Origin of the sequence: Leifsonia sp. NPDC058248, from assembly GCF_042881905.1 — a bacterium.
Classification (GTDB): domain Bacteria; phylum Actinomycetota; class Actinomycetes; order Actinomycetales; family Microbacteriaceae; genus Leifsonia.
The window spans coordinates 1-56,271 of record NZ_JBHVXB010000007.1; the positions used below are offsets into that span (position 1 = coordinate 1).

Genomic DNA, 56,271 nt, shown 5'->3' on the forward strand with positions numbered 1-56,271 from the left:
TCGCCCGCACCCTTTTATCTGCGGGGGGGGGGGGGGGGGGCGCCCCCCCCCCCCCCGCCGGGTACTGCGGAGCTACTTGCCGGAGTGGCCGGCCGAGCCGAGCTGCTGCGTGGCCTCGACGACGCGAGCCGCCATCCCGGTCTCGGCGACCTTGCCCCAGGCGCGCGGGTCGTAGAGCTTCTTGTTGCCCACTTCGCCGTCGACCTTGAGCACGCCGTCGTAGTTCTTGAACATGTAGTCGGCGATCGTGCGGGTGAACGCGTACTGGGTGTCGGTGTCGATGTTCATCTTCACGACGCCGTTCGCGACGGCCTCGGCGATCTCCTCGTCCGTCGAGCCGGATCCGCCGTGGAAGACGAGGTCGAGGGGCTTCGGGCCGGTTCCGTACTTGGCGGCGAGGCCGTCCTGGATGGTCTTGAGGAGCTCGGGGCGCAGCTTCACGTTGCCGGGCTTGTACACACCATGGACGTTGCCGAAGGTGAGCGCCGCCATGTAGCGGCCGTTCTCGCCGAGACCGAGGGCATCGACGGTTTGGATCGCGTCGTCGAGCGTGGTGTAGAGGTGCTCGTTGATGTCGTGGCTGACGCCGTCTTCTTCGCCGCCGACGACGCCGATCTCGACCTCGAGGATGGCGTTGATCGCCTTCGTGCGCTTGAGGATGTCTTCTGCAATGGCCAGGTTCTCGCCGAGCGGGATCGCCGAGCCGTCCCACATGTGCGACTGGAAAATGGGGTTGCGGCCGGCCTTGACCTCTTCTTCGCTCGCGGCGATGAGGGGGAGTACGAAGCCGTCGAGGGCGTCTTTGGGGCAGTGGTCGGTGTGGAGGGCGACCGTGATCGGGTAGTTCTTGGCGACCTCGGTGGCGAACTTCGCGAACGCGAGCGCCCCGGATGCACGGTTCTTCACGGTCTGGCCGGCGAAGTAGTCGGCCCCGCCCGTGGTGACCTGGATGATGCCGTCGCTGCCGGCCTCGGTCAGACCCTGGAGCACCGCGTTGATCGTCTGCGACGACGACACGTTGAATGCGGGGTAGGCGAACCCACCGGCCTTCGCCTTGTCGAGCATTTCTGCGTACTGATCCGGCGTGGCGATGGGCATTGCGGCTCCTTGAAGTCGGGGTGCTGAACTCGTCTCATCATACCGAGCCGGTACGGAGGGGGCTCCGCCGGAGCCGACCTCGACGACGGTCGCCTCATGCTCGGGAGGTGAACGTTCGTGCGCATCCGGTCGCGACGAGACCCGCGCGGATACACTGGCAGCGCCGCCGCAAGCAGCACAGACACTGTCGTCCGAATCCGTCCGGGAGGACCCATCATGACCAGCACAGACATCGCTTCCCTCTACCAGCACCCGGATCGCAACCTGGCCATGGAGCTGGTGCGGGCGACGGAGGCGGCGGCCATTCGCGCCACGCCCTTCATCGGCCGCGGCGACAAGAACGCCGCCGACGGTGCGGCGGTGGATGCCATGCGCAAGTTCTTGGGAACCGTCAACTTCGACGGTCTCGTCGTGATCGGCGAGGGGGAGAAGGACCGGGCGCCGATGCTGTTCAACGGCGAGCACGTGGGCAACGGGCGCGGACCGGCCTGCGACATCGCTGTCGACCCGATCGACGGGACGTCGCTGACGGCGGCCGGCCGGCAGAACGCGCTGTCGGTGATCGCGGTCTCGGATCGTGGAACGATGCTCGATGCGTCGAGCGTCTTCTACATGGACAAGATCGTGACCGGTCCGGAGGGCATCGGCGTGGTGGACCTGTCCCAGTCGGTGGGCGACAACATCCGTGAGCTCGCCAAGGCGAAGGGCAAGCCGGTCGGCGAGATGCGGGTGGCCGTGCTCGACCGGCCGCGCCACGAAGGGCTCATCGAGGAGATCCGCGCGGCAGGTGCCGGCACCCGCCTGCTGCTCGACGGCGATGTCGCGGGCGGGATCAATGCGGCGCGCTACGAGTCGCGGATCGATCTGTGCATCGGCATCGGCGGCAGCCCGGAGGGCATCACCACCGCCTGCGCGATCAAGGCGATCGGCGGCTTCATGCAGGGCAGGCTGGCGCCGAAGGATGACGCCGAGCGGGCCGGCGGAATCGCCGCCGGTCTCGACATGGACCGCATCTACGGCGCCGACGACCTCGTGAAGGGCGACAACACGTTCTTCGTCACGACCGGAGTCACCGACGGCGGACTGGTGGCGGGGGTGCGGCGCAAGGGACCGATCATCCGCACCGAGAGCATCGTGCTGCGCAGCAAGTCGGGCACCATCCGCCGCGTCGTGGCCGACCACCTGGCGGCCAAGTGGCTGGAGCCCGACCAGCTCTAGTCGGCTCAGGCGGACGCGCGCTCGTCGTCGCTCTCGTCGTGGGCGGTGGCGAGGTGCTGCTCTTCGACGGCGATCTTGTCGAGTCCGTGCATGTCGCGCGGCTCGAGTTCGATCTCGCTGGCGAGTTCGATCTCGCTCACGAGCTCGAACGCGGTGATCGCACGCGGCGACTCGTCGATCCCCTCGAGCACGCCGATCACCTTGGACTCGTCGAGGGCGTTGAGCTTGCGGGCCGCGGGGAAGACCTGTCGCTCGAACGACCCGATGAAGCCGTTGTAGTCCTTGACCGTGCGCTCCAGCGACCGGCCGAGCTTCTCGATGTGCGAGGCCGTGGTCGACAGGCGGGTGTAGAGCGTCCGGCTGAGGTCGAAGAGCTGCTTCGCCTCCTGCGTGAGCACATCCTGCTGCCAGCTGAACGCGACCGTCTTGAGAACGGACCACAGGGTGACCGGCGATGCGAGGGCGACGCGCTTGCTGAACGCGAACTCCATGATCGACGGGTCGGCCTCCATCGCCGACGACACGAGGGACTCGCTCGGGATGAACGCGATGACCAGCTCCGGTGACGCTTCGAGGCCCGTCCAGTAGGACTTGCTGCCGAGGGCGGTGATGTGGTCGCGAACCGCTTTGACGTGCTGCTTCAGCAGTGCCTGGCGTTGGGCGCCCTCGGCGCCTGTGGCGGTCGCCGGGATCTGGCTCGCCTCGAGGTACGCGTTGAACGGGACCTTGGCGTCGAGGGCGATGCTCTTGCCGCCGGGGAGGTGCACGATCATGTCGGGGCGGCCGGCTCCCGAGTCGGAGTGGATGCTCGACTGGACGTCGAAGTCGACTCGTTCGAGGAGGCCGGCAGCCTCGACGACGCTGCGCAGCTGGGTCTCTCCCCAGACGCCTCGTGTGCTGTTGGAGCGCAGGGCCGACGCCAGCGATTCGGCGGTGCTGCGCAGGCGCTCCTCGGACTCCGTGGCCGACTTGAGCTGCTGCGCGAGCTCGCCGTGCTGCCTGCTGCGCTGCGACTCGAGTTCGACGACCTTCTTCTGCATGTCGCTCAGACTCTCGCGAACGGGGGCGAGGGCCTGGAGCACCTTGCTCTCGACGCGCTCGCGCTCGGCCTGCGCCTGAGCCTCGGCCCGCTGGCGTTCGACGAGCTCGCGGTACTGCTCCTGGTGGGCTCGGACCTGCTCTCGGAGCGCGTCGACCGTGGCCTCCGTCGCAGCGAGGTCGGTGCGGATCTCGGCCTGCACGGCTGCCTCCGCAGCGCGCACGGTGGCGAGCTCTGCGGCGTGCTGAGCGGCGGCGACGGCCGGGTCCTCCGCGACGGCCGCGGCGTCGGAACGGCGACGCAGGAGCGTGGCGACGGCGAAGCCGCCGGCCGCCGCGCCGACGATGAGGCCGCCGAGGAGTCCGAGGAGAAGCGAGAGGATGGGATCCATGCACCGAGTGTGACAGCGGCCTCCGACACTGGGCGGTTGCGCGCCGGGCACGGCGAGAATAGGCTGGTCATGTCACTATGTCAGGACATTAAGACGCGGAAGGCGCACAGCGGGGTATGAGCGAGAACCGGGCATGAGCGAGAACACAGGCGGAGGCGCCTTCGAGGTGCTCGCCATCGGGCGGGTCGGGGTCGATCTCTATCCCCTCCAAGACGGCGTCGGGCTCGAAGAGGTCTCCACCTTCGGCAAATATCTGGGCGGCAGCGCCACCAACGTCACGATCGCGGCCGCACGCCACGGTCGCCGCGCCGCCATCGTCACCCGCACGGGCGACGATCCGCTGGGTCGCTACGTGCGCGCCGAGATCCAGCGGCTCGGCGTCGACAACCGCTACGTGTCGACGGTTCCCGGGCTCAACACCCCGATCACGCTCTGCGAGATCTTCCCGCCCGACGACTTCCCCCTCTACTTCTACCGCGAGCCCATCGCGCCCGACCTGGTCATCGAGCCCCGCGAGCTCGACCTCGCCGCCGTGCGCGACGCCGGCGTGTTCTGGGCGACGGTGACCGGGCTCTCGAAGGAGCCGAGCCGGGCATCCCACCATGTCGCGTGGGACGCCCGGGGCCGGGCGCCGCTCACGGTGCTCGACCTCGACTACCGGCCGATGTTCTGGGACTCGGCCGCCGCGGCGACCGAACAGGTCGCGCGCGCTCTCGCGAAGGTCACGGTGGCCGTGGGCAACCGCGAGGAGTGCGAGATCGCCGTGGGCGAGACCGACCCGCACCGCGCGGCGGATGCGCTGCTCGAGCGCGGCGTGCAACTCGCGGTCGTCAAGCAGGGGCCGCGCGGCGTGCTCGCCAAGACCAGCGAGGAGACGGTGGAGGTCCCGCCGTTCCCCGTCGAGGTCGTCAACGGTCTCGGTGCGGGCGACGGCTTCGGGGGCGCGCTGTGCCACGGGCTGCTGGCGGGCTGGCCGCTCGAGCGGGTGATCCGGTTCGCCAACGTGGCCGGCGCCATCGTCGCGACGCGCCGGGAATGCTCGACGGCGATGCCCACCACGGCCGAGGTCGAGGCCCTTCTGCGCGGAGCGGGCGATGTCGTCACCGGCTGAGGCGCCGATCAGCGCCGCCGACTTCGAGCGGCTGCGCCGCATCCGTGCCACCGATCCCGAGGCGATCGCCGAGGCGATGGCCTCGCGAGAGACCCGTGAGCTCCTCGCGGGCGACGGGCGGCTGTTCATCGTCGCCGCCGATCATCCCGCTCGTGGCGCCCTCGGTGTCGGGGGCGACGACATGGCCATGGCCGACCGTTACGGGCTCCTTCAGCGATTGGCGGTAGCGCTTGAGCGTCCCGGCGTCGACGGCGTGCTGGGCACGCCCGACATCATCGAAGACCTCGCCGTCCTCGGCCTCCTCGAGGGCAAGATCGCCGTCGGTTCGATGAACCGTGGCGGATTGCGCGGAGCGACGTTCGAGATGGACGATCGCTTCACCGCCTACGACGTCGATGCGATCGTCGCGGCCCGGCTCGACTTCGCCAAGCTGCTGGTGCGCATCAACCTCGCCGACGCGGGCACGGCCGCCACGCTCGAGGCCTCGGCCAACGCCGTCACGGCCGCAGCGGCCGCACGGCTGCCGATCATGCTCGAGCCCTTCATGAGCGAATGGGTCGACGGCCGCGTCGTCAACGACCTGAGCACTGCAGCGGTCATCGCCTCGGTCGCCATAGCATCCGGACTCGGCTCGAGCTCGGCCTACAGCTGGCTCAAACTGCCGGTCGTCCCCCACATGAGCGACGTGGTGGCCGCCTCCACGCTGCCGACGCTGCTGCTCGGCGGCGACCCGTCCGGAGACCCGGCGGCGGTGTACGACTCCTGGGGGAGCGCACTCGAGTTGCCCGGAGTCGCCGGTCTCGTCGTCGGGCGCACCCTCCTCTATCCGTCCGGCCGGGATGTCGCGAGCGCGGTCGACGCCGCGGCCGCGCTGGTCCACTGAAACCTCGCCCTCGCCCTTCGAAGGAGCATCGAACCATGTCCGACACCGACCTGCCCGTCATCCCGCATTACATCGGCGGCACGCGCACGCCCAGCACGTCCGGGCGGCTCTCCCCGGTCTACGACCCCGCCCTGGGCGTTGCTCAGGCCAGCGTCGGCCTCGCCGACGAGGCCGAGGTGCGGGCCGCCATCGACTCGGCGGCAGCCGCCTTCCCCGGCTGGCGCGACACGTCGATGGCCAAGCGCCAGCAGGTGATGTTCGCGTTCCGTGAGCTGCTCAACGCCCGCAAGGAGGAGCTGGCCGAGATCGTGACGAGCGAGCACGGCAAGGTCGTCTCCGACGCGCTGGGCGAGATCACCCGCGGCCTGGAGGTCGTCGAGCTCGCCACCGGGTTCCCGCACCTGGTCAAGGGCGAGCACTCCGAGAACGTCTCGACCGGGGTCGACGTCTACTCGCTCAAGCAGCCGCTCGGCGTCGTCGGCATCATCAGCCCGTTCAACTTTCCCGCGATGGTCCCGCTGTGGTTCCTGCCGATCGCGATCGCCGCCGGCAACGCCGTCGTATTGAAGCCGAGCGAGAAGGACCCCTCGGCGTCGGTCTGGCTCGCCGAGCTCTTCAGTGAGGCAGGGCTGCCCGACGGCGTGTTCACCGTGCTGCAGGGCGACAAAGTGGCCGTCGACGGTCTGCTCGAGCATCCGGAGGTGCAGGCGATCTCGTTCGTCGGCTCGACGCCCGTCGCGCGCTACATCTACGAGACGGCTGCACGCAACGGCAAACGTGTGCAGGCGCTGGGCGGCGCGAAGAACCACATGCTGGTGCTTCCCGACGCCGACCTCGACCTCGTCGCCGACGCCGCGGTCAACGCGGGCTTCGGATCGGCCGGCGAGCGCTGCATGGCGATCAGCGTCGTGGTCGCCGTGGAGCCGGTCGCCGACGACCTGATCGCGAAGGTCACCGAACGGATGTCCGGGCTGCGCGTCGGCGACGGGCGGCGCGGCTGCGACATGGGGCCGCTCATCACCCGGGAGCACCGGGACAAAGTGGCGTCGTACGTCGATGTGGCCGTGGCCGACGGCGCCGACGTCGTGGTCGACGGCCGCGGCGTCGAGGTCGACGGTGCAGCCGACGGCTTCTGGCTCGGTCCCACCCTCATCGATCGCGTCAGCACGACTTCCCGCGTGTACACCGAGGAGATCTTCGGTCCGGTGCTCTCCGTGGTCCGCGTCGCGAGCTTCGAAGAGGGTGTGGAGTTGATCAACTCGGGCGCGTTCGGCAACGGGACGGCCATCTTCACGAACGACGGAGGAGCGGCGCGGCGCTTCCAGAACGAGGTGCAGGTGGGCATGATCGGAATCAATGTCCCGATCCCCGTGCCGGTGGCGTACTACTCGTTCGGCGGTTGGAAGCAGTCCCTGTTCGGCGACGCGAAGGCGTACGGTGTGCACGGCTTCGACTTCTACACGCGCGAGAAGGCCGTCACCAGTCGCTGGCTCGACCCGAGCCACGGCGGGATCAACCTGGGCTTCCCGCAGACCAAGTAGCACCACGAGGAGCGCTGCATGATGCAACGAGACACCGGGAGGGACGCATGAGCGAGTGGGTCTATCGCCCGGGAGAGCTGGCGGAGAACGGCTGGGAGTCCGTGGTCGACGACCGCATCGACGGCTGGAAGCACACGGGTCTGCGGATCGCCGAACTCGACGGAACAGCGGTCGAGCTGTCCGCCGGTGACGTCGAGCGCATGCTCGTCCCGCTCGCGGGCACGTTCGCCGTCACCTATCGAGAGCCGGATGCCCCGGAGAGCGTTCAGCCTCTGCGGGGGCGCGACTCGGTGTTCGACGGACCGACGGATGTGCTCTACCTCGGAACGCAGACGGCGGCCACGATCAGCGGCCACGGCCGGATCGGTGTCGCAGAAGCGCCTGCAGGCGAGTATCGGCCTGCTGCCTATCTGGCCGCAGACGAGGTCCCGGTCGAGCTGCGCGGCGCTGGCCGATCGAGCCGTCAGGTGCACAACTTCGGGGTTCCGGGCGCGCTCGACGCCGTGAAGCTCATCGTCTGCGAGGTCATCACGCCCGCCGAGAACTGGTCGTCGTACCCGCCGCACAAGCACGACGAGAACCGGCCGGGCAGCGAGACCAGGCTCGAAGAGATCTACTACTTCGAGACCGCGGTGAGCCGGGGAGTCACGGCCGCGCCTCAGGCGGAGCCGTTCGCACTCTTCGCCACCTACGCCTCCGACGAGCGGCCGATCTCGATCGGCGAGCGGGTGGGCTCCGGAGACATCGCCCTCGTGCCGCACGGCTACCACGGTCCGGCCGTCGCAGCGCCCGGCTACGACCTCTACTACCTCAACGTCATGGCGGGGCCGGACGCCGATCGTTCGTGGCTGATCTCCGACGATCCGGCGCACGGCTGGGTCCGCCAGACCTGGGAGGGGCAGGAGTTCGACCCACGGCTTCCCTACCTCCGGACCCAGACCGCGACCGCGACCGCAGCCCCGACCGCGACCGCACCCTCGACCCCGACGACCCCGACGCCAGAAAGAGCATCCCAGTGAGCGGCACCAAGCGCATGACCGTGAGCCAGGCGCTCATGGAGTTCCTGGCCCATCAGTGGACCGTCGACGGGGAGCACCGCGAACGCACGATCGCGGGCACGTTCGGCATCTTCGGGCATGGAAACGTCGCGGGAGTCGGCCAGGCGCTCAAGCAGCTGGCGGTCGACGACCCCGCCCTGATGCCCTACTACCAGGCTCGAAACGAGCAGGCGATGGTGCACGAGTCCGTGGGCTACGCCCGGATGCACCGGCGCCGCGGCACCTTCGCCTGCGCGGCCTCGGTCGGGCCGGGAGCGACGAACATGCTCACGGGCGCAGCGCTCGCGACGACCAACCGGCTGCCGGTGCTGCTCCTGCCGTCCGACACCTTCGCCGGCCGGGTCGCCGATCCGGTTCTGCAGCAGCTCGAGCTCCCGCACGATGCGTCGATGAGCGTCAACGACGCGTTCAAGCCGCTCTCCCGCTTCTTCGACCGGGTGAACCGGCCCGAACAGCTCTTCTCCGCTGCGCTCGGTGCGATGCGCGTCCTCACCGACCCGGTGGAGACCGGCGCGGTCACGATCGCTCTGCCCGAAGACGTCCAGGCCGAAGCGCTCGACGTGCCGCTCGAGTTCCTCGCCGACCGCGAATGGCACCTCCGCCGGCCCGCGCCGGAACGCGGACCGCTCGCCCGTGCGGCGGAGGCGATCGCCGCAGCACAACGGCCGATCATCGTCGCCGGAGGCGGCGTCATCTACTCGGATGCGGCAGCCTCGCTGCGGGCGTTCGCCCACGCGACGGGCATCCCGGTCGCCACGACGCAGGCGGGTGGGGGAGCGATCCCGTGGGACGATGCGCTCTCGCTCGGCAGCATCGGCTCCACCGGAACGACAGCGGCCAACCGCATCGCCGCCCAGGCCGACCTGGTGATCGGGATCGGCACGCGCTACAGCGACTTCACCACGGCATCCCGAACCGCCTTCGCGCGCGACGGAGTGCGATTCGTCAACGTGAACGTGGCGTCGTTCGACGCGTACAAGCACGGCTCGACGCTTCCGGTCATCGCGGATGCCCGCGAGGCGCTCATCGCGCTGCGTGAGGCGCTCGCCGGCTTCGGCACGCCGGCGGCGTACCGCGACGAGTTCGCCCGCGAGAAACGTGCGTGGAACGCGACGGTCGACGAGAGCTTCACCGACCGCGGCCTCGCACGCCCGTCGCAGACGGAGATCATCGGCGCCGTCAATGCGGCGAGCGACCCGCGCGACGTGGTCGTGTGCGCGGCCGGCTCCCTGCCGGGCGATCTCCACAAGCTGTGGCGGGTGCGCGACGATCAGGGCTACCACGTGGAGTACGCGTTCTCGTGCATGGGTTACGAGATCGCGGGCGGTCTCGGCGCCAGACGCGGAGCCCCCGACCGCGACGTGATCGTGATGGTCGGTGACGGCTCGTACCTCATGATGCACACCGAGCTGGTGAGCGCCGTGGCCGAGCGGATCAAGCTGATCGTCGTGCTCATCCAGAACCACGGCTTCGCCTCGATCGGGCATCTGAGCGAAACCGTCGGCTCGCAGCGCTACGGAACGAAGTACCGGTTCCGCGACGATGCCGCCAACGCGTTCGACGAGGGGCCGGCCCTTCCCGTCGACCTCGCGGCCAACGCGGAGAGCCTCGGTGTCGACGTGATCCGCATCGAGCAGACACCGAGCGCCATCGCCGACCTCTCCGCAGCCGTGGCGAAGGCGAAGGCGGCGACCGGCCCGACGCTCATCCACATCGAGAGCGACCCGCTGCTGTTCTCGCCCGAGGGCGAAGGATGGTGGGATGTGCCCGTCGCCGACGTATCCGAGCTCGCCAGCACGCAGACCGCCAAGACCGAGTACGACGCGCAGAAGGCGCGGCAGCGTCCGTTCGTCGGCTGACGGCGGCGACCCAGAAGGAGAAAGATGACGGACCACCAGCAGGGCCTTCGGATCGGCACCGCCCCGGACTCGTGGGGAGTCTGGTTCGCCGACGACCCCGCGCAGATCCCCTGGCAGCGCTTCCTCGACGAGGTCGTGGCCGCCGGTTACACCTGGATCGAACTGGGACCGTACGGCTATCTGCCGACCGACCCGCACCAACTGCAGGACGAGCTCGGAACGCGCGGGCTCAAAGTCTCGGCGGGAACGGTCTTCACCGGCTTCCACAAAGGCGACGATCAGTGGCAGCGCGCCTGGGACCAGGCCCTCGCGGTGGCCGGGCTCGCCACGGCGCTCGGCGCCGAGCACCTGGTCGTGATCCCCGACCTGTGGCGCAGTGACGCCACCGGTGACGTGCTGGAATCACGCACGCTCGACGACGAGCAGTGGACGAAACTCGCGGCCGGGCACGACAAACTCGGCAAGGCGCTGCTGGAGGAGTTCGGCGTCCACCAGCAGTTCCACTCGCACGCCGACAGTCACGTCGGCACCTACGGCGAGGTCGAGCGGTTCCTGACCGAGACAGACCCGCAGTACACGAACCTGTGCCTCGACACCGGTCACTTCGCCTACTACCTCGGCGACAACCTCAAGCTCATCGCCGCCCATCCCGACCGCATCGGCTACCTGCACCTCAAGCAGGTCGACCGCGACATCCTGGCCGACACGCTCAAGAACGACCTGCCGTTCGCCACGGCCGTCGCCCGCGGGGTGATGACGGAGCCACCCGGAGGCACCCCCGAGTTCGCGCCGATCATCGAAGCGGTCAGCGCGATCGACTCCGACATCTTCGCCATCGTCGAGCAGGACATGTACGGCACAGACATCGACCGGCCGCTCCCGATCGCCACGCGCACGCGCGAGCACATCTTCGGCTGCACCCGGATGGCGCGCCAGGACTGACCTCGTTGCGCACGCGCCGATGTCGACAGCTTCACGACACCCGACCTCACCAAAGGATGACCCCATGACAACTGAGCCCCTCCGTATCGCCGTCGTCGGCGCCGGGATCATGGGCGCCGACCACATCGCGCGCCTCACCGACCGCACCATCGGCGCCGAGGTGGTTGCCGTCGTCGAACCGGATGCGGGGCGAGCGGCCGCGGCCGTCGCCCACCTCCCCGGGGTCAGCACCCGTACCCGCATCGAGGACGCCCTCGAACACGACGACCTCGACGCCGTGATCATCGCCACCCCCGGGCCGTTTCACGAGTCCGTCCTCCTGCCGGCGCTCGAAGCCGGTGTCGACATCCTGTGCGAGAAGCCGCTCACGCCCGACAGCGAGTCGGCACTGCGCGTGCTGCAGGCCGAGCAGAAGACGGATCGGCCGCGCATCCAGGTGGGGTTCATGCGCCGCTTCGACGAGGAGTACATGCAGCTGAAGGCGCTCGTCGACTCGGGCGATGCGGGACAGCTGCTCGCGCTGCACTGCGCCCACCGCAACCCGTCGACGCCGCCGGGGTACACCGAGTCGATGCTCATCACCGACTCGGTCGTCCACGAGATCGACGTCGTGCCGTGGCTCGTCGGCGAACCGATCGCGGCGGTGGAGGTCCGCAAGCCCCGCCGCAACTCCCTGGCGCCTGAAGGGCTCCGCGAACCACAGCTCGTCCTGCTGGAGACGGAGTCCGGGGTGCTTGCCGACGTGGAGATCAGCGTCAACATCCAGTTCGGCTACCAGGTGACCACCGACGCGGTGTTCGAGCGTGGTGTGGCCGAGATCGGCCGCACCGGAGGCCTCGCCCGCTACGTCGACGGCCGATTCACCCGGGCCGAGCACCTCACGTACACGACCCGCTTCGCCCGCGCCTACGACACCGAGGTGCAGCGGTGGGTCAACGCGATCCGACGCGGAACCATCGACGGTCCGAGCGCCTGGGACGGCTACCTCGCCGCCTGCGCGTCCGAGGCCGGCGTCGAAGCCCAGGCCAGCGGCCGCCGTGTCGAGGTGACCTACGCAGCCAAGCCGGCCTTCTACGACCGGGTCGGGTAGCCACTCAGCGAACGGCGCTGCTGCACGGCGGACCGTGCGGTGAGTAGCTCGGCGAAGCGCCTACTTGTCGACGAGCGTGATCTCGAACGAGTACAGGTCGGGCCGGTAGCAGTGGTGCCCGTACTCGACGGCGCTGCCGGAGTTGTCGTAGGCCGTGCGGTCCATGGTCAACACCGGTCCGCCGTCGTCGATCTCGAGCAGCGTGCTCTCCTCGGCCGTGGCCCGCCGTGCGCCGATCTTCTGGCGAGCGACCCGCATGGTCGTTCCGCGAGCGCGCATCAGCTGATAGAGCCCGTGCTCGGCGAGGTCGGCTTCGGTGATGTCGACGAACGCGACAGGCAGGAAGTTCTCCAGCACGCCGACGGGGACGCCGTCGGCGCTGCGCAGACGACGGAGGTGAAGCACCGGCGCCGACTCGGTCACGTTGAGAGTCTCTGCGAGGCGCGCCCCGGCGGGCACGATCTCGTGCAGCAGCAGAAGAGTCGACGGCTTCTGGCCGCTGCTCGCCAGGTCGTCGTAAAGGCTCGTCAGCTCCACTTTGCGCGTGACCGGCCCGTGGACGACCTGCGTTCCGATGCCGCGGCGGCGCACGAGTAGGCCCTTGTCGACCAGTTCCTGGATCGCCCGGCGCACCGTCGGCCGCGACAGTCCGAGCCTCTCCCCGAGGGCGATCTCGTTCTCGAGCCGGGACCCGGGCGGCAGCTCCCCGTCGACGATCGCGCTCTCGATGCGCGTCGCGACCTGGAAGTACAGCGGGACCGGACCGGAGTGGTCCAGATCCATGAACAGATTGCGCGGCAGTTCGCCGTCGGTCTGGGGCACGGGTTACCTCGTCTCGTGGCGGACGAGCGGACCCCGCCGCCATATGTCAAGACATTAGCATTCGGCCCGCACGCAGCGGCGAGGACGACCTGTCAGGCTCAAGCGGCCTGAGCCGCCCCGATCCGTCCGACGCGCGAACCGGTGATCGCCGCGAGCTCCGCGACCGACATCACGTCGTGCCGCTTGGCTGCGTGCACCATGATCGCGGCGCACGCCTCGGCGTCGGCGAGTGCGTCATGGTGATGGAAGTCCTCGAACCCGGCGGCCATCGCGGCGACGGGAAGACGGTACGAGTCGAGCGTGTAGGTCTTGCGGGCGACCTGCAGGCTGCACACGTAGCTGAAGTCGGGGCATTCGACGGCCGTTGCGGCACAGGCTGCACGGATGACGCCCATGTCGAAGCCGGCGTTGTGCGCCACGAGATGGTCGCCGTCGGCGAAGTCGATGAGGGCGGGCAGCTGCTCGACCCAGCCGGCGGCCCCGATCACGTCTTCGGCGTAGATGCCGTGGATGCGCGTGTTCCACTCCTGGAAGAAGTCGTGCCCGAGCGGCGGCTGGATCAGCCACCCCGCCCGATCGACCACGCGCCCGTCTCGGACCTTGATCAGCCCCACCGAGCAGGCCGACGCCGCACTCCCGTTCGCGGTCTCGAAGTCGATGGCGGTGAAATCCAATGGCACGTCTTCATGCTCGCACGGCCCACCGACGCGGGCCGTCACGACGCCCGCGCGCCGCGCATCCGGATGCCCGCCCAGCGCCCGGCGTACGATCGAGGCATGCGCGAACGGAACGCCAAGGAAGCCCACGCCCGCTCGTTCGACAAGGCCGCCGGAGTGTACGAGGCGGCGCGGCCCGGCTATCCCGCCGAGGCGGTCGCCTGGATGCTCGAAGGCGTCGACGGCTGCGTGCTCGACCTCGGCGCCGGCACCGGCAAGCTCACCCGTGCGCTCGTCGAGCGGGGGTACGAGGTGTCGGCGGTCGATCCCTCGCCGTCGATGCTCGGTGTGCTCCAGGACGCGCTCCCCGGGGTCGACGCCCGGCTCGGCTCGGCGGAGAGCATCCCGTTCGCCGACGGCAGCGTCGACGCCGTCGTGGCCGGGCAGGCGTGGCACTGGGTCGACCCGGCCGTGGCGGTGCCCGAGGTGGCGCGGGTGCTCCGGCCGGGCGGGACCCTCGGACTGGTCTGGAACTTCCGCGACGAGAGCGTCGACTGGGTGCGCGAGCTGGGGCAGCTGATGAAGACGGCCGAGGCGTACGCGAGCGACGACATCGCGCCGGTGGTCGGGTCGCCGTTCGGCGAGCTGGAACGGCACGACGTCCGCTGGGCGCAGCCGATGACGGTCGACGGGATGCTCGACCTGGCCCGCTCGCGCAGCTACTTCATCACGAAGGACGCGGAGACTCAGGCGGCGGTGATCGCGTCGCTGCGAAGACTCGCGGCCGAGCATCCGGATCTCGCGGGCAAGGACGTGTTCGAGCTGCCGTACGTGACCGAGTGCTATCGGGCGCGACGGGACGGTTGAGGCGCGGCGGCGGCAGGAGGTCCGTGCCCCGGATGCGCCGGGAGGGTTCGCGGCGCGCGGCCCGTAGAATGGTCGATCGTGGCTCTCACTATCGCAATCGTCGGACTCCCCAATGTGGGCAAGTCCACCCTGTTCAACGCGCTCACCAAGAACACCGTGCTCGCGGCGAACTATCCGTTCGCCACGATCGAGCCGAACGTCGGTGTGGTGAGCCTTCCGGATGCCCGGCTCGGCACGCTCGCCGAGATCTTCAGCAGCGAGCGCATCCTGCCGGCGCCCGTGTCGTTCGTCGACATCGCCGGCATCGTGAAAGGTGCGAGCGAGGGCGAAGGGCTCGGCAACAAGTTCCTCGCGAACATCCGTGAGGCCGACGCGATCGCCCAGGTGGTGCGCGGCTTCGACGACCCGGATGTGGTGCATGTCGACGGCAAGGTCGACGCGGCCGGCGACATGGAGACCATCAACACAGAGTTGATCCTCGCCGACCTGCAGACCCTCGAGAAGGCGGAAGCCCGCTACGAGAAAGAGGTCAAGGGCCGCAAGCTCGACCCGATCGTGCTCGAGACGGCCCGCGCCGCCCATGCGATCCTCGACGAGGGCAAGCCGCTGTCGAGTGCGACAATCGACCTCGAGCCGATCCGGGAGCTCGGGCTGTTCACGGCCAAGCCCTTCATCTACGTCTTCAACGTTGACGAGGCCGTGCTGACCGACGACGCGAAGCGCGGCGAGCTCGCCGCATTGGTCGCCCCGGCCCAGGCCGTGTTCCTGGACGCCAAGCTGGAATCCGAGCTGATCGATCTCGAACCGGAGGACGCAGCCGAGCTGCTCGCCTCCACCGGCCAGGACGAGAGCGGCCTCGACCAGCTGGCCCGCATCGGCTTCGACACGCTCGGTCTGCAGACCTATCTGACGGCGGGCCCGAAGGAATCGCGCGCCTGGACGATCCACAAGGGTTGGAAGGCTCCGCAGGCGGCCGGCGTGATCCACACGGACTTCGAGAAGGGCTTCATCAAGGCCGAGGTCATCTCGTTCGACGACCTGGTCGAGACCGGCTCGGTGCACGAGGCGCGCGCGAAGGGCAAAGCCCGCATGGAGGGCAAGGACTACGTGATGCAGGACGGCGACGTGGTCGAGTTCCGATTCAACGTCTAATCCGGCCGGGTGGTAGTCGCATAACTCCGGAGTTCTGACGCAAGGTCGGCCCGATGCTCCGGACTTACGGGAGTGTCGGCGGCGTGTCGCCTCAGACCTCCGGAATTGCGTGCGCAGGCGCGAGGTCATGCTCGCCGGAGCGCTAGTGGGGGTCGCGCTGGTCGTCTCTTCGTTACTGCTTGGGCAACAGGAGACGATTCGAGAATCATCCTCCCGGCAGTTCGAGGTGCTGATGCCCAATGGCTGGATGCTCCTCGCCTGTTAGTTGATCCTGTTATTCGCTTGCGCACATCTACTCTGGCCGCGTCGGTGGACCACATGGTTGAAGTCGAGGCGCGGCGAGGTCCACGTGAATGAGTAACGGTGAGTGACGACTGGTATACTTGAATCAATCGACCCCCTCCCAAGCCTCTCGACGATGCTCAAATGGGAGGGGCCTTTTTGTTTCTGGGGGACGCATGAAACCGAACCTGTCGTGGGACGAGCAGGTCGACCTTCTGGTGCTGCGTGGACTCGAGGTCAGTGACGAGTCCGCGTGCGCTGCGTTCCTCGCCTCGAATAGCTACTACCGGTTCTCAGGGTACGCACGGTATTTCCAACGGGCCCCACACATCGGGGACGACGCGTTCCGCTCCGGCACTGCCTTCGATGAGATTCGTGCGATCTACGAGGCTGACGAGACACTTCGTGCCATCCTCGGTCGCCCACTCGCACGCGTCGAGTTGGTGCTGCGTAGCCACACAGCAAGGGTCATCGCGGACGATCACGGACCGCGCGCGCGATTTCTCGAGGAAGACTTCTACACCGACGTCGGAAACGGTGAACCGACCGTCGAGTCGTGCCTGCGTGACATCGAGCGGAGCAAGGAACGTCACATTCTTCGGTACAGGACCGGCGCCGGCAGCCGCTCAGGTTTGAGCGCGCTGCCCATCTGGTCCGCGATCGAAGCCTGGTCGTTCGGGACCCTGTCCAAATGCATCGAGCGTGGCGCGCAAGGAGCGCTGGCTGACGCAGTCGCGACCAGCCTCGGGGTTGCCAAGGCAGGCTTCGCATACCGCGTGAGGTCGTTGGTCTACCTCCGCAATCGCTGCGCGCACCATAGCCGCTTGTGGCACCACTCGGTCATCGACTCCGGCCCAACCCCGAACAATGTGCGCGTCAAGGCGAAGCGACTGGCAGGCCAGTTCGAACCGCGCTCGGTGCTCGACGTGATCGCCTCGCTCGACGATCTGCTCGTCCGTAGCACGAGCGCTGGTCCGGTTCTTCCGGAACTCGTTCAGCAGTGTGCACGTCACGCCGTGATGTGGGATGGGCTTACGCACCCGCTGAACCCCACCGACCACCATGTGTGACGGACAAACCGACGTCGGAGTCGTTACGTGGTCGAGTTCCGCTTCAGCGTCTAGTCACTAGACGGTGTTCGAGCCGGGTCAGGGAAACCCGCCCGCCGATCGCTCAGCGGCTGCATCCAACGCCTGCGTCGCTACCCGGCGCCCCTCCGCGATGAGACGCGACAGATCCGACATCCTCCACTGCGCCATGCCTTCCATCTCGGGCTGGATGAGCACGATCGACGGGTCGCTCACGAGGTCGGCGGTGCGGGTGACGGTGCGCATCATCCGCACGTTCTCCCACCTCGCATGCAACCGCACCACGATCACGCGGGACGCGCCGAGGGTGCGAGCGGCTTCGACCGGGACGTTGTCGACGATGCCGCCGTCCGCGAGCAGCGTGGCCCCGCGGCGCACGGGCGGAAGCACTCCGGGGACAGCGATCGTCGACCTCAGCGCCACGCTCAACGGCCCTTCGCCGATGATCACGGCCCGTCGGGTTCGGAGGTCGGTGGCAACCGCGGCGAACCGTCGAGGAAGGTGCTCGATGAGCGGATCGGAGCCGAGCGCGAGGCGAACCGCGTCGGTCACGGCGTGGGTGTCGAGCAACCCCCAGCGGGGTGTGAGCGACCATCGGGCGATCGCGCGCCAGCGAAACCCGAGCGCGGCTCGCTCGATCGCCGGCGGCTCGAAACCTGCCGCGTACGCTGCGGCGACCAGCGCGCCCGAACTGGTGCCGGTGACGATCCCGGGGTGGATGCCGCGTTCCGCGAGCACCTGCAGAACGCCCACGTGCGCCGCGCCGAACGCGCCGCCACCGCCGAGCGCGAGCCCCAGAGTGGGATCATCGCTCACTTCGTCCTCCGTTCGTTGACGCCGGGACCCGGCGATCGCGCACCGGATGTCGCCATTCGTCACTCCTCCACCGGTTTCGTGCCAGGCTCACACGGCCTCTGGCCGCGTCGCATCACCCGGATGGAGTGACCGCGCAGCATCGCGCCGGGGCGTCCCAAGGATTCTCGGCGCACCTCATCCCGGGCTCGGCGTGCGGCAGAATCGGAGAATGCTCATGGAGTCCGCGCCGAGATGAGGACACGCAGCGTCCTCGCGACCGATCGACTGCTGCTGCGGCCGTGGCGTGTGTCTGACGCCGTCGTGCAGCACGAGCTGTGGACCGAGCGTGACCCTCGCGTGCCTCCGCATCGTCGGATCGGTCCCGACGGTCATCCCACGGTTCACGACATCGAGGAGTGGATCCGTCACGATGTCCGATCCGCGTCTGTCGGGCTGTTGGCGGCGGAGCGGAAGGCTTCCGGTGAGGTGATCGGCTACTGCGGGCTGATCCCCAACGGGCACGGACAGGACGGCGAGCCGGAACTTGCGTTCGAGTTTCTGCGTAAGGTCTGGCGTCAGGGGTACGCGACCGAGGCCTCGTGGGCCGTCCTGGGCTGGGCGGAGGCGTCGGGCCATCGTCGTCTCTGGGCCACCGTCCGTGACTGGAACGCCCATTCGCGCCGGGTGCTCGCCAAACTCGGGTTCATCGAAACCGATCGGGTGGAACGGGATGATGTCCACGGGGACTCGCTGTTCGTGACGAGAGCGCTCGGGCCACCGTCCGGTTCCACACCGATCGCCCCGACCACTAGCGCCGTCTAGAGCTCGCGCGCTACTCTTCGGGCATGGGGGTGGTGTCATGAGTGTTCACCTGGCGGAACTGGAACGGGTCTCGCGCGTCCGGAGGCGGGTCGGGCTGCTGGTGACGGTGGCGGTGCTCACCGGTCTGGGGGCGTGGCTGGCCGGTCCGTTCGGGATCGTGATGCTGGCCGACGGCGACCTCGCCGGATGGTTGTTGGCCGGTGCCGGGGTGGTACTCCTCGCGGGCTGTGTGACGGCGATCGTGTTCGCCGTGCGGGTGCGCCGGGGGATCGCGCCGGAAAGCTTCCAGGGCAAGGCGAATCCCGGGTTCGACGAGCCTTTCCCTTCGCAGGACCCGCGGCCCGGTATCGCGTGGGCCGGCTCCCAGCTCGGGTCGGGCTGACGACGCTGCCGCGGATCCACAGGTGGACAAAGTGTCGGCTGGTGCCGGCATCCTCACGCAGTGGCTCGCGAGCAGCGGGAGCTAGCCTGCCCGCTCTGCGCTAGTTGATGTCGGCCGGGTTGCCGCCGACTCGGCGATTCTCGTCGATGGCGTCGATGGCGCTCATCTCGTCAGCACTGAGCTCGAACCCGAACACGTCGAAGTTCTGTGCCATGCGCTCGCGGCGGTTGGACTTCGGGATGACGATGTTGCCGGTCTGCAGGTGCCAGCGCAGAACCACCTGGGCGGGCTGAACGCCGTGCGCCGCCGCGGCGCTCTGGATGGGCGCGAGGCCGAAGAGGTCGTACTTCCCCTGGCCGAGCGGCCCCCACGCCTCGGTGTGGATGCTGTGCTCCGCCTGGAACGCCCGCAGCTCGCGCTGCTGGAAGATCGGATGCAGTTCCACCTGGTTGACGGCGGGAACGATGTCGGTCTCGGCAAGCAGTCTCTCGAGGTGCGGGATGAGGAAGTTGCTGACTCCGATCGAGGCGGCCCGACCATCCGCCGCGAAGGTCTCGAACGTGCGCCACGTGTCGACGTAGAAGTCGTTGGCCGGCATCGGCCAGTGGATGAGGTAGAGGTCGATGTAGTCGAGTCCGAGCGCGTCGAGGCTGCGTGCGAACGCGCCTTCGACGTCACGCGCCTTCTGGTGATCGTTGCGCAGCTTGGTGGTGAGGAAGATCTCGTCGCGCGGGATTCCGGACGCTCGGAGCGCCGCCCCGACTTCCGCTTCATTGTTGTAGCCGGTGGCGGTGTCGATGTGGCGGTAGCCGACCTCGAGCGCGTCTTCGACCACGCGCTGCGTGTCGACCGGGTCGACGAGGAACACGCCGAACCCGAGCTGCGGAATGTTTTTGCCGGAGTTGAGCGCGATGGTGGGCACAGAGTCGGTCATGGTTGAAAGCGTACGAGGCGCGCGTCCAACGGTCCAACAGGTGATTTCGCACACATTCAGAAGGCGCGTCGATGCACCGGTCGCCGCTGGCGAGGCTATTCAGGATCGGGGGAGAAGCGGTACCCCATCCCGGGCTCGGTCAACAAGTACTGCGGGCGCGACGGAACGGGTTCGAGCTTCTTGCGCAGCTGCGCCAGGTAGAGCCGCAGGTATCCCGTGTCCTCCGTGTACTGCGGGCCCCACACCTCGGTGAGCAGTGACTGGCGCGGCACCAGGCGGCGTGGATTCCGCAGGAGCACCTTGAGGATCTGCCATTCGGTCGGAGTCAGCCGCACCGTCTCCGCCTCCGTCCTCTTCCGGATCCGCCGGGCAGCCAGATCGACCGTGACGCACCCGAAACGAATGAGCGCTTCGTCCGCGGCGGCGGGCGTCTGCCTGGTCAGGGCCCGGATGCGCGCCAGCAGGTCGTCCGCCGCGAACGGCTTGGCCACGTAGTCGTCCGCGCCGGCGTCGAGGGCGCCCGCCTTGTCCGACGACCCCACGGAGCTGGAGACGACGAGAATGGGCACCTGGGTCCACCCTCTGAGTCCTTCGATGACGCGGATGCCGTTCAGCCGGGGCATCCCGAGCTCGAGGATGACCAGTTCCGGCCGGTGCTCGACGGCCCGGTCGAGTGCTTCGCCGGTCGGCGCGACGTGCACCTCGTACCCCCGCGCAGCCAGCGTGATGCGGAGAGCGCGGAGCATCTGCGGGTCGTCGTCGGCGATCAGAACCCTCATCGGGTCCCCTCCTCGTTAGCTCCGCCGAACTCACTCACACACCGATCCTGACGCGACCCCGGACGCGGGGCAATGGAATCCGTCACACGATCGGGCGCCTGAATCTGTGCGCCCGAACAATCCGGGTTGTGGCGGTGGAACCGCCGCCGTGCGCGTCGGGTCTCACCAGCGCCGGCGCACCGCGGCTTTCGTGCCGGTGACCAGGCTGGCGGGCGGCACATCGTCGGCCACGACCGCACCGGCGGCGATCACGGCGTCGCGCCCGATGCTCACCCCGGGGAGGATCGTGGCGCCCGCCCCGATCCATACGTTCTCCGCCACGTCGATGGGTCCGCCGGTGAGCCACACCCGTCGCTCCTCTGTGTCGACCGGATGCCCGACCGTGATGAACGGCGCCTTCGGGCCGACCATCACGCGCTCGCCCAGCCGGATGCCGGCGTAGTCCAGGAAGGTGCAGTTCTGGTTGATGAAGACCCCCTCCGCGAGGTCGAGGTGGAGACCGTTGTCGGTGTAGAACGGCGGGTAGATCGTGACCCGTGCCGGCAGCGGGCGGCCCAGGAGCTGCTCGAACAGTTCGGCCTTGCGCTCCTCGTCGTCGAAGGGCAGCACGTTCAGGCGGGAGGTGAGCTCGGTGGCCCGGAGAACCCTCTCCGACATCGCCTGGAACTCGGGGCTGTGAATACGCATGAGGAGGTTGCTGGACACTCCACGATCCTGGCCCCGGCTCGGCGGGAGCACCGGTCGACACGCCTGGGGGATCGCGCGCTAGCGTAGGTGGCAACACGTCTGACCAGGGAGAATCCATGCCGTACATCGTCGACTTCGAGAACGTCTCCACCGTCGGCCTCGATTCGTCTCCGGTCGCTCCGGCGCTCGCCGGGTTGCGTGCCAACGAGGCACGTTACTTCCGGAACAAGTACGACCACGTCTTCACCGTCAGCCCGGCGGATGAGGCTCCGGATGCACTCGGCTGGGTCACCCGCATCCTGAAGGACGAGCGCGACATCGTTATCGGCTCCCGCCCGCTCGAAGTGACCGCGTTCGAGGTCGCCGGCATCCGGATGGCCTACGTGTTCTACGAGTCCGGGCTGTCGATCAACGTGATGTACACGGTCGACGACGGCGGGAAGCGAGCCGTCGGGTTCAAACTCTCCGAGGGCATGGACATCCCGGAGGAGCTGGCGTCCCGCTTCAGATTCGCGCGCCAGAATTCGAAGCTCGCCGGCGTCATCCGGGGCTCCTTCTTCGTGATCAAGGGCGAGTACTGAAGCGAGAACGCCGACCAGGCTGCCACGGACGAGAAGATCGGCCTGTACCGGAGCGCACACGCCCACATCATGGGCCGAGTGGGCCAACACCACCATCGCCGGCGATGTCACGCGACCTCACGCGACCTCACCCACGAAGTCCGCGACGGACGACGTCACCAGTTCGGCCACAGCGTGCGCGTTCAGGGGCGACGATGCCGCCACTCGCATGCTGTGGTCGGCCCCCGGCACCGCGACGATGTGGATGCCCGGCCGTCCGCCCACCTCGGCTTCGAGCGTCGCGGCACTACCGAAGGTGTCGCGTTCGCCCTGCACCACGAGAATCGGCACCTCCGGGGTCAGCAGTTCGCTCAGTCGCGACTTCTCGGGCCTGCCGGGCGGGTGCAACGGGAATGCCAGGCAGACCACGGCTGCCGCACCGACGGATGCCGCGGTCCTGCAGGCGACGCGAGCGCCCGCACTGCGCCCGCCCGCCACGATCGGCAGGCCGCCGGCGAGCTGCTCGACCAGCGGCGCGGCTTCGAGCCAGGCGACATCCAGCGTCGCCGGTCGCGGAGCCACTCGGCGTCCGGCCACCCGCCACGGCTGTTCATACCGCACCACGGTGATGCCCCGACCGGGGAGCGCCGCGGCCAGCGCGCTGAGGTCGAGGGCCCCGATCCCGCCGCCGGCACCGTGACCGAGCCACAGCACGGCGCTCGGGGTCTCGGCGGCGTCCACCACCAGCCGGCCGGGGCCGAGAGAGGCGGGAACGGCGACATCCATGCTGCTGACGCTACCCGCTCCGTGCCTCCGGTCGCAGCGCGTGCATCCGGTCGTGCAGCCGGTCGTGCCTCCAGGTGGGCATCCGGCCGTGCATCCGGTCGCCTCGTCGTCAGCCCCAATCGGCGACCTGGATCACCAGGGCGGACTCCGCGGTGAACACGGGGAGCGACCGAGGGACCTCTGGAAGCGGCACGGTGCCTTCGTAGACACCCGGTGCATCGGTGGGCACCAGCATCAACGGGTTCGGCATCTTGGTGACCGCGTCGTTGGCTCCGTTGACCGTGCTGTTCCAGCCGGTCCACGCCTTCAGGCCCTCACCGGACGGAGACGCCTCGACATCGACGATCAGCGAATCGACCCAGTCGGAGACCTGCTCCAGATGGTTGGTGAAATCGAACCCGCCCTGATCGGAGACGATCTTGTAGACGCGCAGGGTGAGCGCGTAGCGGGCCAGGTCGTCCGATTCGGCGGGAGGCCGGTCGGCATTCGGGGGCTCCTTCTTCAGCAGGAAGGTCCCGACGATCGGCACGGGGGAGTCGGGCGAGTCCTTCTCGTGCATGATCTCGTCGTTCAGCTGGATCGGACTCCAGTGGGCGGCCTGCTGTTCGCTCATCACGATCGGCAGACCCCGGATGGCGAGTCGCATGTCCGCCTGCCACGACACGTTCGCTCCCAGACCGCTCGTGTCGTGGGGAAGATGCGCGAACGACACCGTGACCGACCAGCGGCCGAACAGGAACCGGGCGAGGTTCTGGTATCCCTCCTCGGAGTTGACCTCGCCATATCGTCCGGAGTGCGACTTGTAGACGAAAGCCCGGTGCGCGCCACGCACGTACGCCTTGTCGATCAGCACGAGTCCGTCGCTCTTCGGTCCGACGGCCACGCGCGCCACCGAGTAGTCGCTGGGGTCGGTGCCGATCAGGCAGAAGACGTTGCCGGGGTCGAAGACGTCGCGCGGGATGACCTGCGGGTCCCAGTTGTCGGAGTCCTTCGGAGTATCGCCGAACGTCTTGCCGGGTGTCAGGTAGCCGAACATCTTCGGGGGCGAGAAGATGTCGGAGCCAGCCGGGCCGAAGTTCTCCATCGCCCAGTTCGCGGCCCCGACGGCCAGGACGATGCCGCCGTGCGGCGTTCCGAAGGTGAAGAGCTTCGCGACGATGTCCTTCGCCTTCTCGCGCGGTCCGTTCGCATCGGGGGTTTCGCAGATCTTCTGGATCATGCAGCGCGCGACGAGTCCGCCCATGGAGTGCGCGACCAGATTGACCTTGGGAGCGCCTGTCTTCTCCCGCACTTTCATGACGAGGTCGTAGAGCTCGCTCGCCGCCCGCTCGATGTCGAACCCGTTGTCGTCGAGGTGGTGCTCGGCCCAGTCCCCGATCTTCTGGAAGACGTTCCGCTTGGGCGGCGCTGAGAAGGTCGTGGCGACCTCGTCGTAGAACCGGTGCACCCAGATCGACGCGGGATCCAGCTTCTCCGTCGTGGTCTCGAGAAATCTCTTCTGGTCGCCGTGGACCAGGAACCGGTAGTCGTGCTCGGTCATCAGCCGGAGGAGCGGGCCCTCGAACTGATAGAACATCGGATCGCCGTCTCCATTGACTCTGACGTGGGTGGCGCCGTCGTTGAAGCCGTAGAAGGCATCGTCGACAGTCACATCGATCTGACTCGACGGTCCGGCGAAACCGCGGCAGTAGATGATCGGCAGCTTGTCCATCATGATTCCGTTTCTGCGAGAGAGTGCAGCCCCGTGCGAACGCGTCGAGGGCCGGTCCACATGGTGGCGGCCGAGTTCGGGTGACGGGTTGTTCGGTCGGCGCGGTCGCTCTGAAGTGAGGGTGCGCCTGCGCGTCCGGAACGCGGGCGGTGATGACGCACTCAATCTCCTCGTTATGTGAGGATTTGTCAAGACTTGTCGTTCTACGGGGTGACCCGACGACTCAGCTCTCGCTGAGACTCTGAGGTTCGATCTGACGTTGTCTACTGACCGACGGAGATTTCTGAGGCGGCCGTTTCGTCCGGGATTGTCCGATTGCTCATGTGGCGTCCGCGGCGATCGACGGGATAGATCCAAAGATCACGGATCGTGTCTAATCGCGCCGATCGGTACGCGTTCATGAGAACCCTTGGGTCTTTGAGCTCCTCGGCGCTGAGGCCCGATTCTCTGGGCCCGGCGTTCCGGGCTCGAACCTCCGCGGCCGATGCTTCGTTGTTTTCGAGGAGGAGGAAGTAGCGGGCTGAGAGCAGGCTCATCGCACGATGCCAGTTCTGGGACGGCGCACTGTCGCGGTAATAGATTCTGAGACGCTGCTCGAGCACGCGGCCTTTGACACGGTGGGTTGTGTAGAGCTCATCGAGCGCACTGCGTGCGTCCGCCAGCAACGGAGAATGCTTACGGTCAGGAAGCGCAACGGAATTGTGTTGGGCCTCTCGCCAGAATCGCTGAAGGGCGAAATAGAGAGTGTCGCCGACGTCGATGATCTCGGCGGCGAGAGCGTCCCGTGTCTCCCACGAGTCGCGGCGTCGCTGGGCCCGCGCCGTGACAGAGTTGATCACGAAGAGCGCGAGGATTGCTGTCACGAGTGGTCCGATTGCTGCGGAAGCGAGGGTGATCCACTGTGCCTCGCTCATGCGCACTCCATCTCGGGCTGCCGGAACCGCAGAGGCGTCGTCGCCTGTTCGCCTCGGACGAGTTGAGTGTAGTGAGCGCTGGTTGCGCGCCACAAGCCCGCGGTAAGGGCCGAACGTTGGACAGCATCCCGAGCCGCCGTTAGATTGCGACGGGTAAGCACGCGATAGGGAAACAGGCGCGGCAACGCAGCCACAGGTAGGCATACGCACGGCACGGCCACGGATGCGAGGGGACGACCATGACGATCGACGCAGACGACGTGAGGCGGCTCGCCCGGGCCGTGGAGCTGGCGCGGGAGGCACTGGAGGCCGGCGACGAGCCCTACGGCTCGGTGCTGATCGCCGCCGACGGCGTCACGCTTTTCGAGGACCGGAACCGTGCCGGCGACGGCGACGAGACCCGGCATCCGGAGTTCGAGATCGCCCGCTGGGCGGCGCGGAACATCTCGCCCGAGGCGCGGGCGGCTGCGACCGTCTACACGTCGGGGGAGCACTGCCCGATGTGTTCTGCAGCGCACGCCTGGGTGGGTCTCGGCCGCATCGTCTACGCGGTGTCGAGTGCTCAGATCAGCGGATGGCGGGCGTCGTGGGGTGTCCCTGCCAGTCCTGTCGCACCACTGCCGATTCAGGCCGTCGCGCCGTCGGTGCCGGTCGACGGTCCGGTCGAACAGTACGCCGACGAGTTGCGTGCGCTGCTCGAACGCTCCGCGCGTCGGCCGTGACCGCTAGCCTCGGATCAGGATCCACCGACGGAGGGAACGGCATGTCGTTTCAGGCATATCTCGACAACATCGAAGAGAAGACCGGCATGACGCCACGCGAATTCATCGCTCTCGCCGACGAGCGGGGGTACGACGCCGACACCAAGGCCGGCGTCATCCTCGACTGGCTCAAGACCGACTACGACCTCGGCCGAGGGCACGGGATGGCGCTCGTGCACGTGATCAAGAAAGGCCCGGAGATCGACGCGAAGTTCGTCGGCTCCGACAGCGTGCACCGCGACGAGTCCCGTACGCTCTGGCTCGACGGCAAGGCGAGCAACCCGAACTAGTGCCGACTCGGCCTCGGTGGTCTCTCTGTCGACACCGAGCCCGGGCCTGGAGCCCGAGCTATCCACACCCGAACGCTCTGCCCGGCAGGTGAGTTGTCGCAAATTGTCGTTATAGGGGCGAAATCGCGCCTCATAACGACACTTTGACACAACTCAGCGAAGGTCAGGGGTGGGAGCGGGGGAGCGGCGCGGGGGAGCGGGCGCGGGGAGCGGGCGCGGGCGAGCGGAGCGGGCGCGTGTGGGGGGGCGGCGCCCGTCAGTGCCGCGAGGACAGCAGGGCGAGCTTGCCGCCCGGGTGCCCTTCACTGAGGAAGTTCAGCGCCTCCAGCGCGTCGGCCAGCGGATAGGTGCGCGCCAGCGGCACGATCAGCTCGCCTGAGCCGGCTCGCTCCAGCAGCGCGGCGCGCACGCTGTCGCGGTAGGCGATGCTCTCCGGCTGCTGACCGTTGATGGCCCGGAAGCCGTCCTGCCCGGCACGGCCGGCCGCGGCGATCGTGACGATCCGCGAACGGTCGGCGACCAGTTCGAGCGATGCGTCAACCGCCTCGTCCGTTCCCACGGTGTCGAGCGCCGCGGCATACCCCTCCGGGGCGGCCTCGCGTGCACGCTCGACCAGGCCGGGTCCGTAGGCGATCGGCACCCCGCCGAAACGGCGGACCTCATCGGATCGTCCCTCGCTCGCCGTTCCGACGACTCGCGCGCCGAGAGCTCTCGCCTGCTGCAGCAGGCTGACGCCGACCGCTCCGGATGCGCCGTGCACGAGAATCGTGTCGCCCTCACCCACCCCGGCGACGTGCAGCAGCTGCGAGGCCGTCGACCCGGCGAGCAGCAGGTTGGCCGCCTCCGGGAATCCCAGCCCGTCCGGCTTGGCGAGCACGTCTTTTGCCAGAACAGTGAGCTCGGTCGCGTAGCCGCCGGCGATCCGGAACGCGACGACCGCATCCCCGACCCGCCCCCCGCCCGTGGCGATCTCGGTGTCGGGGCCGATCGCCGAGATCACGCCCGCGACCTCGTAGCCGATCGGTGCGGGAAGCTCGACGCCGGGTCGCGGAGTCCTCACGTGTTTGTAGTCCGCAGGGTTGACACCGGATGCCCGCACCCGGATGGTCACCTCGCCTTCACGCGGTTCCGGCACTTCGCGCTCGACGAAGCGCCATTCGTCGAGGCCGCCCCACTGGGTCGCGACCCACGCGCGGGCGCTCATGACGACGATGCGCGCCGCGGAGCCCTCTTGCGTGGCGGCGGCGGTGTGCGCGGCTTGGAGCGGAGCAGGAGGGCGGTGGTGCTGTCGTCGAGGTCGACGAGCTCGTCACGCGACTTGAGGAAGTCGCTGAAGGAGCGGAAGCCGAGCGACTTCTCGCTGAACGACGGGTCCATGCGCTTGATCTGGGCTTTCACCGACGAGCTGTGGAGCCACTCGGTGTCGTCCTTCTCGTGTCCGAGCTGCATGGCGCGTTCCAGCAGGCGCGTCGCCGTGGCCTGGGGGTCGGCGACGGCCTCGGGCTCGCTGGTGTCGGTCTCCGCCTCGGCCGTCTCCTCGACCGGAGCCGCCTTGGGCGCGCGGGTCGACCTCTTGCGCTGCTTGGCAGCGGGCTGCGCGTCGCCGTGCGATGCGCCGTCCGCGGCGGTCGCCGACTCGGCGGCCGCCAGCGCCGCCACCGTCGCCTCCTCGGCGATCTCGTCGGCGATCTCCTCGTCGGCGCCGTCGTCGTCCGGCTGCTCCACCGGGGCGACACCGGGCAGGTCGTCGTAGATCACGAACTCGTCGCAGGCGGCGGCCAGCGCCTTGCTGGTCGAGCCGGCCATCCCGATGCCCACCACGTAGCGTCCAAGGCGCTTGCAGCGCTGCGCCAGCGCGATGTAGTCGGAGTCTCCGGCGACGATCACGACGTGGGTGAGGTCGGGGAGCCGGAACAGGTCTTCGACCGCGTCGACGGCCAGGCGGATGTCCGCGCCGTTCTTGGCGTAGGCGGCGGCCGGGAAGAGCTGCACCAGGTCGACGGCACGCCCGACGAGCTGGCCCCGGTAGTCCGCGTTCACCGCTGCCGACCAGTCCGCGTAGGCGCGGTCGAGCACGAGGGTGCCGAACGAGGACGCGTAGTCGATCACGGCGCCGAGATCGACGGTGGCCTGCTTGAGCTTCTGGGCGACCTTCGGGTCGGACGGCATACCGCTCGCGCCGGCCTTGGCACGGTCGCGCATGAACGAACTGCGCCCGTGCACCTGGTCGTAGCGTGAGATGACGATGTTGTCGAAGTCGATGTAGACGGCTACGCGGCCGTCTCCCGGTTCGGTCATTGTGGGGGCCTCCTCGGCGGGGCGTCGACCGATGTGGTTCGACCCCCAAGCCAGCGTAGCCCCCGCGCCGCGTGACTCGGCGTCGGGGGCATCCGGAGTCAGCGCGCGTACCTGTCGGCCACGCTCAGAGCGCCGTCGATCGCAGCCAGTCCGCGGCGCAGCTCGGCCTCGTCGATGATCAGCGGGGGCGCGATGTGCACGCGGTTGAAGTGGGTGAAGGGCCAAACTCCTGCGGCTTTGCAGGCGGCGGCGACCGCGCCCATCGGCGCAGCATCCGGGCCCGCTGCGTTGAACGGGACGAGCGGCTCGCGGGTCTCGCGGTCGCGCACGAGCTCCAGAGCCCAGAACAGGCCGCGGCCGCGCACCTCGCCGAGCGACGGGTGGCGGTCGAGCCACGCGGTGATCTCCGGTTCGACGACGCGCGAGCCCAGATCGCGCACCCGCTCCAGGATGCCGTCGCGCTCGAACACCTCGAACGTCGCGACGCCGGCGGCGCACGCCAGCGGATGCCCGGAGTAGGTGAGCCCGCCCTGGAACGGCACCTCGTCGAAGAAGTCGGCGATCCGGTCGGAGATCACGACGCCGCCGAGCGGGACGTAGCCCGAGTTGACGCCCTTGGCGAAGGTGATCAGGTCGGGCACCACGTCGAAGGCGTCGACGGCGAACCATTCGCCGAACCGGCCGAAGCCGACCATCACCTCGTCGGCGATGTAGACGATGCCGTACCGGTCGCACAGCTCGCGCACTCCCGCGAGGTAGCCGGGCGGGGGAACGAGCACGCCGTTCGTCCCGACCACGGTCTCGATGATGATCGCGGCGACGGTGGCCGCGCCTTCGAGCACGATGACGTTCTCGAGGTGCTCCAGAGCGCGCTGCGTCTCCTCCTCCGGGGTGGTGGAGTGGAAGGCGGACCGGTAGAGGTACGGGCCGAAGAAGTGGGCGACCGAGGAGTCGCCCGGCTCGTTCGCCCAGCGACGCGGGTCGCCCGTGAGCGAAATCGCGGTGGCTGTGCCGCCGTGGTACGACCGGTACATCGAGAGCACTTTGCGCCGGCCGGTGACGCGGCGGGCCATGCGCACGGCGTACTCGTTCGCATCCGCCCCGCCGTTCGTGAAGAACACCCGGTCGAGCGTGCCGGGCGCGACTCGCGCGATCAGGCGGGCGAGCTCGCCGCGCACGTCGTTCGCCATCGAGGGCTGGATGGTCGCGAGCCGACCGGCCTGCTCCTGGATCCCGCGGACGAGATCGGGATGCTGGTGGCCGAGGTTGAGATTGACCAGCTGCGAGCTGAAGTCGAGGTAGGCGTTGCCCTGGTAGTCCCAGAACGTCGAGCCCTGGCCGGCGGCGATGGGCAGCGGGTCGATGTGGGCCTGCGCGCTCCAGGAATGGAACACGTGGCTGCGGTCGTCGCTGCGCACCTGGGTCTCGGCGTCGCTGTCACCGAACGGATGCTCGGCGCCGCGGCGATCGGTGAAGCCGGTTCGCGGGGCCGCGATCGGGGCGGCGGGGCGGGCGGCCGGGACGGTGCGGGTCGTGCCGGCGGGGCGGTCTATGGTGTCGGTCATGACTGTCTCTCAGGGTTGCCGGGGAGGATCAGGGGAGCGGGGGAGGGTCAGGAGTTGTCGGGGAACGCGAGCTCGATCTTCGAGTGCACCGGGTCGGGCCAGCGCGAGGTGACGACTTTGCTGCGCGTGTAGAAGTGGAACGACTCGGGCCCGTAGATGTGCGCGTCTCCGAACAGCGAGTTCTTCCAGCCGCCGAACGAGAACGCGCCGATCGGCACGGGGATGGGCACGTTGATGCCGACCATGCCGACCTCGATGTCGAACTCGAACTGGCGGGCGGCGCCGCCGTCGCGGGTGAAGAGCGCCACGCCGTTGCCGTAGGGGTTGGCGTTGACGAGGGCCACCGCATCCTCGAACGTGTCGACGCGCACGACGGAGAGCACCGGGCCGAAGATCTCGTCGGTGTACACCGCCATGTCGGTGCCGACCCGGTCGACGAGGCTCACCCCGATGAAGAAGCCGTCGGAGTCGAACGCCTTCTGCGTGCCGTCGACCACGACGGTCGCGCCCTCGGTCGCGGCACCCGCGACATAGGAGGCGACCTTGTCGCGGTGCTCGCGGGTGATCAGCGGCCCCATCTCGCTCGCGGGGTCGGTGCCGTCGCCGATCACCAGAGCGTCGAGGCGCCGCTCGATCGCGGGCACCAGTCTGTCGCCGACGTCGCCGACCGCCACGAGGACGCTCACCGCCATGCAGCGTTCGCCGGCCGAGCCGTACGCGGCCGAGACCGCGGCATCCGCCGCCGCCTCGATGTCGGCGTCCTCGAGCACGACCATGTGGTTCTTCGCGCCGCCGAGAGCCTGGACCCGCTTGCCGTTCGCACTCGCACGCTGGTAGATGGCACGGGCGATCGGGGTGGACCCGACGAAGCTGACGGCATCGACCCCAGGGCTGTCGAGGATCGCGTCGACGGCCACCTTGTCACCGTGCACGACGTTCAGCACGCCCGCGGGGAGTCCGGCCTCGAGGAACAGCTCCGCCAGGTACACCGACGCGCTCGGGTCCTTCTCGCTCGGCTTGAGCACCACCGTGTTGCCGCAGGCGATCGCGCTGGCGACCATCCACAGCGGCACCATCACCGGGAAGTTGAAGGGCGTGATGCAGCCGACCACGCCGACCGGCTGCTTGACGCTGTGCACGTCGACGCCGCTCGACACCTGCTGGCTGTACTCGCCTTTGAGCTGGTTGATGAGCCCGGATGCGAACTCGACGTTCTCGAGACCGCGCCCGATCTCGCCGGCCGCGTCGGACAGCACCTTCCCGTGCTCGCCGGTGACGATGGCGGCGAGTTCGCCGGACCGCTCGGTGAGCAGGTGACGCAGGCGGAAGAACACGTCGGCGCGTCTGGTGAGGCTGGTGGCACGCCAGCCGGGGAGTGCGGCCCGGGCGGCGGCGATGGCCTGCTCGACGTCGGCGACGCTGCCGAGCACGACCTGGTGGCGGCGCTCACCGGTGGCGGGGTTGAAGACGTCGCCGGTGCGGACGGGATCGCCGGCCGGCTGACCGTCGATGAGATGGCGGATGAGGGCCATGCGGCGTCCTCCTCGGGTCGAGCCGGACGAACTGCCCGGGCGGAACTGTAGGCTTGCATCCCAATGATCACAGAGAGCGAGGCGGGCAGTCGATGCCAGAACGTCGCGGGTTAGCTCCGCACAGAACAGATCGTCCGGAAGCGGTGGCGGCCGCGGTGCTGCCGACCATCCGGGAGGTCCTGCGCTTCGACGAGGTCGCACGGTCGCTGCCCGAGATCCTGGCGGGCGACGACGCCCTCGACCGCCCCGTGCGCTGGGTCCACGTGTTCGAGACGGCGCAGGCCGCCCGGCTGGTGAGCGGCGGCGAACTGCTGCTGTCGACCGGCGTCGGCTGGCCGACCGACGACGACGGGCTGCGAGCACTCGCCGGGCAACTGGTGCGCGACGACATCGCCGGCCTCATCCTGGAGCTGGGCGACCGGATGCCCGCAGCACCGCTCGCGCTGGTCGCCGAGTTCCGCGTCGCCGGCCTCCCCTTCGTGGTGCTCCACCGCGAGGTGCGGTTCATCGCCATCACGGAGGCGGTGCATGCGCGCATCATCGCCGACCAGATGGTCGCGTTGCGCGCACGAGATGAGATCCACGCGCTGTTCACGGAGCTCAGCCTGCGGGGGAGCCCCGCCGACTTCATCGTCGCGCAGGCCGGACGCGTGCTGGCCTCGCCAGTGGTGCTCGAGGACCTCAACCACAACGTGATCGCCGCCGAGACCCTGGGCGCCGCCGACGATGCGCTCGACGACTGGGAGCAGCGGTCCCGGGCGGCCCACCGCGAGGCCGGCGAGGGGGCCGGCGACGGCGGGAGCGGTGGCGCGAGTGGTGGCGGGAGCGTGGCCGGTGGCAGCGTCAGTGACGGCTGGCTGATCGTTCCGGTCGAGGCGCGCGGCATCCGCTGGGGTCACCTGATCGCTCTGCCGGGCGACGCGCATCCGGCCGGCCGCTCGAACGTCTTGGAGCAGGCGGCGGTGGCCCTCGCACTCAGCCGGCTGGCGGACCGCGACGACGACGAATGGACCAGGCAGAGCCACGACCGGTTGCTGGGCGCGCTGCTCGGCCGCCGGTTCGCGAGCGAGAGCGGCCTGGTCGCGCGGTTCGAGGCGGCCGGGTTTGCGGTGACCGGTCGGACGCTGACCGGGGTCGCAGTGGGCGTGCGCTCAGCGGGCAGCGCGTCGGGTCCGGGCCGCGAAGGGCCACGGGCGGCCGGCTCGCGTCCGAAGGGGACGCATCCGGGCGCCACCGCGGTCGTGTCCGCCGTGCTGACCGCCGCGCGTGACGCCGGGGTGGATGCGCTCGCAGCGGAGCATCCGGTGCTGCCTGATCGAGCCGCCGGACGGCCGGTGGTGCTCGCCCTGTCCGGTCGCCACGACCGCCCCCTCACCGATGCGTGGTTCGCCGCCCTCGGCCGGGCCATCGCCCTCGGGTTGAGCGTCGACGAGAACGCGGTGACGCTCGCCGTCGGGTCGGACGCTGGTGGCATCCCGGGCCTGCTCGCCTCGATCGAGGAGGCGCCGGAACTGCTCGACCGCGGCGACGTCACCCGCACGCGAACGACCGTCGTGCACCGTGTGGAGCGTCGCCCCCTGCTCCGTCTCGTCAACGCCCTGGCGAGTGACCCGCGGATGCAGGAGCACAGCGAGCACATGCTGCGCCCGCTCATCGAGTACGACCTCGCGAACGGCGGCGATCTGCTCGAGGTGCTGCGGGCGTATGCGACCCATCCGGGCAACCGGACCCGTGCGGCCGCGGCCAGCCACCTGTCGCGGTCGGTGTTCTACCAGCGCATCGCACTCATCGAGGAGCTGCTCGGCATGGATCTCGACGACGGCGAGACGCTCAGCGCGCTGCACGCGGCGCTCCTGGCGCGTCGCGTCGCGGGGTAGCCACGCGCGGTCGGGTCGGGTCGCTTCGCGCCGCTCGTCGTCGGCAACTCCGGAACTTCTGCGCAGGCGGCGGCCAGACCTCCGGAAAAACGCTCACCTGCTCGGCGTGGCGAACCTGATCTCCGGAATTGCTCCCCGCCCCACTCACGAGTCGAAGCCGAGGCCCACAGCGTCGAGCGACCGGAGGAACAGGTTGCGCCTGCCCTCCGTGTGATCGGCCTGATCGAGCGACCAGCGGGTGAGGTTGATGCCGATCGAGGTCGCCGGCTCCGGCGGGAACGGCAGCGGCCGGGTCCTCACCAGCTCCAGCTCGGTTCGCTCGGTGGTCCGCCCCGCGAGCAGATCGAGCATCACCTTCGCCCCGAAATGCGTCGCCGCCACCCCCAGCCCGGTGTAGCCGGTGGCGTAGGCGACGCGCCCGCCGCGTGCCGAGCCGAAGAACGCGCAGAACCGGCTGCAGGTGTCGATCGCGCCGGCCCAGCGGTGGGTGAACCGGATGCCCTCCAGCTGCGGAAACGTCGTGAAGAAGTGGCTGCCCAGCCGGTCGAACGTGGTCGGACGGTTCTCGTACTCCTCGCGGACGAGGCCACCGTAGTGGTAGATCGCGTCGTAGCCGCCGAACAGGATGCGGTTGTCGGCCGAGAGGCGGTAGTAGTGGAACTGGTTGGCGGAGTCGCCGAGCCCCTGCCGCCCCGACCAGCCGATCGACGCCAGCTGCGCATCCGTCAGCGGTTCGGTCATGAGCACGTAGTCGTACACGGGCACGGTGGAGAACCGGTTGCGCTTCAGCAGCGACGGGAACACGTTGGTGGCGAGCGCCGTGCGTTCTGCCCGCACGATGGCGCGGGGGGTGGCGAGGGTCGTGCCGTCCCCGATGGAGCTGACGGGCGAGTTCTCGAAGATCTCGACTCCGGCGTCGACGCAGGCGCGGGCGAGCGCGCGGGCGAGCTTGGCCGGATGCACGAGCGCCGAGTCCCGTGTGCGCCGGAGGCCGGCGAGGTAGCTCGGCGAGTGGACTTCCGCGCGCACAGCGTCGGTGTCGAGGAACACGGCGTCGCGACCGTCGGCGGCCTCGCGGAGCCATTCGACCTGGTGCGGTTCGGTCGCGATGTCGATGGCGCCGTTGCGTTCGAAGTCGGCGTCCAGTCCCAGGTCGGCGACCGTGCGCTCGATCTCGTCGAGGTTGGCCATGCCGAGCCGCTGCAGTTCGGCGAATTCGGCCGGGAATCGGCTGAGCCCGTTGTCGTCTCCGTGGGTGAGGCTGGCTTCGCAGAATCCGCCGTTGCGGCCGGACGCCGCCCAGCCGACGCGTTTGCCTTCGAGCAGCACGATGCGCGCGTGCGGGTTCTGCTGCTTGGCGAGCAGAGCGGTCCAGAGACCCGAGTAGCCCCCGCCGACGACGGCGAGGTCGCAGTGCAGGTCGCCGGTCAGTTCCGGGTACGGGTCGCCGGGAGCGTCCTCCAGCCAGAACGAGGCCTGCCGCGTGCCGCTCAGCGCATGGCGCACCACCGATGCGTCCGGGCGCATCCTCTCGAAAACGGTACTGCCCATTGGTCGGCTCCCGCTCTGCTCTGGTTCGTGACATTCTCGCAAGCACCGGATGCACGGCGCGACGCCCTCCGTTCCCGAATCCGACCTCTTTCCGGCCATTCCGTCCGGGGCCTCTCACGACCCGAAGACCGGCGCACCGCCCACGTCAGCCGCCGGTGCGCTCCAGGAACTCGGCCAGCACGACCCCGTGGTTGACCTTCGGATCACGCGCCCCGATGAGCAACGTGACCTCCGGATGCTCGCGCCCGATCGCCCGCAGCTGCTCGACGGCGGGATTCTGCTCGAGCTCGGCGTCGTAGCGCGCCGTGAACTCCTCGAACCGCGGCGCCTCGTGGTTGAACCACTGCCGCAGCTCGGTCGACGGCGCGACCTCTTTCAGCCATTCGTCGAGCGCCGCGCGCTCTTTGCTCACGCCGCGAGGCCACAGCCGGTCGACGAGCACCCGGTAGCCGTCGTCGGGTGACGGGTCGTCGTAGATGCGTTTGACGGTGAACATCTCAGCCCTCCTCGTTTGGGAACTCGATGGCCGCGTGCTGCCCGGACGCCAGCGGGAAGTGAGCCAGGAACGTCACGCCGTCGGATCCGCCGTCGAAGCGCGCGATCCGCGCTCCGGCCGGTTCGTAGAACACGTCACCCGGCGACAGTACGCGCTCGGCCTCGCCGTCGACCTGGTAGATCGCGGACCCCGACTCGATGCTGCCGACCACGGGGCCGTTGTGCACGTGCAGGCCGGCGGCGAATCCCGGCTGGATGGTGATGCGCCGCGTCTCGATGCGCGCCACGGGCACCGGATGCTCGAGCACGGCATCCTGGACCGTCACCCGGGACACGGGCTCGGCGTCGGAGCCTGGGTCGGGCGCCGGCGTGGCAGCGACCGGCAGCACCGGCTTCGCCCCGACGATCTCGCCGAAGAGCTCCTCGCCGGTCGGCTCGAATCCGATCCGCCGGTAGAAGCCGTCGGGGCCGCCTTCGCCCTTCTCCCACATCACCGTGATGCGGCGAACACCGCGCCGCCGGGCCTCGGCCTCGAGTGCTTCGATTGCGAACCGGCCGACTCCGCGGCGCTGCGCGGTCGCGGCGACGTTCAGCCGCCAGATGCCGGCCCGGAACGCTTCGACCTCGTTGCCCGGATCGAAGTTGCCCATGATGAACCCGACGACCTCGTCGCCGTCGAGCACGACGCGCGGCCACGCCGTGGGGGTGACGTATGCCTCGGCCAGCGACGCCGCGACCGGAGCGACGAATCGTTCCTGGCCGGGAGCGAGCTGCAGTTTGATGGCGTCTTCGATGTTCGCCGGGGAGACCTCGCTGATCCTGAGTGACGACATGCTGCGATCGTAGCCGCGACCACTGTCGCCGGGTCAGCCGCCCGGCACGTCGCCGGCTGACCCGCCCCGTCAGCCGGCCAGCAGCGCGTCGATCTCGGCGGCGGTCGGCGCGGTCGCCGGCCCGGAGCGCGTGACGGCGATGGCCGCTGCGGCGTTGGCGCGCCGCGCGGCATCCAGAATGTCCTCGCCGCGCGACAGGGCCGCCGCCAGCACTCCGGCGTGGGCGTCCCCGGCGCCGTTCGTGTCGACCGCCCGCACCGGGAACCCCGGGACGAGCACCGGCGAGTTCCGGATGCCCGAGCCGGCCACCCAGCATCCGGCACTGCCGTCGCGCACCACGGCCACGCCGTCCGGCCGGATGCGCCCGAGGAGGAGGGTCGCCGCCTCCGCGAGGTCGGTGCGGCTGGTCGCGATCGCCGCCTCGCGGGCGTTGGCGCTGAGGACGTCCGTGCGCCGGAGGACGCGGCCGAGCGCCTGCGGGTCCAGCGAGCCGATCAACGGGGACGGATCGGTGATCACCCGCACGGTCGCGGGGAGCGCCTCCAGCCAGCCCGGCAGCGATTCCGCGTTCACAGGATGGGCCAGGCTGTAGCCCGAGACGTACACCACATCACGGGCCGTCACCTCGACCCGGCCGAGATCGGAGAGGCTGAGGTGCCCTTCCGCTCCGGCGTGGGTGACGAAGGTGCGCTCGGTGGAGGCGTCGACCAGGGCGACGCAGTAGCCGCTGTCGAGCCCGGCGAGTCCCGGCTGCACGACGTCGAAGCCGCTCGCGCCGAGCGCCGAGCGCACGACGTCGCCGAACGGCCCGGCGCCGTACTGCCCTGCGAAGACGACCGGCAGGCCGTCCCGCTGGGCCGCGACCATCACGTTGTAGCCGCCACCGGCCGTGAGGGCGCTCGAGGAGGCGATCGTGTCGCCGCCCGGCTCCGGCACCGCATCGATCGTCATGACGATGTCGACGATCACGTTCCCGGTGAAGATCAGCCGCGGATGCTCAGCCACGCGACGGCTCGCTCTCGACGACGCCGGTGCCGGAGGTCTCGACGCCGGAGGTCTCGACGCCGGAGGTCTCGTCATCGGTCCAGCCCGCGGGGGCGGTCAGGCGCCCCTTGGCACCGCCCAGCAGTCCGTAGGCCGCGGCGGCGATCGCGAACGTCACCAGCCAGGCGATCCCGTTCTGCCCGGCCGCGAGCAGCGCGTAGCCCACGACGATCGCTGCCGCCCAGGCGCCGACGGCGCGCCATTCGACGCCGCCGCGATACCAATAGGCTCCGCTGCCGCCCATGTCGAGGAGCGCTTTCGGGTCGTACCAGCGGCGTTTGACCATATCGATCAGGAAGACGCCGAGCCACGCCGTGATCGGGATCGCGAGCAGCGAGATGAAGCTGATGAACGGACCGTAGAAGCTGCCGGCGATCAGCATGAAGTAGATCGATCCGGCGAAGGTCACGACCACGTCCACGCCCACAGCGTAGACGCGCTTGATCCGGATGCCCAGGGTCAGCGTGGTGAGGCCGGCCGAGTACACCGACAGGTGGTTGCAGAGAAGCAGACCGCCGAACGCGGCGATGAGGTAGGGGATCGCCATCCAGGCCGGGAGGAGTTCACGGATCGCCGCGACCGGGTCGCTCGCAGCGGCCAGCGAGTTGTCTCCCGCTGTCAGCAGGGCGCCCAGGCCGATCAGGACGACGAGCGGGATGCCCGCCCCGGCGGCGCTCGCCCCGATCAGCCGGGCGGCCTTGACGCTGGTCTTCTGGTAGCGCGCCATGTCGGCTCCGGCGTTCGCCCAGCCGATGCCGGTGCCGGCGGCGATGGTGCCGATGCCGACGAGCACCGCGCTGAACGGTCCGCCGGGCATCGCGCCGACCGCGGCCCAGTCGATGTTCGACACGAGCACGACCGCTACGAACACGTTGAGAGCCCCGAAGATCCACGTCGCCCATTTCTGGATGACGAGGATGGCCGCGTGGCCGAGCCCCGAGACGAGCAGGGTGCAGGCCTCGAAGATCGCGATGGCGACAATCGCGAGCACCGGGACGGCATGGGCGTCACTGGACGCGCCGAACAGCAGAGCGAACAGCGACAGCAGCACGAAGGCGCCGGTCGTGGTGTTCACCGTCTCCCAGCCGAGCCGCGACAGCAGCGAGACGAACGTCGGTCCCAGATTGCCGCGCGGTCCGAACACCGCGCGCGACAGCGTCATGCTGGGAGCGCCGCCGCGACGGCCGGCGATTGACACGACCCCGACCAGGGTGAACGAGCCGGCGGTGCCGATCGCGGCGACGATCAGCGCCTGCCAGATGTTCAGGCCTTGCATGGCCACGAGGGTGGCGCCGAGCGGCAGGCCGAGGATCGAGATGTTCGCGGCGAACCACACCCAGAAGAGCTGCAACGGGTTGCCGTTGCGCTCCCGGGCGGGCACGGGCTCGATGCCGCGCTGCTCGACGGCGGACAGGGACGTGGTGCTCATGGGGTCTCCAAACAACATTGTGTGAATCGAATTCGAGGGTCTGCTCTGCGCCGTCGGGCTCCGGATGCTCGGCTCAGCCGCGCAGTGCCAGCAGCCCGTCGACGAGGGGCGCGAGGGAAAGGCCGTTGACGCGCTCGAGCGTCTCGCGTTCGGCGGCCGGCCAGGGGTGCGCGCCGCGGGTGGCCCCGAGCACGGCCCCGGCCATCGCCGCGACCGTGTCGGTGTCGCCGCCGAGCGAGGCGGCCAGGCACAGCGTCTCCCACGGGTCGTCGGCGACGGCGACGAGGGCGAGCGCGGCGATCACCGACTCCTGCGATGCGACCGAGGTGCCGATCACCTCCGCGATCGCGTCGGGACGGGCATCCGGTGCCAGCGCGGTGACGTACGGGATGCCCCAGCGCAGCCGGGCCGCGATGTCGCCGCCGGCCGCCCAATGCCCTCGCACGCCTCCGAGTTCGGCGGCTGCGATGGCGAGCTCGAGCGCCTCGGACAGGCTCGCTCCGGCGATGCCCGCACTCACCGCCGCTCCGACGGCTGCCGCGCCCGCGATGCCGAGCGACGTGTTGTGCGTGACTTCGCTGGTGTGAGCGACGGCGTCGACGAAGTCCGGCAGCGACTCGATGCCGACGGCGATGCCGACGGGCGTGATGCGCATGGCGGCCCCGTTGGTGGTCCCGAATCGGCCGGCCTCTGCGGCGGGCACCCCGTCGCCGAGGCGCTGCAGCGCGGCCTTGGTCGAGGGCCCGAGCAGGTCGAGGGAGCCTTTGGCCTCCATCGCGCTCTCCCAGTCGAGCAGTCGCTCGGCGAAGAGCTCGACGTCGACCCGGCCGTCGCCGTCGATGAGCAGTCGGGCGAGCAGGACGGCCTGCTCGGTGTCGTCGGTGATCGAGCCGGCGGGCATCCCGGTGGCGATCCGCTGATGCGGTCCGGCGTCGGTGAAGCCGGTGATGCGGCCGTAGTCGGCGGCGATCTGCGAACGGGACATGGACTGGGTGGGCATCCCGAGCGCATCGCCCAGGGCGAGGCCCTCGAAGGCGGCGAGGGCGCGGTCCCGGTCCGCGGTCATCGGCCTGCTCCGGTTCCTGCTCCGGTGCCGGCTCCTGAGCCGGGGCCGAAGCTCATGTGCAGGCGGAACCGCTGGGGGTCCAGCCAGCTCACCACCTTCTCGACGAAGCGGCCGTCCGCGTCGCGGGCGACCCGAACGCTGTTGAGGAAGAGCTCTCCCGGCTCGCGGCCCAGGATGCGTGCGTCTTCTGCGCTGAGCGCGGCGACCGCGATCCACTGCTCGCCGCTCTCGGCGACCAGCCCGGCCTCGGCCAGCGTCTTGGAGAGCGAGTCGTCGACCAGTCCGTTCTCCGGGACGGTGGCGATGATGCCGGCGGCGGGGACCCGGCTGCGCTCCAGCGAGACGGCGGTCCCGTCGGCGAGCCGGCGCACCCGGTCGAGGGCGAGGAACTCCATCCCGGAGGAGGAGACCGCGGCCGCGAGGTCGGGGTCGATGACGTGCTCCATGCGCAGGATGTCGGGATGCTCGTCGACACCGCTCGTGGCGAGGGCGCGGCCCCAGCTGGGCGCCTGGCCGATCGCGCGTCCGTCGAAGGTGACGAACGAGCCGATGCCCGTGCGGGTGTCGATAAGGTTGTCGTCGGCGAGGGAGTCGAGCGCGCGCCGGATGGTGCCGCGGCTCACCGAGAAGCGCTGGGCGAGCTCGTTCTCGCCGGGCAGCAGTGAGCCGTTGCTGTAGGTGCCGCTGAGGATCGCGTCGCGGAGTTCGCCGGCGATCTCCTGCCGTTTCAATCCGGTGCGGCCGTGTGAGGGCCCCGCTGCCTGCCTGTTCATAGGCGTTACTGTACGTGTACAACACCTGTACTGCAACTCGCTCGGCGATTCTGCGGAACTCGCCCCGCAACCCCGCGGAACTCCGGCTGCTATGCCGCGGAACACCCGCCGCGACCCCGCGGCGTAAGGCGGACTCTGGCGGTGGGCGTGCAGCGGTGCGAGCATGGCGGTGCGAAGACAAACGCAGCGAACGCCAGGAGGCGCGCATGTCGATCATCGAGACGGTGGACGAAGACGAGGCGACCGGATTCGTCGCCGGCGTCTACGCCAATGAAGTGAAAGATCTGGGCTACGTCGCGAGCCACACGAAGGCCATGACCGTGAATCCGGAGGCCTACGCGGCCTGGGAGCAGCTCATCCGTGCGATCATCGCCCAGCTGGGCCGGCGACGATTCGAACTGGTGACGCTCGCCGCCGCCGAGGCGCTGCATTCGCAGGCGTGCCGGCTCGCGCACGGTCGCAAGACACTGAAGCTGATGGACGAGGACCAGCTCGAACGCGTCGCCCGCGACTACCACGACGCCGACCTCAGCGAGGCCGAGGTGGCGATGATGGAGTTCGCCGAACGCGTCGTCACCGACTCGGCGGACATGACGGATGCGGACAGCCTGCGCCTGCGCGAGCTCGGTTTCAGCGACCGCGAGATCGTCGACATCACGCTTGCGGCCTCAGCCCGCGGCTACTTCAGCCGCGCCCTCCAGGCGCTGGCCGTCGTGCCCGACTCGCCGCCCGACCTGTCGCCCCGTCTGCGCGGGGCGCTGCTCGCGCCGCTCTGACGCCGGCTCAGCCGAGCTCGGCGAGCCGCTGGTCGATGATCGTCCGCAGCGTCGCCGCGCTGAGGGGCGCATCCGGGGAGAAGTGCAGCGTGGCGCCCGAGAACGTCCCCTCCGTGAGTCGTCCCGCGAGCGCGGCCGCCGCAGGCGGGCTCATCAGCAGCAGGCTGCACTCCGTTGCCGTGGCCGAGAGACCGATCAGTCGGCGGCCGCCGACCGTGAAGATGGGCACGCGGTAGCCGATCACCTGCTGGGCCTCGGGCAGGATCTCGACGATCCGGTCGCGAACGGTTCGCAATGCGGTCGCGAACGGCTCCTCCATGCGGTCGAGGTACTCGTCGACCGTGTCTGCTTCGACTCCGCGGGCCATGGGGACTCCGATTCCGTGAATGCGCTGCGCCGCTCGGCGCCGCGGTCAGTGGGCGAAGGCGCCCTCGGGTGCGATGACGTCGGCGGGCTTGCGGATGAAGAACGAGCCGACCACGGCGAAGAGGGAGATGATCGCGGCGGCCAGGAACGCCATGCGGATGCCTCCCGCCGTCGCCTGATCGATCGACTCTCCGCCGGCGACGAGCGTGGCGGTGTGCACGGACAGGATGGCGACGAGCAGCGCGGTTCCCGCCGCTCCGGCCACCTGCTGGACCGTGCCGACGATGGCGCTCGCGTGCGAGTACAGGTGGGGGACCACCGCGCCGAGGCCGGCGGTGAACAGCGGAGTGAACATGAGCGCGAGGCCGACACTGAACCCGACGTGCGCGGCGAGGACCATGTAGGGCGATGTGTGCTCGGTCACCATCGTGAGCGACCACAGCGCGAGGCTGACCACGATCGACCCCGGCACCACGAGCACGCGCGGCCCGAACCGGTCGTAGAGGCGACCGACGAACGGCGCCAGCAGCCCCATCACCAGACCGCCCGGCAGGAGCAGGAGCCCGGTGGCGAGGGTGTCGAGGTGCAGCACGTGCTGAAGATAGAGCGGGAGCACGATGATGACCCCGAACATCGCGGCCGTGATGACGGCCATGAGCGAGATCGCCACCGTGAAGATCGGGGCTTTGAACGTGCGGAGGTCGAGCAGCGCGCGGTTCTGCCGCTGGAGAAGCAGCTGACGCAGGATGAACGCCGCCAGCGCGACGACCCCGATGCCGAGAGAGACCCACATCACGACCGAGGAGCTGCCCCCGCCGGTCGCGCCGGTCTGGCTGAGCCCGTAGATCAGACCACCGAAGCCGAAGGCCGACAGGATGACCGACAGCACGTCGATCTTGACCTTCTCGGGCTCGGTGACGTTCTCGACGAACTTCATGCCGATCAGCAGCATGACGAGCGCGATCGGCAGCACCAGCAGGAAGATCCAGCGCCAGTCGAGGTAGTTGAGGATGAAGCCCGAGATGGTCGGGCCGATAGCCGGGGCGACCGAGATCACGATGGAGACGTTGCCCATCGTGCGCCCGCGCTTGTGCGGCGGCACCAGCGTCATGAGCGTGGTCATCAGCAGCGGGATCATGATCGCCGTGCCCGAGGCCTGGACGACACGGGCGCCGACCAGCACCGGGAAGCCGGGGGCGAGGGCGGCGGCCAGCGTTCCGAGGGAGAACAGGCTCATCGCGGCGATGAAGATCGCGCGCGTGCTGTAGCGCTGCAGCAGGAATCCCGTGATCGGGATGACCACGGCCATCGTCAGCATGAACGCCGTCGAGAGCCATTGGGCGGCGAGAGCGTCGATGCGCAGGTCGTCCATCAGCTTCGGGATGGCGACCGACATGATCGTCTCGTTCAGGATGACGACGAACGTCGCCGAGAGCAGCAGCCAGATCACCCGGTTGTTGCGTTTCGTGTGGTCGGGCGCCGTCAGGTCGGGCACCACCGAGCCGGATGCCGGGCGGCTCGCCTCACGCGTGGCCTGCGTGGAGTCGGCGGCGGAACCGTCGACGGCAGAGTCGGCGGAGGCGGGGTCGGCGAGCGCTTCGGTCGCGGGTGAGGTGTTCTCAGTCACGCGTTCCACAGTATCGAGAGGGGCAGACATTCGGGGTTTCGTTTCGGTGAACGATCTGCGCGTTCACTCTCCGCGTAACCGATGCATTCGCATCTCCCGCCGCAGCGGGGGCGCTCAGCGCTCAGCGCTCAGCGCTCAGCGCCCGAGCGCGGCTACCGTGCGCACGGCCTCGCCGACCGCGGGCGCCACCGAGGCGAGCGCGTCGGCGTCGACCTCCGCACCCCACGAGAACCGCACGGCGGTGCGGGCGACGTCCTCGTCGAACCCGAGGGCGAGCAGCACATGGGACGCATCCTCGCTGCCGGCGGCGCAGGCGGATCCGCTCGACGAAACGATCCCGCGCCGCTCCAGTTCGAGCAGCACCGCCTCCCCGTTGGTCCCCGGGAACACGAAGGATGCCGTTCCGGGGAGGCGGGCCGACGGATGACCGGTGAGCCGTGCATCCGGGACCTCGCTCAACACCGCGGCGACGAAGCCGTCCCGTGCCGCCGAGGCCGCAGCGGCGTTGCGCTGCCGGGACTCGCCGGCGAGTCCCGCCGCCGTCGCCAGGGCGACCGCGCCGGCCACATTCTCCGTTCCCGATCGTCTCCCGCGCTCCTGGCCGCCCCCGTGCAGCACCGGCTCGATCGGGATGCGCCCGCGGACGTACAGCGCACCGATTCCTTTGGGCGCCCCGATCTTGTGCCCGGAGACGCTGAGCGCGTCGACACCGAGGGCGTGCACGTCGAGGTCGAGCCAGCCGGCGGCCTGCACCGCGTCCGTGTGGAACGGGATGCCGTGGGCGTGCGCGAGCGCCGCGAGCTCGGCGATCGGCTGAACGGTTCCGACCTCGTTGTTGGCCAGCATCACGCTGGCGAGAGTCGTGTCGGGCCGCAGGGCCGCCGCGAAGTCGCCGGGGGAGACCAGCCCGTCCGTCCCCACCGGGACGAAGGTCACCGTGAACCCGTGGTGCCGCACCAGGTAGTCGACCGATTCGAGCACCGCCTCGTGCTCGATCGGCGTCGTCACGATGTGCCGGCCCCGGGGGTTCGCCAGCGCGATGCCCTTGACGGCGAGGTTGTCCGCCTCGGTGCCTCCCGAGGTGAAGGTCACTTCGGACGCCCGGCAGCCGAGCCAGGCGGCGACGGATGCCCGCGCGGCCGCCAGCGCACGCGCGGCCGACTCTCCGACCGTGTGATGGCTGGAGGGGTTGCCGAAGTCGCCGGTCAGATACGGCCACATCGCTTCGAGCACCTCGCGACGCACCGCCGAGGTGGCCGCCGCGTCGAGGTAGATCACGGAGTCGCCGGCTCTGTGTCCGGCACGCCGCCCGGGATGCTGCCGGCCACCACCACGTCGAGCCCGAGGTCGAGCGACCGCACGCTGTGCGTGAGTGCCCCGACCGAGATCACGTCGACACCCGTCTCGGCGATCTCGCGCACCGTCGCGAGATTCACATTGCCGCTGGCCTCCACCAGAGCGCGGCCCCCGATGATCGCGACGCCTTCGCGCAGCTGATCCACGGTGAAGTTGTCGAGCATGATCGTGTCGACCCCGGCCGCGAGGACCGGACCGATCTGGTCGATGCGGTCCACCTCGACCTCCAGATGGGTCGTGTGCGAGAGCTGCGCGCGGACGGCGAGCAGGGCATCCGTCACCGACAGCCCCGACTGGGCCGTGAGCACCGCGAGGTGGTTGTCCTTCGCCATGACGGCGTCGGAGAGGGAGAAGCGGTGGTTGTGCCCGCCGCCCGAGCGGACCGCGTGACGTTCGAAGGCGCGGAGTCCCGGGGTGGTCTTGCGGGTGTCCACGATGCGCGCCGACGTGTGCGCCGCCTCGCGCACGTACAGGGCGGTGAGTGTGGCGATCCCGCTCATCCGCTGCACGAGGTTGAGGGCGACGCGCTCCGCCTGAAGCACCGACCGGGCGGGCCCGGAGACGACGGCGAGGGTGTCGCCGGCGTCGAACGCGTCCCCGTCGGCGACGGCCAGGTCGACGACGATGGACGGGTCGGTCAGGGTCATCGCCGCGGTGAAGACGGCACCGCCGGAGAAGGTTCCGGCCTCCCTCGCGGCCAGGCGGGCCGTGGCATATGCCGTCTCGGGTATGAGCAGCTGCGAGGTGATGTCGCCCCACGGCGCGTCCTCGATCAGTGCGGCCCGCACCACGGTCTCGATCGTCTGGGGGGTCAGCAGGCTGTTCAGCATGGAATGCTCACCTCGGTGTCGGCCGTCACCGGGTCGCACACCGAATGGTGCGCGTCGCCGGCAGCGGGGAAGGGGTAGTCGGAACGGAAGTGGGCGCCGCGCGACTCTTCGCGTGCGAGCGCCGAAGCGACGACGAGCCGCGCGAGTTCGAGCAGGTTGGCGTCTTCGCGCCGGGCACGGTCGAGGAGGCCGTCGGCGGCACGCCAGCCGGCGAGGGTCTCACTCGCGGCCTCGAGCGACTCGCGGCTGCGGTGCACGCCGGCGGCCTCCCACAGCAGGGAACGGAGGAGTTCTCTGTCGACGACCGAGGCATCCGGATGCTCGCGCACCGCACGCACACGCAGCCAGCGCTCCGCCGATCCCGCGACCGAGACGTCACCGACGTCGTGGCCGTACTCGTCGCCCGGCCACTCCGGCCCGGTCCACGCCGATTCGCCCGGGACGCCGTCGGCGAGGTCCTCCGCCGCGCGGTGGGCGAACACGATGCTCTCGAGCAATGAGTTCGAGGCCAGCCGGTTCGCGCCGTGCGCGCCCGTGCAGGCCACCTCTCCCACGGCGTAGAGCCCGGGCAGGGTCGTGCGCCCACGGGTGTCGGTCGCCACGCCGCCCATCCAGTAGTGCGCCGCCGGGGTCACGGGAACGGGCTCGCGTGCCCAGTCGAAGCCAGCCGCGCGGCAGGCCGCGTCGATCGTCGGGAAGCGCCGCGCCAGGAAGGCGCCGCCGAGGGCGGTGGCGTCGAGCAGCACGGGAGCGCCGCCCTGTGCCGCCATCTCCACCGCGATGCCGCGGGCGACGACGTCGCGTGGCGCGAGCTCGGCATCCGGATGCACGTCGAGCATGAACCGCTCGCCGGCAGCGTTGCGCAGAACCGCGCCCTCACCGCGCACCGCCTCGGAGACGAGGAACGAGCCGGGGATCGCGAGCGCGGTCGGGTGGAACTGGTAGAACTCCAGGTCGGCGAGGGCCGCCCCGGCGCGCCACGCGGCCGCGACGCCGTCGCCGGTGGTCACCTCAGGGTTGGTGGTGTGCGCGTAGAGCTGCCCGGCTCCGCCGCTGGCGAGCACGACCGCGTCGGCCTCCAGCACGTCGATCGTCCCGTCGGCTCCGAGCACCCGCACGCCGCGGACCGCGCCGTCCGTCACGACCAGGTCGGTGAGGAACGCATGCTCGACGACGCGCGCGGCCGAGGCCCGCACCGCGCGGACCAGAGCCCGTTCGATCTCCGCGCCGGTGGCGTCGCCGCCCGCGTGCAGCACACGAGCGCTCGAGTGGGCGGCCTCGAGGCCGCGGGCCAGGTCGCCGCCCGATCGATCGAAGGCGACACCGAACGCGATCAGGTCCCGGATGCGGTCCGGCCCCTCCGCGCACAGCACCTCGACGGCCTCCCGCACGTTCAGCCCGGCGCCCGCCCGCAGTGTGTCGGCGACGTGCGACGACACACTGTCGTCGGCGAACATGACCGCGGCGACGCCGCCCTGCGCGTAGGCCGTGTTGCTCTCGGCGAGCTCCGACTTGGTGACGACGGTCACGTCGTGGACGCGGCTCGCCTGCAATGCGGTCACCAGCCCGGCGACGCCGCTCCCGACCACCACGATGCGGGCCATGTCACGCCGCCATCGTGGTGTCCGGACGCGCCGCCAGCATCCGCTCGAGGGCGATGCGTGCGGGTTCCGCCACGTCGGCCGGAACGGTGATCCGGTTGAGCACCTCGCCGCGCACCAGGCCTTCGAGCACCCAGGCGAGGTAGCCGGGGTGGATGCGGTACATGGTCGAGCACGGGCACACCACGGAGTCGAGGCAGAAGATCGTGTGCTGGGGGTATTCGGCGGCGAGCCGCTGCACGAGGTTGATCTCGGTGCCGATCGCGAACGTCGAACCGGCGGGCGCCGCTTGGATCGCCTTGACGATGTAGTCGGTCGAGCCGTATTCGTCGGCCGCGTCGACCACCGGCATCGGGCACTCCGGATGCACGATCACGCGCACTCCCGGGTGGTCGATGCGGGCCTGTTCGATCTGGCCGACCGTGAACCGCTTGTGCACCGAGCAGAACCCGTGCCAGAGGATCACCCGCGCGTCGGACAACGTCTCTGCGTCGTTTCCGCCGAAGGCCTTGCGCGGGTTCCACAGGGGCATCCGCTCGACCGGCATCCCCATCGCCTTGGCGGTGTTGCGGCCGAGGTGCTGGTCGGGGAAGAACAGCACCCGCTGGCCGCGCTCGAAGGCCCAGGTGAGCACGGTCTCGGCGTTCGACGAGGTGCAGACGATGCCGCCGTGCTCGCCGCAGAACCCTTTGAGGGCGGCCGAGGAGTTCATGTACGTGACGGGGATCACGGGCACGCGGCCATCGGCGTCCGGCTCGGTGCCGTACAGCTCCTCCAGCTGCTCCCAGCACTCGGTCACCGAGTCGATGTCGGCCATGTCGGCCATCGAGCATCCGGCGGCCAGGTTGGGCAGGATGACCGCCTGCTCCGGTCGCGAGATGATGTCGGCGGTCTCGGCCATGAAGTGCACGCCGCAGAAGACGATCGCTTCGGCATCCGGTTTCGCCTTGGCCGCGTTCGCGAGCTGGAAGGAGTCGCCCACGAAGTCGGCGTACTGCACCACTTCGTCGCGCTGGTAGAAGTGGCCGAGGGTCACGACGCGGTCGCCGAGGGTCGCCTTGGCCGCGAGGATGCGTTCGCGCAGCTCGTCGGCGCTCGCCGTGCGGTACTCCTCGGGGAGCTCGCCCTGGATCGGGGCGATGGCCGGGATCGGGTCGGCCATCGAGGCGCCGGGACCGTACGACGGCGCCTGCCGGTCGAACTCCCACGGGGCCTCGACGAGGTCGGGGGTGCAGGTCTCGCCGTCGAGCTCACCGCGGGCGATGAGCTGGATGGTGGTGTCGACCGATGCGGTGATGCTCATGCGTTTCCTTCTTTATCGGGGTGTTCTTCTGCCGGGACGCCGAACGGGTGCTGCTGGCGGGGGAGTGGACCCTGGTCGGCGAGGTCGATGGAGTCGTTGTAGCGGTAGAGGCGCGGGGGGCGGTGGCGCGTGCCGGTGAGGTACTGGTCGGTGGCGACGACGGCGCCGGAGGCTTCGATGGTGCGCCGGAAGTTGGCGGGGTCGAGCGGCCGGCCGAGCACGGCCTCGTGCACTTCGCGCAGCTGGGCGAGGGTGAAGGTCTCGCCGAGGAAGGCGTGCGCGATGCTGCTGTACTCCATCTTGGTGCGGAGCCGCCAGAGGGCGTATTCGACGATGAGCTTGTGGTCGAAGGCCAGTTCGGGGAGGTCGTCGGCGGGGAACCACCGCACGTTCTCGCCGACGCTCGCCTGGGCGGCCTCGTCGCTGCGCGCGAGCGCCCAGTAGACGATGGACACGACGCGCTCCGCGGCCGTCGAACGCCGGACGTCGCCGAACGCGTAGAGCTGCTCGAGGTAGCGCGGGGTGAGAGCCGTCGTGTCGGCCAGGGTGCGCGCGGCCGCGAAGGCGAGGTCTTCGTCGAGGTGCAGCGGCCCGCCCGGCAGTGCCCAGCACCCTTCGAACGGGCTCCGGATGCGGCGCACCAGCGGCAGCCACACACTCGCGAGATCGCCGGTCTGCTCGTCTTTGCGCAGAGCGAAGATCACCGTGGACACGGCCAGGAGCGCGCTGACGGGCTCGTGGGTCCGTGCTTCGCGCTGCTCGGTCGACGACATCGCCAGCTCCATCCGGGTAAAGGTCAATGTGACCCTAACTATTCAGCCATCTTAGTGTCATCCTGACCCGAACTCCAAACCGGGCGTGGATCTCGGCCGCCCGCCGGATCGGACCGCCTCATTCCCTGAGCGGTCAGCCCGGGCATCCCGTGGTCGGATATGCTGAACACCGTTCGCGCCTGCGCGCGGACAGCGAGTGCAACTGAATACTGGGCCATCGAGGTCGATGCGGGAGAGCCGGAGCGCGCGAATGCGCACAGCCGGCACCGAAGGAGCAATCCTCCCCGACAATCTCTCAGGTACGCGTACCGCATCGAACTGGCCACTCTGAAAAGCAGAGCAGCGACACCATCGCCGCTCTCGCCCAAGGTGAAAGCCGCGCCTGTGCGCGGTGAAACTCTCAGGCCGGATGACAGAGGGGGAGTTCTCACGTTGCCGAAAGGCGCGCCCAACTCCCGGCGACGGCCGGCGAAACCGGAGAACTCATGACCTCGCACGACGAAGAACGCTTCTCACCGTTGCACGACGCCCACCAGGCGGCCGGCGCCTCGTTCACCGACTTCGCCGGCTGGCAGATGCCGGTGCGCTACTCGAGCGACCTCGCCGAGCACCACGCGGTGCGCACCGCCGCCGGGCTCTTCGACCTCTCGCACATGGCCGAGATCTTCGTGATGGGACCCGAGGCGGCCAAGGCCCTCGACTACGCGCTCGCCGGCAAGCTGTCGGCGGTGGCGACCGATCAGGCCAAATACAGCCTGTTGCTTTCGCGCACGGGCGGCATCATCGACGACCTCGTCGTCTACCGCACCGGCGACGACCGGTACATGGTGGTGGCCAACGCCGCCAACCGGCATCTGGTCGTCGAAGAGCTGCGCGACCGCACCGCTCCGTTCGAGGCCGACGTCTACGACGAGAGCGACGACATCGCGCTCATCGCCGTGCAGGGCCCCGCCAGCCTCTCGATCCTCGCCGCCACCGACGGCTTCGCGGTCGAGGGCGGCGCGAACGGCGGCGGCGACTTCGCCGAGCGCATCGACTCCCTCAAGTACTACTGGTCGCTCCCTGCCCTGTTCCAGGCGCACCCCGTCCTCGTCGCACGCACCGGCTACACCGGAGAGGACGGCTTCGAGCTCTACGTCGCCCCCGACAACGCGAACGAGCTATGGGATGCCCTGCTCGAGGCCGGCTCGGAGCAGGGCCTGGTCCCGGCGGGCCTCGCCAGCCGCGACACCCTGCGCCTCGAGGCCGGGATGCCGCTCTACGGCAACGAGCTCAGCGTCGACACCTATCCGGCGCAGGCCGGTCTCGGCCGGGTCGTGAACCTCGCCAAGGACACGGACTTCGTCGGCCGCGCGGCGAGCGAGGTGGGCCCGGATGCTCAAGCGCCGGTCCTCGTCGGCCTGATGGGCCACGGCAAGCGCGCCGCCCGCTCCGGCTACCCGGTCTACGCGACCGACACGGTCACCGACGCGGACGAGACCGTGGGAGTCGTCACCTCCGGTGCGCTCTCGCCGACCATCGGCGTCCCCGTGGCGATGGCCTACGTCTCTCCCCGGTTCGCGCGACCGGGCACCGAACTGCACGTCGACGTCCGCGGCACCCGTCTCGGCTTCACCGTCACAGCCCTTCCCTTCTACAGCAGAAAGAAGCACTAGCCATGGCCGCACCCCAGGATCTCCAGTACACCGCCGAGCACGAGTGGATCCTCGTCGAGGGCGACACGGCGACCGTCGGCATCACCGCCTATGCGGCCGAGAAGCTCGGCGATGTGGTGTTCGTCGAACTGCCCGAGGTGGGAAGCACCCTCGCCGAGGGCAAGGTCGTCGGCGAGATCGAGTCGACCAAGTCGGTCGGCGAGCTGTTCGCTCCGGTCGACGGAACGGTCACCGAGATCAACGACGCCGTGGTCGATTCCCCCGAGCTGGTCAACAGCGACCCGTTCGGCGACGGCTGGCTCGTGAAGGTCTCCTTCACAGCCCTTCCCACTCTGCTCAGCTACGACGAGTACGCCGCCCTGACCGGCGAGTAAGGCCGAACCTTCGATGACTGAACTGTTCCAGACGCGTCACATCGGCACCGATGGCGACGCGCAGCGCACCATGCTGTCCGCCCTCGGATACGAGAGCGTGACCGACCTCGTCACGGCCGCGGTCCCGGAGTCCATCCGGGTCTCCGACGACTACGCCTCCGTGCTGCCCGCGCCGGCCAGCGAGCGCTCGGCCCTGCAGGAGCTGCGGGCCATCGCCGCGCGTAACACCGTCAACCGCTCGATGATCGGCCTCGGCTACTACGGCACGATCACGCCGTCCGTGATCAAGCGCAACGTGCTCGAGAACCCGAGCTGGTACACGGCGTACACGCCGTACCAGCCGGAGATCTCCCAGGGGCGTCTTGAAGCCCTGATCAACTTCCAGACCATGGTGGCCGACCTCACCGGCCTCGACACGGCCAACGCCTCGATGCTCGACGAGGGCACGGCGGTGGTCGAGGGGATGCTGCTCGCGCGTCGCGCCTCCAAGGTCAAGAGCCCGCGGTTCGCCGTGGACGCCGACACCTTCCCGCAGACGCTCGCGCTGCTGCGCAACCGTGCGGACGCCGTCGGCATCGAGCTCGTCGTGCTCGACTTGGCGGACACGGCCCCGGATGCTCCCGAGCTCGCCGATGTCTTCGGCCTCTTCGTGCAGTACCCCGGGGCATCGGGGCGGGTCTGGAATCCGGCCGAGGTCATCGCCGCGGCGAAGGCCGGGGGAGCGGTCGTGGTGGCCGCCGCCGACCTCCTCGCGCTGACCCTCCTCACCTCGCCGGGCGAGCTCGGCGCCGACGTCGCGGTCGGCACCAGCCAGCGCTTCGGCGTCCCGATGGGCTTCGGCGGTCCGCACGCCGGCTACATGGCCGTGCGCAGCGGTCTGGAGCGCCAGCTCCCCGGCCGCCTGGTCGGCGTCTCGCAGGATGCGATCGGCAAGCCCGCCTACCGCCTCACGCTGCAGACGCGCGAGCAGCACATCCGGCGCGAGAAGGCCACCTCGAACATCTGCACCGCCCAGGTGCTGCTCGCCGTGATGGCCGGGATGTACGCCGTCTACCACGGACCGCGCGGCCTCAAGGCGATCGGTCAGACCGTTCACGCGTCCGCGGCGATCGCCGCCCGGGTGCTGCGCGAGCACGGCGTCGACGTGCTGTCGGAGTCGTTCTTCGACACCCTGCAGGTGCGCGTCGCCGACGCCGCGGCAACGGTCGCGGCGGCCCATGACCTCGGCATCCTGCTGCACGCGGCGGACGCGACCACCGTCGCGGTGAGCTTCGACGAGGAATCGGCAGCCGACCTCGGCGCGGGCTCCCCGCTGCTCGCCGACCTCCTCACAGTGTTCGGTGCGGGGGAGAGCACGGTCGACGTCGAGTACGCCGCGAGCCTGCGCTCGTTCGACGCCTCGCTGGCCCGCGAGAGCGCCTACCTCACGCATCCGGTCTTCAACACGCATCACTCCGAGACGGCCATGATGCGCTACCTCAAGTACCTCGCCGACAAGGACTACGCCCTCGACCGCGGCATGATCCCGCTCGGCTCGTGCACGATGAAGCTCAACGCCGCCACCGAGATGGAGGCCGTGACCTGGCCGGAGTTCGCGGCCCTGCACCCGTTCGCCCCGCTCGAGGACGTGCGCGGGTCCCTCCACCTCATCGACCAGCTGGAGACGTGGCTCGCCGACGTCACCGGCTATGACTCGGTCTCGCTGCAGCCCAACGCGGGCAGCCAGGGCGAGCTCGCCGGACTCCTCGCGATCCGCGGCTACCACCGCTCGCGCGGCGACGTGCAGCGCACGGTCTGCCTGATCCCGCAGAGCGCCCACGGCACCAACGCCGCCTCGGCGGTCCTCGCCGGGATGCGCGTCGTCGTCGTGGCCTGCGACGAGCTCGGCAACGTCGACCTCGACGACCTGCGCGCCAAGATCGCCGAGCACGCTGACACCCTCGCGGCTCTCATGATCACCTACCCGTCCACGCACGGCGTGTACGAGCACGAGGTGGTCGCGATCACCCAGGCCGTGCACGACGCCGGCGGCCAGGTCTACGTCGACGGAGCCAACCTCAACGCGCTGCTCGGCTACGCCCGGTTCGGCGACTTCGGCGGCGACGTCAGCCACCTCAACCTGCACAAGACGTTCTGCATCCCGCACGGCGGCGGCGGTCCCGGCGTCGGACCGGTGGCGGCCAAGGCACACCTCGCGCCGTTCCTGCCCGGTCACCCGCTCGGCCAGAACGCCGAGCACTACCTGGCCGGCGGCGAGTCGGTCGTACACGGGGGAGGGCCGGTCTCGGCCGCGCCGTACGGCAGCCCGAGCATCCTGCCGATCAGCTGGGCCTACGTGCGGATGATGGGCGAGGAGGGCCTGCGCGACGCCACCGGCGCCGCGGTGCTCGCCGCGAACTACGTCGCCGTGCGACTGCGCGACCACTTCCCGGTGCTGTACGCGGGCGACAACGGTCTCGTGGCGCACGAGTGCATCCTCGACGTGCGCCCGCTCACCGAGGCCACCGGCGTGACCGTCGACGACGTCGCCAAGCGCCTCATCGACTTCGGGTTCCACGCGCCGACGATGAGCTTCCCGGTGGCGGGCACGCTGATGGTGGAGCCGACCGAGAGCGAAGACCTCGGCGAGCTCGACCGCTTCGTCGCCGCCATGATCACGATCAAGGCGGAGGCCGACGCGGTCGGCGCCGGCGAGTGGACCGTCGACGACAACCCCCTGCGCAACGCTCCGCACACGGCCGAGTCGGTCATCGCGGGCGAATGGGCGCATCCGTACACCCGTGAGCAGGCCGTGTACCCGGTGCCGGGGCTGGTGCGCAACAAGTACTGGCCGCCGGTGCGCCGCATCGACCAGGCCTGGGGCGACCGCAACCTGTTCTGCGCCTGCCCGCCGCCCGAGGCCTTCGCCTGACACAGCCGGTGGCCGCGATCACGCGAAGATCTGCGGCCACCAGGCGACGGCGAGGGGATAGCCGACGAACGACACGATGTCGATGATCACGTGGGCGATCACCAGCGGCATCACCCGGCCCCAGCGGGTGTAGCACCAGCCGAAGACGACGCCCATGATCGCGTTGCCGATGAAGGGCCCGAAGCCCTGGTACAGGTGGTAGCTTCCCCGCAGCAGCGCGGCGGACAGGATGATCGTCCAGCGCCCCCAGCCCAGCTGACGCAGCCGGGTGAAGAGGTAGCCGACGATGATGACTTCCTCCTGGAGCCCGGCCCGGATCGCGGCGAAGATCAGGATCGGCACGGTCCACCAGTGCGTGTCGAGCGGTGAGGCCTGCACCTGCACGGTGATCCCCGCCACACGTCCGAGGGCGTACAACAGGATGCCCGGGATGCCGATGGTCAGGAACAGCAGCACTCCGCCGCCGAGATCGCGGCCGGGACGGGTGAGATCGAAGCCGATCCGGCGGAAGCCGCTGCCGCTGGTCCCGTCGCCCGGGCGCTGCCAGAGCAGGAAGATCACCAGGGCGACCGCGAACAGCGGGAAGAAGTTGTTGAGGAACTGGTAGGTGAAGTCGAGCCACTCGCGCGTGCTCTGCGAGGGGTTGACGGCCGCCGACTGGTCGGCGAGCGGCGTCGTGTCGGTCACCCGCGAGATGATCTCCACGATCGAGTAGACCGCGGATGCCCCGAGCGAGAGCCCGAGCACGATGGCGATCTCCCACCACAGCCTCGGTCTGTCCGCGCGCGCGACGGGAACCTCAGCGGACCAGCGGGTTTCACGGCTCATACAGGCATCCTGCCAGTCCTCGAACTGCTGTGCAGACCGTCTTCGACGGCCTTCGAAAACCGGGGAACCGGCCGTTTCTTTGCACGGGGCGGTGCAAAACGTCCGCATTCGCGTGCTTCGTGCAATTTTCCACCAACTGAGTTACCACTGTGTAACGTTTTCCTGCCCCGTTTTGCATTCATTGCGCCCGATACCTAGGGTCATTCTTATCCAGCGCGGCATAAGCACGCTCGCACGCCTATGCCGTCGCACACTTCGCACAGGAGGAACATTGCACATCAAGGGAAGAAAGGTCAGGTACGCGGTCAGCGCGGTCGCCGTCGCCGGCGTCGCAGCACTCGCACTGTCTGCCTGCACCACGACCGGTAGCACGTCGACTTCGACGGCTGCCCAGGGCGGCACTGTGACCGTCGCGGTTGTCAACGACCTGACATCGCTGAACTCGCAGACCCCCCAGGGAAACCTGGACACCAACGGCCAGGTCGGATACCTGGATGGCTCGTACGGTTCGGGCTTCCAGTACATCAACGACAAGTTCCAGATCGTCCACGACGACAAGTTCGGAACGTTCGAGAAGACCTCGGACAGCCCGCTCACGGTCAAGTACACGCTCAACAAGGCGGACAAGTGGTCCGACGGCCAGCCCATCACTGCTGATGACATGGTCCTCGGATGGGCCATGCAGTCGGGATACTACGACTCGTCGACGCTCGACCAGAACACGGGCAAGGTCCTCAAGGGCACCCAGTACTTCACCCCCGCCGCCGGCACCGCCGGCATCGACCAGACCTCCTACCCTGAGGTCAGCGACGACAACCTCTCGATCACCCTGAAGTACGCCAAGCCGTACGTGGACTGGGAGCTCTTCAACCCGATGGCGCAGCCGTCGC

The 56,271-nt window shown here is 69.4% G+C and carries 52 protein-coding genes, 1 pseudogene and 1 riboswitch (1 of these 54 only partly in view); of the genes and pseudogenes, 22 read left to right on the top strand and 31 right to left on the bottom strand.

From position 1 onward, the window contains the following. Positions 1–72 precede the first annotated feature (72 nt). A complete protein-coding gene (gene fbaA / locus ACFVV5_RS12420; RefSeq protein WP_387244169.1) occupies positions 73–1,098 on the bottom strand; it encodes a class II fructose-bisphosphate aldolase in 1,026 nt (341 codons plus the stop codon). Between the two features lie 216 nt (positions 1,099–1,314). Between fbaA and glpX the strand changes: the two genes are divergently transcribed. After that, positions 1,315–2,316 (top strand): class II fructose-bisphosphatase, encoded by a 1,002-nt coding sequence (gene glpX / locus ACFVV5_RS12425; RefSeq protein ID WP_387244172.1) that lies wholly within the window; start codon positions 1,315–1,317, stop codon positions 2,314–2,316. Positions 2,317–2,321: 5 nt separating this feature from the next. Here glpX and rmuC read toward each other — a convergent pair whose 3' ends face one another. Further along, complete coding sequence (gene rmuC, locus ACFVV5_RS12430) at positions 2,322–3,746, bottom strand: DNA recombination protein RmuC (protein WP_387244175.1); 1,425 nt, start codon at positions 3,744–3,746, stop codon at positions 2,322–2,324. Positions 3,747–3,879: 133 nt separating this feature from the next. Here rmuC and iolC point away from each other — a divergent pair, with 133 nt between their 5' ends. The 7 genes from iolC (at position 3,880) to ACFVV5_RS12465 (ending at position 12,230) form a co-directional block, all read left to right on the top strand. After that, a complete protein-coding gene (iolC, locus tag ACFVV5_RS12435) occupies positions 3,880–4,857 on the top strand; it encodes a 5-dehydro-2-deoxygluconokinase (protein WP_387244178.1) in 978 nt (325 codons plus the stop codon). Further along, positions 4,841–5,740: a deoxyribose-phosphate aldolase gene (locus ACFVV5_RS12440; RefSeq protein ID WP_387244181.1), complete on the top strand. Its 900-nt coding sequence runs from the start codon at positions 4,841–4,843 to the stop codon at positions 5,738–5,740. Before iolC ends, ACFVV5_RS12440 begins: the two co-directional genes overlap by 17 nt. A 35-nt stretch (positions 5,741–5,775) precedes the next feature. Beyond that, positions 5,776–7,281 carry a CoA-acylating methylmalonate-semialdehyde dehydrogenase gene (locus ACFVV5_RS12445; protein ID WP_387244184.1) on the top strand — a complete coding sequence of 502 codons (1,506 nt, stop codon included), beginning with the start codon at positions 5,776–5,778 and terminating at the stop codon, positions 7,279–7,281. Between the two features lie 47 nt (positions 7,282–7,328). Next, positions 7,329–8,300, top strand: coding sequence for a 5-deoxy-glucuronate isomerase (gene iolB / locus ACFVV5_RS12450; protein ID WP_387244187.1), 972 nt, complete (start codon positions 7,329–7,331; stop codon positions 8,298–8,300). Between the two features lie 14 nt (positions 8,301–8,314). Further along, the gene (iolD, locus tag ACFVV5_RS12455) at positions 8,315–10,198 is read left to right on the top strand and encodes a 3D-(3,5/4)-trihydroxycyclohexane-1,2-dione acylhydrolase (decyclizing) (protein ID WP_387244951.1); all 1,884 of its coding nucleotides are present in this window, start codon (positions 8,315–8,317) and stop codon (positions 10,196–10,198) included. 24 nt (positions 10,199–10,222) lie between these two features. Next, the gene (locus ACFVV5_RS12460; RefSeq protein ID WP_387244190.1) at positions 10,223–11,140 is read left to right on the top strand and encodes a sugar phosphate isomerase/epimerase family protein; all 918 of its coding nucleotides are present in this window, start codon (positions 10,223–10,225) and stop codon (positions 11,138–11,140) included. A 64-nt stretch (positions 11,141–11,204) separates the two neighbouring features. Beyond that, complete coding sequence (locus ACFVV5_RS12465) at positions 11,205–12,230, top strand: Gfo/Idh/MocA family protein (RefSeq protein ID WP_387244193.1); 1,026 nt, start codon at positions 11,205–11,207, stop codon at positions 12,228–12,230. 60 nt (positions 12,231–12,290) lie between these two features. Here ACFVV5_RS12465 and ACFVV5_RS12470 read toward each other — a convergent pair whose 3' ends face one another. Beyond that, the gene (locus ACFVV5_RS12470; protein WP_387244196.1) at positions 12,291–13,052 is read right to left on the bottom strand and encodes a GntR family transcriptional regulator; all 762 of its coding nucleotides are present in this window, start codon (positions 13,050–13,052) and stop codon (positions 12,291–12,293) included. A gap of 98 nt (positions 13,053–13,150) precedes the next feature. Then, the gene (locus tag ACFVV5_RS12475; RefSeq protein ID WP_387244198.1) at positions 13,151–13,732 is read right to left on the bottom strand and encodes an exonuclease domain-containing protein; all 582 of its coding nucleotides are present in this window, start codon (positions 13,730–13,732) and stop codon (positions 13,151–13,153) included. A 6-nt stretch (positions 13,733–13,738) separates the two neighbouring features. On the opposite strand from ACFVV5_RS12475, the gene ACFVV5_RS12480 reads away from it, so the two are divergent. The 3 genes from ACFVV5_RS12480 to ACFVV5_RS12490 all read left to right on the top strand — a co-directional run bounded on the left by ACFVV5_RS12480 (position 13,739) and on the right by ACFVV5_RS12490 (position 17,079). Then, complete coding sequence (locus tag ACFVV5_RS12480; protein WP_387244201.1) at positions 13,739–14,575, top strand: class I SAM-dependent methyltransferase; 837 nt, start codon at positions 13,739–13,741, stop codon at positions 14,573–14,575. 78 nt (positions 14,576–14,653) lie between these two features. Continuing rightward, entirely contained in the window at positions 14,654–15,727 is a 1,074-nt protein-coding gene (ychF, locus tag ACFVV5_RS12485; RefSeq protein ID WP_387244204.1) for a redox-regulated ATPase YchF, read from the top strand. 458 nt (positions 15,728–16,185) lie between these two features. Then, positions 16,186–17,079: an Abi family protein gene (locus tag ACFVV5_RS12490; protein WP_387244207.1), complete on the top strand. Its 894-nt coding sequence runs from the start codon at positions 16,186–16,188 to the stop codon at positions 17,077–17,079. A gap of 78 nt (positions 17,080–17,157) precedes the next feature. Here the strand turns inward: ACFVV5_RS12490 and ACFVV5_RS12495 are convergent, their stop codons facing one another. Then, complete coding sequence (locus ACFVV5_RS12495) at positions 17,158–17,913, bottom strand: patatin-like phospholipase family protein (RefSeq protein ID WP_387244210.1); 756 nt, start codon at positions 17,911–17,913, stop codon at positions 17,158–17,160. A gap of 231 nt (positions 17,914–18,144) precedes the next feature. Between ACFVV5_RS12495 and ACFVV5_RS12500 the strand changes: the two genes are divergently transcribed. Together ACFVV5_RS12500 and ACFVV5_RS12505 are read left to right on the top strand one after the other, a co-directional pair. Then, positions 18,145–18,714: a GNAT family N-acetyltransferase gene (locus ACFVV5_RS12500; RefSeq protein WP_387244213.1), complete on the top strand. Its 570-nt coding sequence runs from the start codon at positions 18,145–18,147 to the stop codon at positions 18,712–18,714. Positions 18,715–18,751: 37 nt separating this feature from the next. Beyond that, on the top strand, positions 18,752–19,096 hold the full coding sequence (locus tag ACFVV5_RS12505; RefSeq protein WP_387244216.1) for a hypothetical protein: 345 nt from the start codon (positions 18,752–18,754) through the stop codon (positions 19,094–19,096). Between the two features lie 100 nt (positions 19,097–19,196). Here ACFVV5_RS12505 and ACFVV5_RS12510 read toward each other — a convergent pair whose 3' ends face one another. From ACFVV5_RS12510 to ACFVV5_RS12520, 3 genes are all read right to left on the bottom strand, one after another. Next, positions 19,197–20,030, bottom strand: a complete 834-nt coding sequence (locus tag ACFVV5_RS12510; RefSeq protein WP_387244218.1) for an aldo/keto reductase — start codon at positions 20,028–20,030, stop codon at positions 19,197–19,199. A 95-nt stretch (positions 20,031–20,125) separates the two neighbouring features. Then, the gene (locus ACFVV5_RS12515) at positions 20,126–20,809 is read right to left on the bottom strand and encodes a response regulator (RefSeq protein ID WP_387244220.1); all 684 of its coding nucleotides are present in this window, start codon (positions 20,807–20,809) and stop codon (positions 20,126–20,128) included. Positions 20,810–20,971: 162 nt separating this feature from the next. Next, positions 20,972–21,514 (bottom strand): DapH/DapD/GlmU-related protein, encoded by a 543-nt coding sequence (locus ACFVV5_RS12520; RefSeq protein ID WP_387244222.1) that lies wholly within the window; start codon positions 21,512–21,514, stop codon positions 20,972–20,974. Between the two features lie 98 nt (positions 21,515–21,612). Between ACFVV5_RS12520 and ACFVV5_RS12525 the strand changes: the two genes are divergently transcribed. Further along, positions 21,613–22,077, top strand: coding sequence for a phage tail protein (locus ACFVV5_RS12525; RefSeq protein ID WP_387244224.1), 465 nt, complete (start codon positions 21,613–21,615; stop codon positions 22,075–22,077). A gap of 117 nt (positions 22,078–22,194) precedes the next feature. Here the strand turns inward: ACFVV5_RS12525 and ACFVV5_RS12530 are convergent, their stop codons facing one another. The 3 genes from ACFVV5_RS12530 to ACFVV5_RS12540 all read right to left on the bottom strand — a co-directional run bounded on the left by ACFVV5_RS12530 (position 22,195) and on the right by ACFVV5_RS12540 (position 25,467). Continuing rightward, on the bottom strand, positions 22,195–22,842 hold the full coding sequence (locus ACFVV5_RS12530; RefSeq protein ID WP_387244226.1) for an alpha/beta family hydrolase: 648 nt from the start codon (positions 22,840–22,842) through the stop codon (positions 22,195–22,197). Positions 22,843–22,951: 109 nt separating this feature from the next. Continuing rightward, positions 22,952–24,556 (bottom strand): esterase/lipase family protein, encoded by a 1,605-nt coding sequence (locus ACFVV5_RS12535; protein ID WP_387244229.1) that lies wholly within the window; start codon positions 24,554–24,556, stop codon positions 22,952–22,954. 260 nt (positions 24,557–24,816) lie between these two features. After that, complete coding sequence (locus tag ACFVV5_RS12540; RefSeq protein ID WP_387244232.1) at positions 24,817–25,467, bottom strand: hypothetical protein; 651 nt, start codon at positions 25,465–25,467, stop codon at positions 24,817–24,819. A 239-nt stretch (positions 25,468–25,706) separates the two neighbouring features. On the opposite strand from ACFVV5_RS12540, the gene ACFVV5_RS12545 reads away from it, so the two are divergent. Further along, positions 25,707–26,189 (top strand): nucleoside deaminase, encoded by a 483-nt coding sequence (locus tag ACFVV5_RS12545; protein WP_387244235.1) that lies wholly within the window; start codon positions 25,707–25,709, stop codon positions 26,187–26,189. 41 nt (positions 26,190–26,230) lie between these two features. After that, positions 26,231–26,518 (top strand): DUF4287 domain-containing protein, encoded by a 288-nt coding sequence (locus tag ACFVV5_RS12550; protein ID WP_387244237.1) that lies wholly within the window; start codon positions 26,231–26,233, stop codon positions 26,516–26,518. A gap of 256 nt (positions 26,519–26,774) precedes the next feature. Here ACFVV5_RS12550 and ACFVV5_RS12555 read toward each other — a convergent pair whose 3' ends face one another. The 4 genes from ACFVV5_RS12555 to ACFVV5_RS12570 form a co-directional block, all read right to left on the bottom strand. Next, entirely contained in the window at positions 26,775–27,722 is a 948-nt protein-coding gene (locus ACFVV5_RS12555; protein WP_387244240.1) for an NADP-dependent oxidoreductase, read from the bottom strand. Continuing rightward, the gene (locus ACFVV5_RS12560) at positions 27,719–28,816 is read right to left on the bottom strand and encodes an NYN domain-containing protein (RefSeq protein ID WP_387244244.1); all 1,098 of its coding nucleotides are present in this window, start codon (positions 28,814–28,816) and stop codon (positions 27,719–27,721) included. The genes ACFVV5_RS12555 and ACFVV5_RS12560 overlap by 4 nt, the downstream gene beginning before the upstream one ends. A gap of 98 nt (positions 28,817–28,914) precedes the next feature. Next, positions 28,915–30,381 carry an aspartate aminotransferase family protein gene (locus tag ACFVV5_RS12565; RefSeq protein ID WP_387244247.1) on the bottom strand — a complete coding sequence of 489 codons (1,467 nt, stop codon included), beginning with the start codon at positions 30,379–30,381 and terminating at the stop codon, positions 28,915–28,917. 47 nt (positions 30,382–30,428) lie between these two features. Continuing rightward, positions 30,429–31,913, bottom strand: a complete 1,485-nt coding sequence (locus ACFVV5_RS12570) for a CoA-acylating methylmalonate-semialdehyde dehydrogenase (protein WP_387244250.1) — start codon at positions 31,911–31,913, stop codon at positions 30,429–30,431. A 92-nt stretch (positions 31,914–32,005) separates the two neighbouring features. Between ACFVV5_RS12570 and ACFVV5_RS12575 the strand changes: the two genes are divergently transcribed. Then, positions 32,006–33,790: a PucR family transcriptional regulator gene (locus tag ACFVV5_RS12575; RefSeq protein ID WP_387244253.1), complete on the top strand. Its 1,785-nt coding sequence runs from the start codon at positions 32,006–32,008 to the stop codon at positions 33,788–33,790. A 144-nt stretch (positions 33,791–33,934) separates the two neighbouring features. Here the strand turns inward: ACFVV5_RS12575 and ACFVV5_RS12580 are convergent, their stop codons facing one another. The 8 genes and pseudogenes from ACFVV5_RS12580 to ACFVV5_RS12615 form a co-directional block, all read right to left on the bottom strand. Next, positions 33,935–35,341: an NAD(P)/FAD-dependent oxidoreductase gene (locus ACFVV5_RS12580; protein WP_387244256.1), complete on the bottom strand. Its 1,407-nt coding sequence runs from the start codon at positions 35,339–35,341 to the stop codon at positions 33,935–33,937. A 145-nt stretch (positions 35,342–35,486) separates the two neighbouring features. Continuing rightward, on the bottom strand, positions 35,487–35,837 hold the full coding sequence (locus ACFVV5_RS12585) for a DUF488 domain-containing protein (RefSeq protein ID WP_387244259.1): 351 nt from the start codon (positions 35,835–35,837) through the stop codon (positions 35,487–35,489). Position 35,838: 1 nt separating this feature from the next. Further along, a complete protein-coding gene (locus ACFVV5_RS12590; protein ID WP_387244954.1) occupies positions 35,839–36,225 on the bottom strand; it encodes a cupin domain-containing protein in 387 nt (128 codons plus the stop codon). A 6-nt stretch (positions 36,226–36,231) separates the two neighbouring features. After that, positions 36,232–36,669, bottom strand: a pseudogene (locus ACFVV5_RS12595) (GNAT family N-acetyltransferase); the annotation flags it as partial. A 69-nt stretch (positions 36,670–36,738) separates the two neighbouring features. Beyond that, positions 36,739–37,674, bottom strand: coding sequence for a PfkB family carbohydrate kinase (locus ACFVV5_RS12600; protein ID WP_387244262.1), 936 nt, complete (start codon positions 37,672–37,674; stop codon positions 36,739–36,741). After that, the gene (locus tag ACFVV5_RS12605) at positions 37,667–39,142 is read right to left on the bottom strand and encodes a purine-cytosine permease family protein (protein ID WP_387244265.1); all 1,476 of its coding nucleotides are present in this window, start codon (positions 39,140–39,142) and stop codon (positions 37,667–37,669) included. The genes ACFVV5_RS12600 and ACFVV5_RS12605 overlap by 8 nt, the downstream gene beginning before the upstream one ends. A 73-nt stretch (positions 39,143–39,215) precedes the next feature. Beyond that, a complete protein-coding gene (locus ACFVV5_RS12610; RefSeq protein WP_387244267.1) occupies positions 39,216–40,208 on the bottom strand; it encodes an ADP-ribosylglycohydrolase family protein in 993 nt (330 codons plus the stop codon). Further along, the gene (locus tag ACFVV5_RS12615) at positions 40,205–40,981 is read right to left on the bottom strand and encodes a GntR family transcriptional regulator (protein WP_387244271.1); all 777 of its coding nucleotides are present in this window, start codon (positions 40,979–40,981) and stop codon (positions 40,205–40,207) included. Before ACFVV5_RS12615 ends, ACFVV5_RS12610 begins: the two co-directional genes overlap by 4 nt. Positions 40,982–41,187: 206 nt before the next feature. On the opposite strand from ACFVV5_RS12615, the gene ACFVV5_RS12620 reads away from it, so the two are divergent. Beyond that, entirely contained in the window at positions 41,188–41,757 is a 570-nt protein-coding gene (locus ACFVV5_RS12620) for a carboxymuconolactone decarboxylase family protein (protein WP_387244273.1), read from the top strand. A gap of 7 nt (positions 41,758–41,764) precedes the next feature. Here the strand turns inward: ACFVV5_RS12620 and ACFVV5_RS12625 are convergent, their stop codons facing one another. The 7 genes from ACFVV5_RS12625 to ACFVV5_RS12655 all read right to left on the bottom strand — a co-directional run bounded on the left by ACFVV5_RS12625 (position 41,765) and on the right by ACFVV5_RS12655 (position 49,613). Continuing rightward, entirely contained in the window at positions 41,765–42,124 is a 360-nt protein-coding gene (locus ACFVV5_RS12625) for an iron chaperone (protein ID WP_387244276.1), read from the bottom strand. Positions 42,125–42,169: 45 nt separating this feature from the next. Then, positions 42,170–43,750, bottom strand: a complete 1,581-nt coding sequence (locus ACFVV5_RS12630; protein WP_387244279.1) for a DHA2 family efflux MFS transporter permease subunit — start codon at positions 43,748–43,750, stop codon at positions 42,170–42,172. A gap of 135 nt (positions 43,751–43,885) precedes the next feature. After that, positions 43,886–45,028 (bottom strand): cysteine desulfurase family protein, encoded by a 1,143-nt coding sequence (locus tag ACFVV5_RS12635; RefSeq protein WP_387244283.1) that lies wholly within the window; start codon positions 45,026–45,028, stop codon positions 43,886–43,888. After that, complete coding sequence (nadC, locus tag ACFVV5_RS12640; protein WP_387244957.1) at positions 45,025–45,924, bottom strand: carboxylating nicotinate-nucleotide diphosphorylase; 900 nt, start codon at positions 45,922–45,924, stop codon at positions 45,025–45,027. The genes ACFVV5_RS12635 and nadC overlap by 4 nt, the downstream gene beginning before the upstream one ends. A gap of 5 nt (positions 45,925–45,929) precedes the next feature. Beyond that, positions 45,930–47,540 (bottom strand): L-aspartate oxidase, encoded by a 1,611-nt coding sequence (gene nadB / locus ACFVV5_RS12645; RefSeq protein ID WP_387244286.1) that lies wholly within the window; start codon positions 47,538–47,540, stop codon positions 45,930–45,932. Between the two features lies 1 nt (position 47,541). After that, complete coding sequence (nadA, locus tag ACFVV5_RS12650; RefSeq protein WP_387244289.1) at positions 47,542–48,840, bottom strand: quinolinate synthase NadA; 1,299 nt, start codon at positions 48,838–48,840, stop codon at positions 47,542–47,544. Then, positions 48,837–49,613 carry an NUDIX domain-containing protein gene (locus ACFVV5_RS12655; protein WP_387244292.1) on the bottom strand — a complete coding sequence of 259 codons (777 nt, stop codon included), beginning with the start codon at positions 49,611–49,613 and terminating at the stop codon, positions 48,837–48,839. The genes nadA and ACFVV5_RS12655 overlap by 4 nt, the downstream gene beginning before the upstream one ends. 219 nt (positions 49,614–49,832) lie before the next feature. Further along, a riboswitch (glycine riboswitch) is annotated at positions 49,833–49,934 on the top strand. A gap of 164 nt (positions 49,935–50,098) precedes the next feature. On the opposite strand from ACFVV5_RS12655, the gene gcvT reads away from it, so the two are divergent. The 3 genes from gcvT to gcvP are packed head-to-tail and all read left to right on the top strand — an operon-like array spanning position 50,099 to position 54,553. Continuing rightward, positions 50,099–51,268, top strand: a complete 1,170-nt coding sequence (gene gcvT, locus ACFVV5_RS12660) for a glycine cleavage system aminomethyltransferase GcvT (protein WP_387244295.1) — start codon at positions 50,099–50,101, stop codon at positions 51,266–51,268. A gap of 2 nt (positions 51,269–51,270) precedes the next feature. Further along, positions 51,271–51,642, top strand: a complete 372-nt coding sequence (gene gcvH / locus ACFVV5_RS12665; RefSeq protein ID WP_387244298.1) for a glycine cleavage system protein GcvH — start codon at positions 51,271–51,273, stop codon at positions 51,640–51,642. Between the two features lie 13 nt (positions 51,643–51,655). Next, on the top strand, positions 51,656–54,553 hold the full coding sequence (gene gcvP, locus ACFVV5_RS12670) for an aminomethyl-transferring glycine dehydrogenase (RefSeq protein WP_387244301.1): 2,898 nt from the start codon (positions 51,656–51,658) through the stop codon (positions 54,551–54,553). A gap of 18 nt (positions 54,554–54,571) precedes the next feature. On the opposite strand, the gene ACFVV5_RS12675 is transcribed toward gcvP, so the two are convergent. Further along, positions 54,572–55,381: a CPBP family intramembrane glutamic endopeptidase gene (locus ACFVV5_RS12675; protein WP_387244304.1), complete on the bottom strand. Its 810-nt coding sequence runs from the start codon at positions 55,379–55,381 to the stop codon at positions 54,572–54,574. A gap of 271 nt (positions 55,382–55,652) precedes the next feature. Between ACFVV5_RS12675 and ACFVV5_RS12680 the strand changes: the two genes are divergently transcribed. Beyond that, a protein-coding gene (locus ACFVV5_RS12680; protein ID WP_387244307.1) for an ABC transporter family substrate-binding protein crosses the window boundary here: on the top strand, positions 55,653–56,271 show its 5' portion. It continues 1,172 nt past the right edge of the window; the window shows 619 of its 1,791 coding nt (coding positions 1–619); its start codon is at positions 55,653–55,655; its stop codon lies beyond the right edge, outside the window.

Bases quoted from the DNA above. Each gene is read 5' to 3' on its own strand.
- fbaA (WP_387244169.1), bottom strand. From the start codon at position 1,098: ATGCCCATCGCCACGCCGGATCAGTACGCAGAAATGCTCGACAAGGCG.
- glpX (WP_387244172.1), top strand. From the start codon at position 1,315: ATGACCAGCACAGACATCGCTTCCCTCTACCAGCACCCGGATCGCAAC.
- rmuC (WP_387244175.1), bottom strand. From the start codon at position 3,746: ATGGATCCCATCCTCTCGCTTCTCCTCGGACTCCTCGGCGGCCTCATC.
- iolC (WP_387244178.1), top strand. From the start codon at position 3,880: ATGAGCGAGAACACAGGCGGAGGCGCCTTCGAGGTGCTCGCCATCGGG.
- ACFVV5_RS12440 (WP_387244181.1), top strand. From the start codon at position 4,841: ATGTCGTCACCGGCTGAGGCGCCGATCAGCGCCGCCGACTTCGAGCGG.
- ACFVV5_RS12445 (WP_387244184.1), top strand. From the start codon at position 5,776: ATGTCCGACACCGACCTGCCCGTCATCCCGCATTACATCGGCGGCACG.
- iolB (WP_387244187.1), top strand. From the start codon at position 7,329: ATGAGCGAGTGGGTCTATCGCCCGGGAGAGCTGGCGGAGAACGGCTGG.
- iolD (WP_387244951.1), top strand. From the start codon at position 8,315: ATGACCGTGAGCCAGGCGCTCATGGAGTTCCTGGCCCATCAGTGGACC.
- ACFVV5_RS12460 (WP_387244190.1), top strand. From the start codon at position 10,223: ATGACGGACCACCAGCAGGGCCTTCGGATCGGCACCGCCCCGGACTCG.
- ACFVV5_RS12465 (WP_387244193.1), top strand. From the start codon at position 11,205: ATGACAACTGAGCCCCTCCGTATCGCCGTCGTCGGCGCCGGGATCATG.
- ACFVV5_RS12480 (WP_387244201.1), top strand. From the start codon at position 13,739: ATGCTCGCACGGCCCACCGACGCGGGCCGTCACGACGCCCGCGCGCCG.
- ACFVV5_RS12490 (WP_387244207.1), top strand. From the start codon at position 16,186: ATGAAACCGAACCTGTCGTGGGACGAGCAGGTCGACCTTCTGGTGCTG.
- ACFVV5_RS12500 (WP_387244213.1), top strand. From the start codon at position 18,145: ATGAGGACACGCAGCGTCCTCGCGACCGATCGACTGCTGCTGCGGCCG.
- ACFVV5_RS12505 (WP_387244216.1), top strand. From the start codon at position 18,752: ATGAGTGTTCACCTGGCGGAACTGGAACGGGTCTCGCGCGTCCGGAGG.
- ACFVV5_RS12510 (WP_387244218.1), bottom strand. From the start codon at position 20,030: ATGACCGACTCTGTGCCCACCATCGCGCTCAACTCCGGCAAAAACATT.
- ACFVV5_RS12515 (WP_387244220.1), bottom strand. From the start codon at position 20,809: ATGAGGGTTCTGATCGCCGACGACGACCCGCAGATGCTCCGCGCTCTC.
- ACFVV5_RS12525 (WP_387244224.1), top strand. From the start codon at position 21,613: ATGCCGTACATCGTCGACTTCGAGAACGTCTCCACCGTCGGCCTCGAT.
- ACFVV5_RS12530 (WP_387244226.1), bottom strand. From the start codon at position 22,842: ATGGATGTCGCCGTTCCCGCCTCTCTCGGCCCCGGCCGGCTGGTGGTG.
- ACFVV5_RS12535 (WP_387244229.1), bottom strand. From the start codon at position 24,556: ATGATGGACAAGCTGCCGATCATCTACTGCCGCGGTTTCGCCGGACCG.
- ACFVV5_RS12540 (WP_387244232.1), bottom strand. From the start codon at position 25,467: ATGAGCGAGGCACAGTGGATCACCCTCGCTTCCGCAGCAATCGGACCA.
- ACFVV5_RS12545 (WP_387244235.1), top strand. From the start codon at position 25,707: ATGACGATCGACGCAGACGACGTGAGGCGGCTCGCCCGGGCCGTGGAG.
- ACFVV5_RS12550 (WP_387244237.1), top strand. From the start codon at position 26,231: ATGTCGTTTCAGGCATATCTCGACAACATCGAAGAGAAGACCGGCATG.
- ACFVV5_RS12555 (WP_387244240.1), bottom strand. From the start codon at position 27,722: ATGAGCGCCCGCGCGTGGGTCGCGACCCAGTGGGGCGGCCTCGACGAA.
- ACFVV5_RS12560 (WP_387244244.1), bottom strand. From the start codon at position 28,816: ATGACCGAACCGGGAGACGGCCGCGTAGCCGTCTACATCGACTTCGAC.
- ACFVV5_RS12565 (WP_387244247.1), bottom strand. From the start codon at position 30,381: ATGACCGACACCATAGACCGCCCCGCCGGCACGACCCGCACCGTCCCG.
- ACFVV5_RS12570 (WP_387244250.1), bottom strand. From the start codon at position 31,913: ATGGCCCTCATCCGCCATCTCATCGACGGTCAGCCGGCCGGCGATCCC.
- ACFVV5_RS12575 (WP_387244253.1), top strand. From the start codon at position 32,006: ATGCCAGAACGTCGCGGGTTAGCTCCGCACAGAACAGATCGTCCGGAA.
- ACFVV5_RS12580 (WP_387244256.1), bottom strand. From the start codon at position 35,341: ATGGGCAGTACCGTTTTCGAGAGGATGCGCCCGGACGCATCGGTGGTG.
- ACFVV5_RS12585 (WP_387244259.1), bottom strand. From the start codon at position 35,837: ATGTTCACCGTCAAACGCATCTACGACGACCCGTCACCCGACGACGGC.
- ACFVV5_RS12605 (WP_387244265.1), bottom strand. From the start codon at position 39,142: ATGAGCACCACGTCCCTGTCCGCCGTCGAGCAGCGCGGCATCGAGCCC.
- ACFVV5_RS12610 (WP_387244267.1), bottom strand. From the start codon at position 40,208: ATGACCGCGGACCGGGACCGCGCCCTCGCCGCCTTCGAGGGCCTCGCC.
- ACFVV5_RS12615 (WP_387244271.1), bottom strand. From the start codon at position 40,981: ATGAACAGGCAGGCAGCGGGGCCCTCACACGGCCGCACCGGATTGAAA.
- ACFVV5_RS12620 (WP_387244273.1), top strand. From the start codon at position 41,188: ATGTCGATCATCGAGACGGTGGACGAAGACGAGGCGACCGGATTCGTC.
- ACFVV5_RS12625 (WP_387244276.1), bottom strand. From the start codon at position 42,124: ATGGCCCGCGGAGTCGAAGCAGACACGGTCGACGAGTACCTCGACCGC.
- nadB (WP_387244286.1), bottom strand. From the start codon at position 47,540: ATGGCCCGCATCGTGGTGGTCGGGAGCGGCGTCGCCGGGCTGGTGACC.
- nadA (WP_387244289.1), bottom strand. From the start codon at position 48,840: ATGAGCATCACCGCATCGGTCGACACCACCATCCAGCTCATCGCCCGC.
- ACFVV5_RS12655 (WP_387244292.1), bottom strand. From the start codon at position 49,613: ATGTCGTCGACCGAGCAGCGCGAAGCACGGACCCACGAGCCCGTCAGC.
- gcvT (WP_387244295.1), top strand. From the start codon at position 50,099: ATGACCTCGCACGACGAAGAACGCTTCTCACCGTTGCACGACGCCCAC.
- gcvH (WP_387244298.1), top strand. From the start codon at position 51,271: ATGGCCGCACCCCAGGATCTCCAGTACACCGCCGAGCACGAGTGGATC.
- gcvP (WP_387244301.1), top strand. From the start codon at position 51,656: ATGACTGAACTGTTCCAGACGCGTCACATCGGCACCGATGGCGACGCG.
- ACFVV5_RS12675 (WP_387244304.1), bottom strand. From the start codon at position 55,381: ATGAGCCGTGAAACCCGCTGGTCCGCTGAGGTTCCCGTCGCGCGCGCG.